Annotated in this window: 41 protein-coding genes and 4 pseudogenes (2 of these 45 cut by a window edge); 22 read left to right on the forward strand and 23 right to left on the reverse strand. The window is 73.6% G+C overall.

Annotated features, from left to right (window positions below):
- Window positions 1-1045, reverse strand: partial view of an ABC transporter substrate-binding protein gene (locus ABT095_RS19590; protein ID WP_350530704.1) — the 5' portion only. The gene continues 623 nt to the left of window position 1, outside the view; 1045 of the gene's 1668 nt are visible here — the first part of the coding sequence; its start codon is at window positions 1043-1045; its stop codon lies off the left edge, out of view.
- 225 nt (window positions 1046-1270) lie between these two features.
- Between ABT095_RS19590 and ABT095_RS19595 the strand changes: the two genes are divergently transcribed.
- The 5 genes from ABT095_RS19595 to ABT095_RS19615 all read left to right on the forward strand — a co-directional run bounded on the left by ABT095_RS19595 (window position 1271) and on the right by ABT095_RS19615 (window position 9470).
- Entirely contained in the window at window positions 1271-4114 is a 2844-nt protein-coding gene (locus tag ABT095_RS19595; protein ID WP_350530705.1) for a glycoside hydrolase family 3 C-terminal domain-containing protein, read from the forward strand.
- Window positions 4115-4213: 99 nt separating this feature from the next.
- Window positions 4214-5194: an acetylxylan esterase gene (locus tag ABT095_RS19600; RefSeq protein WP_350530706.1), complete on the forward strand. Its 981-nt coding sequence runs from the start codon at window positions 4214-4216 to the stop codon at window positions 5192-5194.
- Complete coding sequence (locus ABT095_RS19605) at window positions 5191-6609, forward strand: GH1 family beta-glucosidase (protein ID WP_350530707.1); 1419 nt, start codon at window positions 5191-5193, stop codon at window positions 6607-6609. The genes ABT095_RS19600 and ABT095_RS19605 overlap by 4 nt, the downstream gene beginning before the upstream one ends.
- Window positions 6606-8888, forward strand: coding sequence for an alpha-xylosidase (yicI, locus tag ABT095_RS19610; RefSeq protein ID WP_350530708.1), 2283 nt, complete (start codon window positions 6606-6608; stop codon window positions 8886-8888). The genes ABT095_RS19605 and yicI overlap by 4 nt, the downstream gene beginning before the upstream one ends.
- A gap of 30 nt (window positions 8889-8918) precedes the next feature.
- Window positions 8919-9470 carry a YbaK/EbsC family protein gene (locus tag ABT095_RS19615; protein WP_350530755.1) on the forward strand — a complete coding sequence of 184 codons (552 nt, stop codon included), beginning with the start codon at window positions 8919-8921 and terminating at the stop codon, window positions 9468-9470.
- 17 nt (window positions 9471-9487) lie between these two features.
- Here the strand turns inward: ABT095_RS19615 and ABT095_RS19620 are convergent, their stop codons facing one another.
- On the reverse strand, window positions 9488-10087 hold the full coding sequence (locus tag ABT095_RS19620) for a TetR/AcrR family transcriptional regulator (RefSeq protein WP_350530709.1): 600 nt from the start codon (window positions 10085-10087) through the stop codon (window positions 9488-9490).
- Window positions 10088-10202: 115 nt separating this feature from the next.
- Between ABT095_RS19620 and ABT095_RS19625 the strand changes: the two genes are divergently transcribed.
- The 3 genes from ABT095_RS19625 (at window position 10203) to ABT095_RS19635 (ending at window position 13173) form a co-directional block, all read left to right on the forward strand.
- A complete protein-coding gene (locus ABT095_RS19625; RefSeq protein WP_350530710.1) occupies window positions 10203-11708 on the forward strand; it encodes an APC family permease in 1506 nt (501 codons plus the stop codon).
- The gene (locus ABT095_RS19630) at window positions 11708-12583 is read left to right on the forward strand and encodes a carbon-nitrogen hydrolase family protein (protein WP_350530711.1); all 876 of its coding nucleotides are present in this window, start codon (window positions 11708-11710) and stop codon (window positions 12581-12583) included. Before ABT095_RS19625 ends, ABT095_RS19630 begins: the two co-directional genes overlap by 1 nt.
- 107 nt (window positions 12584-12690) lie before the next feature.
- Window positions 12691-13173 carry a nuclear transport factor 2 family protein gene (locus tag ABT095_RS19635; RefSeq protein ID WP_350530712.1) on the forward strand — a complete coding sequence of 161 codons (483 nt, stop codon included), beginning with the start codon at window positions 12691-12693 and terminating at the stop codon, window positions 13171-13173.
- 109 nt (window positions 13174-13282) lie between these two features.
- On the opposite strand, the gene xylA is transcribed toward ABT095_RS19635, so the two are convergent.
- Window positions 13283-14455: a xylose isomerase gene (gene xylA, locus ABT095_RS19640; protein WP_350530713.1), complete on the reverse strand. Its 1173-nt coding sequence runs from the start codon at window positions 14453-14455 to the stop codon at window positions 13283-13285.
- 123 nt (window positions 14456-14578) lie between these two features.
- Here xylA and xylB point away from each other — a divergent pair, with 123 nt between their 5' ends.
- Complete coding sequence (gene xylB, locus ABT095_RS19645; RefSeq protein WP_350530714.1) at window positions 14579-15994, forward strand: xylulokinase; 1416 nt, start codon at window positions 14579-14581, stop codon at window positions 15992-15994.
- Window positions 15995-16333: 339 nt separating this feature from the next.
- Here xylB and ABT095_RS19650 read toward each other — a convergent pair.
- Both ABT095_RS19650 and ABT095_RS19655 read right to left on the reverse strand, forming a co-directional pair.
- Window positions 16334-16530: pseudogene (locus tag ABT095_RS19650) on the reverse strand (helix-turn-helix domain-containing protein); the annotation flags it as partial.
- Window positions 16531-16543: 13 nt separating this feature from the next.
- A pseudogene (locus tag ABT095_RS19655) lies at window positions 16544-16831 on the reverse strand (Type 1 glutamine amidotransferase-like domain-containing protein); the annotation flags it as partial.
- Window positions 16832-17659: 828 nt separating this feature from the next.
- Here ABT095_RS19655 and ABT095_RS19660 point away from each other — a divergent pair.
- Window positions 17660-18814, forward strand: a complete 1155-nt coding sequence (locus ABT095_RS19660; protein WP_350530756.1) for an ROK family transcriptional regulator — start codon at window positions 17660-17662, stop codon at window positions 18812-18814.
- A 135-nt stretch (window positions 18815-18949) separates the two neighbouring features.
- On the opposite strand, the gene ABT095_RS19665 is transcribed toward ABT095_RS19660, so the two are convergent.
- Window positions 18950-20953, reverse strand: coding sequence for an alpha-amylase family protein (locus ABT095_RS19665; protein ID WP_350530715.1), 2004 nt, complete (start codon window positions 20951-20953; stop codon window positions 18950-18952).
- Between the two features lie 124 nt (window positions 20954-21077).
- Window positions 21078-21392: pseudogene (locus ABT095_RS19670) on the reverse strand (FCD domain-containing protein); the annotation flags it as partial.
- Between ABT095_RS19670 and ABT095_RS19675 the strand changes: the two are divergent.
- Window positions 21393-21605: pseudogene (locus ABT095_RS19675) on the forward strand (ABC transporter permease subunit); the annotation flags it as partial.
- 53 nt (window positions 21606-21658) lie between these two features.
- On the opposite strand, the gene ABT095_RS19680 reads toward ABT095_RS19675, so the two are convergent.
- Window positions 21659-22672: a LacI family DNA-binding transcriptional regulator gene (locus tag ABT095_RS19680; RefSeq protein ID WP_350530716.1), complete on the reverse strand. Its 1014-nt coding sequence runs from the start codon at window positions 22670-22672 to the stop codon at window positions 21659-21661.
- Between the two features lie 248 nt (window positions 22673-22920).
- Here ABT095_RS19680 and ABT095_RS19685 point away from each other — a divergent pair, with 248 nt between their 5' ends.
- Together ABT095_RS19685 and ABT095_RS19690 are read left to right on the forward strand one after the other, a co-directional pair.
- Complete coding sequence (locus ABT095_RS19685) at window positions 22921-23637, forward strand: FadR/GntR family transcriptional regulator (RefSeq protein ID WP_350530717.1); 717 nt, start codon at window positions 22921-22923, stop codon at window positions 23635-23637.
- Window positions 23638-23785: 148 nt separating this feature from the next.
- Complete coding sequence (locus tag ABT095_RS19690) at window positions 23786-26158, forward strand: glycoside hydrolase family 95 protein (protein WP_350530718.1); 2373 nt, start codon at window positions 23786-23788, stop codon at window positions 26156-26158.
- Window positions 26159-26161: 3 nt separating this feature from the next.
- Here ABT095_RS19690 and ABT095_RS38865 read toward each other — a convergent pair whose 3' ends face one another.
- The 5 genes from ABT095_RS38865 to ABT095_RS19715 all read right to left on the reverse strand — a co-directional run bounded on the left by ABT095_RS38865 (window position 26162) and on the right by ABT095_RS19715 (window position 31551).
- Complete coding sequence (locus ABT095_RS38865; RefSeq protein WP_502884929.1) at window positions 26162-26317, reverse strand: hypothetical protein; 156 nt, start codon at window positions 26315-26317, stop codon at window positions 26162-26164.
- Between the two features lie 250 nt (window positions 26318-26567).
- Window positions 26568-27824: an alpha/beta hydrolase family protein gene (locus ABT095_RS19700; protein WP_350530719.1), complete on the reverse strand. Its 1257-nt coding sequence runs from the start codon at window positions 27822-27824 to the stop codon at window positions 26568-26570.
- A 197-nt stretch (window positions 27825-28021) separates the two neighbouring features.
- Complete coding sequence (locus tag ABT095_RS19705) at window positions 28022-29593, reverse strand: carboxylesterase family protein (RefSeq protein ID WP_350530720.1); 1572 nt, start codon at window positions 29591-29593, stop codon at window positions 28022-28024.
- Window positions 29586-30968 carry an AMP-binding protein gene (locus ABT095_RS19710; protein ID WP_350530721.1) on the reverse strand — a complete coding sequence of 461 codons (1383 nt, stop codon included), beginning with the start codon at window positions 30966-30968 and terminating at the stop codon, window positions 29586-29588. Before ABT095_RS19710 ends, ABT095_RS19705 begins: the two co-directional genes overlap by 8 nt.
- Before the next feature lies 1 nt (window position 30969).
- The gene (locus ABT095_RS19715; RefSeq protein ID WP_350530722.1) at window positions 30970-31551 is read right to left on the reverse strand and encodes a phosphopantetheine-binding protein; all 582 of its coding nucleotides are present in this window, start codon (window positions 31549-31551) and stop codon (window positions 30970-30972) included.
- A gap of 172 nt (window positions 31552-31723) precedes the next feature.
- On the opposite strand from ABT095_RS19715, the gene ABT095_RS19720 reads away from it, so the two are divergent.
- Entirely contained in the window at window positions 31724-32488 is a 765-nt protein-coding gene (locus ABT095_RS19720) for an alpha/beta hydrolase family protein (protein WP_350530723.1), read from the forward strand.
- A gap of 107 nt (window positions 32489-32595) precedes the next feature.
- Window positions 32596-33576, forward strand: a complete 981-nt coding sequence (locus ABT095_RS19725) for an aldo/keto reductase (RefSeq protein ID WP_350530724.1) — start codon at window positions 32596-32598, stop codon at window positions 33574-33576.
- An 11-nt stretch (window positions 33577-33587) separates the two neighbouring features.
- On the opposite strand, the gene ABT095_RS19730 is transcribed toward ABT095_RS19725, so the two are convergent.
- Window positions 33588-36251 (reverse strand): MXAN_6230/SCO0854 family RING domain-containing protein, encoded by a 2664-nt coding sequence (locus ABT095_RS19730; protein ID WP_350530725.1) that lies wholly within the window; start codon window positions 36249-36251, stop codon window positions 33588-33590.
- 403 nt (window positions 36252-36654) lie between these two features.
- Here ABT095_RS19730 and ABT095_RS19735 point away from each other — a divergent pair, with 403 nt between their 5' ends.
- Both ABT095_RS19735 and ABT095_RS19740 read left to right on the forward strand, forming a co-directional pair.
- Window positions 36655-38586, forward strand: coding sequence for a glycoside hydrolase family 5 protein (locus ABT095_RS19735; protein WP_350530726.1), 1932 nt, complete (start codon window positions 36655-36657; stop codon window positions 38584-38586).
- A 196-nt stretch (window positions 38587-38782) separates the two neighbouring features.
- Window positions 38783-40672, forward strand: a complete 1890-nt coding sequence (locus tag ABT095_RS19740) for a hypothetical protein (RefSeq protein WP_350530727.1) — start codon at window positions 38783-38785, stop codon at window positions 40670-40672.
- Between the two features lie 52 nt (window positions 40673-40724).
- Here ABT095_RS19740 and ABT095_RS19745 read toward each other — a convergent pair whose 3' ends face one another.
- Window positions 40725-41801: a LacI family DNA-binding transcriptional regulator gene (locus ABT095_RS19745; protein ID WP_350530728.1), complete on the reverse strand. Its 1077-nt coding sequence runs from the start codon at window positions 41799-41801 to the stop codon at window positions 40725-40727.
- Window positions 41802-41879: 78 nt separating this feature from the next.
- Here ABT095_RS19745 and ABT095_RS19750 point away from each other — a divergent pair, with 78 nt between their 5' ends.
- On the forward strand, window positions 41880-43982 hold the full coding sequence (locus ABT095_RS19750) for a DUF4132 domain-containing protein (protein ID WP_350530729.1): 2103 nt from the start codon (window positions 41880-41882) through the stop codon (window positions 43980-43982).
- A gap of 66 nt (window positions 43983-44048) precedes the next feature.
- Here ABT095_RS19750 and ABT095_RS19755 read toward each other — a convergent pair whose 3' ends face one another.
- From ABT095_RS19755 to ABT095_RS19770, 4 genes are all read right to left on the reverse strand, one after another.
- Window positions 44049-44729, reverse strand: coding sequence for a hypothetical protein (locus ABT095_RS19755; protein ID WP_350530730.1), 681 nt, complete (start codon window positions 44727-44729; stop codon window positions 44049-44051).
- Between the two features lie 57 nt (window positions 44730-44786).
- A complete protein-coding gene (locus tag ABT095_RS19760) occupies window positions 44787-45005 on the reverse strand; it encodes a hypothetical protein (RefSeq protein WP_350530731.1) in 219 nt (72 codons plus the stop codon).
- A 73-nt stretch (window positions 45006-45078) separates the two neighbouring features.
- Entirely contained in the window at window positions 45079-47013 is a 1935-nt protein-coding gene (locus tag ABT095_RS19765) for a Xaa-Pro dipeptidyl-peptidase (RefSeq protein ID WP_350530732.1), read from the reverse strand.
- A gap of 132 nt (window positions 47014-47145) precedes the next feature.
- Window positions 47146-48399 (reverse strand): RsbRD N-terminal domain-containing protein, encoded by a 1254-nt coding sequence (locus ABT095_RS19770; protein ID WP_350530733.1) that lies wholly within the window; start codon window positions 48397-48399, stop codon window positions 47146-47148.
- Window positions 48400-48552: 153 nt separating this feature from the next.
- Between ABT095_RS19770 and ABT095_RS19775 the strand changes: the two genes are divergently transcribed.
- Entirely contained in the window at window positions 48553-49887 is a 1335-nt protein-coding gene (locus ABT095_RS19775; RefSeq protein WP_350530734.1) for a lipase family protein, read from the forward strand.
- A gap of 42 nt (window positions 49888-49929) precedes the next feature.
- Here the strand turns inward: ABT095_RS19775 and ABT095_RS19780 are convergent, their stop codons facing one another.
- Together ABT095_RS19780 and ABT095_RS19785 are read right to left on the reverse strand one after the other, a co-directional pair.
- Window positions 49930-50748 (reverse strand): hypothetical protein, encoded by an 819-nt coding sequence (locus ABT095_RS19780; RefSeq protein ID WP_350530735.1) that lies wholly within the window; start codon window positions 50746-50748, stop codon window positions 49930-49932.
- 35 nt (window positions 50749-50783) lie between these two features.
- A complete protein-coding gene (locus ABT095_RS19785) occupies window positions 50784-52943 on the reverse strand; it encodes an MMPL family transporter (RefSeq protein WP_350530736.1) in 2160 nt (719 codons plus the stop codon).
- Between the two features lie 119 nt (window positions 52944-53062).
- Here ABT095_RS19785 and ABT095_RS19790 point away from each other — a divergent pair, with 119 nt between their 5' ends.
- From ABT095_RS19790 to ABT095_RS19800, 3 genes are all read left to right on the forward strand, one after another.
- Window positions 53063-53680, forward strand: coding sequence for a TetR/AcrR family transcriptional regulator (locus tag ABT095_RS19790; protein WP_350530737.1), 618 nt, complete (start codon window positions 53063-53065; stop codon window positions 53678-53680).
- 86 nt (window positions 53681-53766) lie between these two features.
- Window positions 53767-55116 carry a sialidase family protein gene (locus tag ABT095_RS19795; RefSeq protein WP_350530738.1) on the forward strand — a complete coding sequence of 450 codons (1350 nt, stop codon included), beginning with the start codon at window positions 53767-53769 and terminating at the stop codon, window positions 55114-55116.
- A 169-nt stretch (window positions 55117-55285) separates the two neighbouring features.
- The gene (locus ABT095_RS19800; protein ID WP_350530739.1) at window positions 55286-55408 is read left to right on the forward strand and encodes a hypothetical protein; all 123 of its coding nucleotides are present in this window, start codon (window positions 55286-55288) and stop codon (window positions 55406-55408) included.
- Between the two features lie 103 nt (window positions 55409-55511).
- On the opposite strand, the gene ABT095_RS19805 is transcribed toward ABT095_RS19800, so the two are convergent.
- Together ABT095_RS19805 and ABT095_RS19810 are read right to left on the reverse strand one after the other, a co-directional pair.
- Window positions 55512-57080 (reverse strand): ricin-type beta-trefoil lectin domain protein, encoded by a 1569-nt coding sequence (locus tag ABT095_RS19805; protein ID WP_350530740.1) that lies wholly within the window; start codon window positions 57078-57080, stop codon window positions 55512-55514.
- Between the two features lie 56 nt (window positions 57081-57136).
- Window positions 57137-57671, reverse strand: partial view of a phytoene desaturase family protein gene (locus tag ABT095_RS19810; protein ID WP_350530741.1) — the 3' end only. The gene runs 1055 nt beyond the window's last position; the window shows 535 of its 1590 coding nt (coding positions 1056-1590); the start codon falls outside the window, past its right edge; it ends in the stop codon at window positions 57137-57139.

Raw genomic sequence — 57671 nt, forward strand, 5'->3', positions numbered from 1 at the left:
ACTGGTGGTCGCTCAGGTTCCAGCCGCCCGTACCGCCGCCCTGGATGAGCACCTTCCCGCTGTAGAACCGGGTGGCGCCGTCGGTGTTGCCGGCGAGCGTGTCCGGGTGGACGTAGCCGGAGGTCGCCAGGCGGTAGTGCCAGTCGAGGGCCTCCAGGAACTCCTGGGTCTCGAAGAGGTGGACCAGCTTGCCGTTGTCGAGCTTCCACTTCTGCGGGGCGCCCCAGGCGGTGTAGAGGTAGGTCCACACGTCGTCGAAGGCCCACACGCCCCGCTTGGCGTCGGTGAGTTCCTTGCCGAGGTTCATCAGGTCGTCGGCGGACTTCACCTGGTCCCCGGTGATGCCACGGGATTCGAGGACGTCCTGGCGGTAGTAGACGAGCCCGGCGATGGCGAAGCCGGTGGAGAAGCAGGGGATGCCGTAGAGCTTGTCGCCCCAGGCTCCGACCTGCCAGGTGCTGGTGGGGATGGCGGCCAGGTTCGGGTACTTCTTGATGTTGTCGCCGGACAGGTACGGCGTCAGGTCGGCGAGCTGGGTGCCGGTCAGTTCGCCGGTGTTGAAGTTGGGATCCCACCAGGACGGCAGGGTGATCCAGTCGGGCAGCTTCTTGGCGGCCGTCATGGTGGGGACGATGGTGTCGTAGTGGTTGCCGTCCGCCGACTTGATGGTGAGATCCACTCCCAGGGCCTTGTTCATGGCCTGGAAGAAGGAGTTGCCGACCGGCGGGTTGGTGCCCCACAGCGGAGTGACGGCGGTGTAGCTGCCGCCCTTGCCGGGGATTCCGGAGACGCTGGCGGGCGGGGACGCCGGATAGGAGAGGTAGCCGGGGTCGGTGGCGGCGTCGGCCCCGCCCGCGACCGGGGCTATGTCGGGCTTGACGGCCTGGGCGTTCGGCACGTACGTCGGCAGGGCTGACTTGAGGCCCTCCTTCGTGTTCGCGGCGGCCTTCTGGCCGCCGCCGTCGCCGCATGCGGACAGCAGCGGTGTCATCGCGGCGGCCCCCGCGACCGTGGCGGCGGTGTTCAGGAAGCTCCTGCGGCTCAACCCGGATCTCATGGCGGCGTGGCCCCTCTTCGTCGAAGGTGTCGAAGGTGTCGAAGCGCTTGGATGTTTCGGCGAGACTAACGACGCGTTTCCAGTTGGGCAAGAGCCTGAACAAATTCAAAGTCAGTTGTTTCCAGGGGTGTTGACAGGGAAACAGGAGCGTGTCAGCGTCGAAGCGCTTCGATGAACGACCGCCGAACCCAGCTCCATCGAAGGGTGTTCCCGTTGAGTTCCGTTCCCGTGTCCGCTGCCGACCTGCCCGTCTTCCGTGATCCCGAACAGCCGCTGCGCAAGCGTGTCGACGACCTGCTCGACCGGCTCGCACCGGGGGAACGGCTCGCGATGCTGCACCAGTACGCACCGGCCGTGCCGAGGCTGGGCGTCGGCCCGTTCCGCACCGGCAGCGAGGCGCTGCACGGCGTCGCGTGGCTGGGGGAGGCCACGGTCTTCCCGCAGGCCGTCGGCCTCGGCGCCAGCTGGGACGAAGGCCTGGTGCACCGGGTCGCCGACGCGGTCTCCACCGAGCTGCGCGCCTTCCATGCCCACCGCACCCCGGCGATCGGCACCGCCGAGCGCGGCGCCAACTCGCTGCAGGCCTGGGCCCCCGTGCTCAACCTGCTGCGCGACCCGCGCTGGGGGCGCAACGAGGAGGCCTACTCCGAGGATCCCGTGCACACCGCCCGGATCGGTGAGGCGTACTGCCGGGGGCTCGCCGGTGACCACCCGGTCTACCTGCGCACCGCCCCGGTGCTCAAGCACTTCCTCGCCTACAACAACGAGGACGGCCGCTGCACCACCTCCTCCGGGCTGCGCCCGCGCGTGCTCCAGGAGTACGACCTGGCCGCCTTCCGCCCGGTGGTCGCCGCCGGCGCCGCGACCGGCGCGATGGCCGCCTACAACCTGGTCAACGGCCGCCCCTGCCACGTCAGTCCGCTGATCGAGGCGGAGCTGCGCCGCTGGGCCCGGCCGACCGGCCACGAGCTGTTCGTGGTCAGCGACGCCGAAGCCCCCTCCAACCTGGTCGAGTTGGAGCACTACTTCGATGACCACGCCGAATCCCACGCGGCCGCGCTGAAGGCGGGTATCGACAGCTTCACCGACCACGGGGAGGACAGTGAGACGGTGGTCGGCCGCCTGCGCGAGGCGCTGGAGCGCGGCCTGCTGACGCAGGAGGACGTCGACCGCGCCGTCCGGCGGCAGCTGGAACTGCGGTTCCGCCTCGGTGAGTTCGACCCCGAGCTGGACCCGTACGCGGGGACCGGCCCCGAGGTGATCGACTGCCCCGAGCACCGCGAGCTGGCCCGGCGGGCCGCCGTCGATTCGACGGTGCTGCTCAAGAACGACGGCCTGCTGCCGCTGGACGCGGCCCGTGCTCCCCGGATCGCCGTGATCGGGCCGCTCGGTGACACCCTGTTCGAGGACTGGTACAGCGGCACCATGCCGTACCAGGTCGGTGTCGCGGCCGGGTTGGCTGCTGCCGGCGCCGACGTGCTGCAGGTGGACGGTTCGGACCGGATCACGCTGCGCTCGCGCACCACGGGCGAGCTGCTCGGCAAGTCCGCCCTCGACCTGACGGACTGGGGCGGCGGCGCCTTCACCCTGCGCGACGCCGAATCCGGCCGCTACCTGAGCCTGCAGGACGACGACGTGCTGGCCGCCGACCAGAGCCTGATCAAGAGCTGGTTCGTCAAGGAGACCTTCCGGCTCGAACCGGTGGGCCCGGACGAGGTGGTGCTGTTCAACGTCTTCACCGGGCGGTACGTAGGCGTGGATTCGGCGGACGGTCGTGTGAGCGCTCACAGGCAGACTGCCGCCGAGGCCGAGCGCTGGCAGCGCGAGCTGGTGCGCGACGGCCTGGCCGAGGCGCGCGCGGCCGCGGAGGCGGCCGACGTGGCGGTGGTCGTGCTGGGCAACCACCCGATGATCAACGGCCGGGAGACCGAGGACCGCGCGGGCATCGAGCTGCCCGACGGCCAGGAGCAGCTGCTGCGCGCGGTCGCGGCCGTCCGCCCCGAGACGGCGCTGGCCGTGATGAGCAGCTACCCCTACGCCCTCGACTGGGCCGACGAGCACCTGCCCGCCGTGGTGTGGACCTCGCACGGCGGGCAGGAGAGCGGCAACGCGCTGGCCGCCGTCCTGCTCGGCAAGGCCGAGCCGGCCGGCCGCCTGCCGCAGACCTGGTACCGGGGCGACGACCCGCTGCCGGCCCCGCTCGACTACGACGTGATCAAGGCGGGCTGGACCTACCAGTACCACCGCCCCACCCCGCGCTACCCCTTCGGCCACGGGCTCTCCTACACCGAGTTCGCCTACCGCGACCTGCGCCTGTCGCAGCCGTCGATCAGTCAGGACGGCGCGCTCGATCTCACGGTGACGCTGGCCAACACCGGGCAGCGGCCGGGCAGCGAGGTGGTCCAGGTCTACGTCCGCGCTCTCGCGCCCCGGTACGAGGCGCCCCTGCTGCGGCTGGCCGACTTCCGCAAGGTCGCGCTGGAGCCGGGGGAGAGCCGCGAGCTGGCGTTCCGGCTGCCGGCCGAGCAGCTCGCCCACTGGGACGTCGCCACCGGAGCCTTCGCCGTCGACCCCGGCGGCTACGAGGTGATCGTCGCCCGCAGCGCCGGCCACCCGGTGCTCACCGCGCCGCTCACCGTGACCGGAACCGCCCCCGCACCCCGCGCGGGCCTCGGCCGCCGCATCCCGGCGGTGGACTTCGACGACTACGAGAACGCCACCCTGGTGGACGCCAGCCGTACCGCCGGCGACGCCGTCACGCCCACCGACCCGGCGCAGCCCGCCACGCTGCTCTTCCGCGCCGTGGACCTCACCGGGGCCGCCCGGGTCGAGACCGAGACCGCCCGCGAGGGCGAGCGCACCGGCGCGGCACGGCTGGGAGTGCGGGTCGGCGACCGGTCCCTGGCGGAGCTCGAGGTGCCCGTCACCGGCAACCACCACGCGTGGGCGAGCGGCGCGGCCGAGCTGGTCGCCCCGCTGCAGGGCGTCCACGACCTGACCGTGACCCTGCACGGCGACTTCCGCCTGGCCGCCGTCCGCTTCACCGCGGCCGGGTGAACCCACCCCCACCGACCGGCGGCCCGTGCCATCGGGGGGACGGGCCGCCGCCCTCCTGCAGGTCCCGCTCACCCCTCATTACCGCCCGGAGGAATCCCCATGCCGCTCACCGACTTCGGCCTCGACGAACTCGTCGATCAACGGCCCGAGTTGACCATCCCGGAAGGCTTCGACCAGTTCTGGCAGCGGACCCTCGCCGAGGCCCGCTCCTACGACGGCGCGGTCAAGGCCGAGCGCGTCACCGAGCAGTCCGGCCTGCGCACCGTCGAGGTCGAGGACGTGCGCTTCCCCGGCTGGAACGGCGAGCCGGTGGCCGCCTGGCTGCTGCGCCCGCGCGGCGCCGAGGGGCCGCTGCCGGTGGTGGTCAGCTACCAGGGCTACTGCGGCGGTCGCGGCCTGCCCACCGAGCACCTGTTCTGGTCCGCCGCCGGGTACGCGCAGCTGGTCGTGGACAGCCGGGGCCAGGGCCACGACACCCCGGACCGGACCGAGGGCGACGGCACCCAGTGGGTCGAGGGCTTCATGACCCGGGGCATCGACTCCCCGGAGCACTACTACTACCGGCGCCTGATCACCGACTGCGTGCGGGCCGTGGACGCCGTCGCCAAGCTGCCCGGCCTCGACACCGACCGGATCGTGGTGACCGGCGCCAGCCAGGGCGGGGGCCTCGCGCTGGCCGTCGCCGGTCTGACCGGGGACGGTATCGCGGCAGTGCTGCCGGACGTCCCGTTCCTGTGCCACTTCCGCCGTTCCGTGCAGATCGCCTTCGAGGGGCCGTACCCGGAGATCGTCAAGTACCTGCGCTGGCACAGCCGGCACAAGGTGGCGGAGACCTTCGCCGTCCTCGACCACTTCGACGGGATGCACTTCGCCCCCCGGGCCACCGCCCCGGCGCTGTTCAGCGTCGGCCTGATGGACCCGGTCTGCCCGCCGTCGACCGTCTACGCGGCGTTCAACCACTACGGGGGCGCGGACCGCACCATGACGGTCTGGCCCTTCGCCGACCACAGCGGCGGCTGCGGCTCCAACCCGCCCACCCAGCTCGCCTGGCTGCGCGAGCGCGGACTCGGCCCTGCATGACCACTCCCGCTCAGGACGGCTGGGCGGCCTTCCCGGAGCTGCCCGCCGGCTTCCGCTTCGGCGCCGCCACCGCCGCCTACCAGATCGAGGGCGCCCACCAGGAGGACGGCCGCGGCCCGTCCGTCTGGGACACCTTCAGCCACACCCCGGGCCGCACTCACGGCGGCGCCACCGGCGACGCCGCTTGCGACCACTACCACCGCCACCCCGAGGACGTCGCCCTGCTGCGCGAGCTCGGCGTGGACGGCTACCGCTTCTCGATCTCCTGGCCCCGCCTGCTGCCGGAGGGCACCGGCCCGGTCAACCCCAAGGGTCTGGACTTCTATGACCGGCTGATCGACGACCTGCTGGCCGTCGGCGTCGCGCCCACCGTCACGCTGTACCACTGGGACCTGCCGCAGGCGCTGGAAGACCGGGGTGGCTGGCGGGTGCGGGCCACCGCCGAGGCGTTCGCGGCGTACGCGGCGCTGGCCGCCGAGCGGTACGGGGACCGAGTCGAGCGCTGGATCACCCTCAACGAGCCGTACTGCTCCGCCTTCGTCGGCTACGCCGAGGGCCGGCACGCGCCCGGGGCCCGGGAGGGCCGGGGCGCACTGGCGGCCGCCCACCACTTGCTGGTCGGCCACGGCCTGGCGGTGCGCGAGCTGCGCGCGGCCGGTGTCGGGGAGGTCGGCATCACCCTCAACCTCGACCGCGTGCACGCCGCCTCCACGCTCCCCGAGGACCTCGCCGCAAAGCGCCGCGCCACGACCCTGCACAACGAGATCTGGACCGAGCCGCTGTTCGCCGGGCGCTACCCCGCGTACGAGCGGCAGACCTGGGGCGGGCTGGCCGACGGCCCCTGGCGCAGAGCGGATGACCTGGAACTGATCGGCGCGCCGCTGGACTTCCTCGGCGTCAACTTCTACCGGCCGATCACCGTGGCCGCCGCCGCGCACCGCGCGGCCGACCCCGAGCAGCGCACCGCCGTGGACATCGGCGTCACCGAGCTGGACCCTTACCGCACCCGGCACACCACCATGGGCTGGCCGGTCGTGCCGAAGGCGTTCACCGAGCTGCTGTGCGAGCTCCACCGGCGCCACCCGCAGCTGCCGCCGGTCTGGATCACCGAGAACGGCACCGCCGAGGCCGACACCCTCACCGCCGACGGCCTGGTCCACGACGCGCAGCGGATCGACTACCTGGCCGAGCACCTGGCCGCCGTGGCCGAGGCCGTCGCGGCCGGGGTCGACGTGCGCGGCTACTACGTCTGGTCCCTGCTGGACAACTTCGAGTGGGCCCGGGGCTACGAACAGCGCTTCGGCCTGGTCCACGTCGACTTCGACACGCTCACCCGCACGCCCAAGGACAGCTACCACTGGTTCCGGGGCCTGATCACCGCGCACCGCGCGCGGACGGAGGAACCAGCCCGATGAAGTTCACCGACGGCTACTGGCTGATGCGCCCGGGCGTCACCGCGCGCTATGCCACCGAGGTCGCCGACGTCCGGGCGAGCGCGGACCGGATGACCCTCTACGCGCCCGTGAAGCACGTGCGCGGCCGTGGTGACACGCTCAACAGCCCGCTGCTGACCGTCGATTGCTGGTCCCCGGCCGAGGGCGTGATCGGGGTGCGCACCACCCATCACGCCGGATCGGTGCGGGGCGGCCCCGAGTTCGCGCTGCCCGGGGCCGAGGAGGGAGCGGGGAAGGTGCGCCGGGACGGCGCGGTGGTGGAGCTGTCCTCCGGCGAGCTGACGCTGCGGGTGGACACCTCCGGGCCCTGGCAGCTGGAGTTCAGTGCGGGCGGACGCGCGCTGACCTCGGTGGGCGAGCGCGGCACCGGTTTCGTCACCGACGCCGTGGGCCGCCACCACATGCTGGCCCAACTCTCGCTCGGAGTAGGCGAGTCGGTCTACGGTCTGGGGGAGCGGTTCACCCCGTTCGTCCGCAACGGCCAGGTGGTGGACATCTGGCAGGCCGACGGCGGCACCAGCAGTGAACAGGCTTACAAGAACATCCCGTTCCACCTGACCAACCGGGGCTACGGCGTCTTCGTCAACCACCCGGGAAGAGTGTCCTACGAGGTCGGCTCCGAGTCGGTGGGCCAGGTGCAGTTCAGCGTCGAGGACCAGTCGCTCGAGTACTTCGTGGTCCACGGCCCCACCCCCAAGCAGGTGTTGGAGCGTTACACCGCCCTGACCGGCCGCCCCGCGCTGCCACCGGCCTGGGCGCTGGGCCTGTGGCTGACCACCTCGTTCACCACCGAGTACGACGAGGCGACCGTCAACCGCTTCGTCGGCGGCATGGCCGCCCGCGGCATCCCGCTGAGCGTCTTCCACCTGGACTGCTTCTGGATGCGCGAGTACCAGTGGAGCGACTTCGAGTGGGACGCCGAGACCTTCCCCGACCCGGCCGGGATGCTGGCCCGGCTCAAGGAGCAGGGGCTGCGCATCTCCGCGTGGATCAACCCGTACATCGCGCAGAAGTCCGCGCTGTTCGAGGAGGGCAGGCGGGCCGGCCACCTGGTGCGGCGGCCGGACGGCAGTGTCTGGCAGTGGGACCTCTGGCAGCCCGGCATGGCTCTGGTCGACTTCACCGACCCCGCCGCGCGGGAGTGGTACACCGGCAAGCTGCGCGGCCTGCTGGCGGTCGGAGTCGACTGCTTCAAGACCGACTTCGGCGAGCGGATCCCCACCGACGTGCTCTGGCACGACGGCTCCGACCCCGAGAAGATGCACAACTACTACACCCACCTCTACAACCGGGCCGTGTTCGACCTGCTGCAGGAGGAGCGGGGGGAGGGGGAGGCACTGCTGTTCGCCCGCTCCGCCACCGCCGGCGGCCAGCAGTACCCGGTGCACTGGGGCGGCGACTGCGAGTCTCACTTCAACGCAATGGCCGAGTCGCTGCGCGGCGGGCTCTCGCTCGGCCTGTCCGGCTTCGGGTTCTGGAGCCACGACATCGGCGGCTTCGAGGGCACCCCGACCCCGGCGGTCTTCAAGCGCTGGACGCAGTTCGGCCTGCTCTCCTCGCACAGCCGGCTGCACGGCAGCAAGTCCTACCGGGTGCCGTGGGACTACGGCGAGGAGGCGGTCGAAGTCACCCGCGCCTTCACCCTGCTCAAGCACCGCCTCGCGCCCTACCTCCAACGCGCGGCCCAGCAGGCGCACACCACCGGGGTGCCGGTGATGCGGGCGATGGTGCTCGAGTACCCGGACGACCCGGCGGCCGCCACGCTCGACCGGCAGTACCTGCTCGGCGACGACCTGCTGGTCGCCCCCGTCTTCACCGAGGACGGCACGGTCGACTACTACGTGCCCGAGGGGACGTGGACCAACCTGCTGACCGGTGCTCAGGTCACCGGCCCCCGCTGGGTGCGGGAGCAGCACGGCTTCCACACCCTGCCGCTGCTCGCCCGCCCCGACTCCGTCATTCCGCTGGGGGCGGACGACCAACGCCCGGTCTCCGCCTGGGCCGAGGGCATCGAACTGCGGGTGCACGCCTTCGCCGACGGTGCCGAGCGCACCGTGCTGATCCCCCGCCCCGACAGCCCCGGCGAAACCGCCCGCTTCCACGTGCGCCGCACCGGCGACCGCCTCCACGTCACCACCGACAGCCCCCACCCCTGGCAACTGCGCACCGGCAGCCCGTCCGGCACCCTGCACCTCAGCCCGGCCGGCACGCAGGAGGCCGAGCTCCCCTTCCCGGTGTGACGGGTTACAGTCCGGTGCATGAGTGAGTCGATGCATGCTCCGTTCGGGTCCTTCGCGGCCGTCTTCCGGGCGCTGGAGGTCTGCGGCGACCTGGCCGCCCCCGTGGCCGACGCCCTGAAGAACTGGGACGCGCGGGAGGCGGCCGAGTCGGTGCTGTACGTGGACACCGATCCCGGGAAGGCGGACACGGCGGTGTTCTGCGAGCACTACGAAGTGCCGCCGGAGGCGTCCGCGAACTGCGTGGTGGTCGCGGCCAAGCGCGGTGGCGAAGTCACGCTGGCCGCGTGCCTCGCCCTCGCCACCACCCGGGTGGACGTGAACAAGGCCGTCCGTACCCACCTGGGGGCGCGCAAAGCCTCGTTCGCGCCCATGGAAACAGCGGTCGAGCTGACCGGCATGGAGTACGGCGGCATCACCCCGGTCGGGCTGCCCGGCGGCTGGCCGCTGCTCATCGACGAAGCCGTGGCCGCGGCCCCGTACGTCCTGGTCGGCAGCGGCCGGCGCCGGGGCAAGCTGATCCTCCCCGGCCGGGCGCTCGCCCAACTGCCGGGCGCCGAGGTACTGCCGGGCCTGGCCGGCTGACCACCCGTTCCCCGGGTTCAGCCGAGGTCGTGGCCGGTGACCGCGCGGGCGTAGCCGCGCAGGGCGGCGACGACCTCGGCCCGGGTGCGGCGGCCGGAGAGGATCTCCATCTGGTAGCCGTCCTCCATCGCCACGAAGTTCGCTGCGAGCTGCCGGGGCGGATCGGAGAGGGCGAAGTGCCCCTGGGTCTGGCCGAGCACCAGGATCGAGGCGTAGACGGCTATCTGACGCTCGGTCAGAGCGCTGTCGAGGGCCGCTGCCTTCGGATCGCGCAGGCAGCGCGGCCAGTACTCGTACAGCAGCCGGGTCAGTGCGTCGTCCGGCCCGGTGGCAGGCCCGAGGTCGATGCAGGCGCGGAGCTGGTCGCGGGCGTCGGTGAACTGCTCGGCCGCTTGCTCCCGCTCCTGGCTGAACCGTTCGATCGCCTGCTGATAGGTCTCGTGGACGAGCGCGTCGAGGTCGCCGTAGTAGAGCACCGCCGCCGGCGTGACCCCGGCCTCGTCGGCGATGTCGCGCAGCCGTAGCCCCTCCAGCCCCCGCACCAGCAGCGCTCGCTGCAGGGCCTCGCTCAGTTCGGCCCGGCGGGCCTCCTTGCCCTTCCTGCCAGTGGTCGCCATGCTCCGCCCTTCTCTCACTCTGGGTTCAAGGATATACGTCCAGCTCTTGACGTCACCATGGCATGGTTCTTAAATCTGCATTTAACAACCGCGCCTCACGTCAGGAGTCCCCACCGTGACGCTCAACTCCTCCGGCACCGACCTGGACGGCCCCAGAGTCGGTACCCCCTCGACCGGAAAAGGGCTGCGCAGCGGCACCGTCGGCCTGCTCGGCGCCGTCGCGCTCGGCCTCTCGAGCGTCGCCCCGGCCTACTCCATCGCGATCACCCTCGGCCTGGTGACGGCGACCGTCGGCCAACTGGCCCCGGCCGCCCTGATGTTGGGGTTCGTGCCGATCCTGTTCACCGCCTTCGCGTTCCGCGAGCTCAACCAGGAGATGCCGGACTGCGGCACCACCTTCGTGTGGAACACCAGGGCCTTCGGCCCGTGGATCGGCTGGCTGGTCGGAAGCTGGGTCCCCACCATCGCCTCGCTCTACGCGGTGACCGCGTTGTCCCAGGTCAGTGGTGCCTACCTGCTCTCGCTCCTGAGCTTGGACGGTCTGGCGGGCGACAGCGTCGCCACCACCGTCACCGGCCTGGCGCTGCTCGCGGCGGTCACCTGGCTCGCCCGTCGTGGGCTTCAACTCGCCACCTCCGTGCAGTACTTGCTGCTCGGCCTGCAGCTCGTCGCCCTGTTCGGGCTCGGCTTCGCGGCCTTCGCCCGCCACGGTGCGGCCACTCCCTCGCTGTCCTGGCTCGATCCGTTCGGGTTCGGCGGGGCCGGGCCGTTCGCGGAGTCGGTGCTGCTGTGCCTGTTCATCTACTGGGGGTGGGACGCGCTGATCACGGTCAACGAGGAGACCAGCGACGCCGAGCGCGTGCCCGGCCGGGCCGTGCTGGTGTCCACCGCCGTCCTGCTTGCCACCTACCTGTTCATCTCTGTCGCCGCGATCAGCTACGCCGGTACCGGCACCACCGGGATCGGGCTTGGCAACCCGGACAACGCGACCGATGTGCTGGCCGCGCTCGCGCCGCCGCTGGTGGGCCCGGTGCTGGCCATCGTGGTGAAGCTGGCGGTCTGCGTCAGCGCGCTGTCGGCCATGCTCACCTCGCTGGTCGGCAGCGGGCGCGGCTTCCTGTCGATGACCAGCCACGGCGCGATGCCGAAGGCCTTCGCCCGGATCCACCCGCGGTTCGGGACGCCGACGGTCGGGACGGTCTTCTTCGGGGCTGCCACCGGGGTGACGCTGGTCGTGCTCGAGCTGGCCTCGCGGCGCTTCCTGAGCGACGCGATCCTGTCGGTCGGCCTGCTGATCGCCTGCTACTACGGCACCACCGCCTTCGCGTGCGTCTGGCACTTCCGCCGCCAACTGCGCCAGTCCGTCGGCGCGTTCCTGCTCAAGGGCCTCCTGCCGCTGCTGGGCGGCCTGATGATGCTCGCCGCCTTCGCCCGCAGCGCCTACGACATGATCGCCCCTGGGTACGGCAGCACCTCCTTCGGCGGCGTCGGCGGGGTCTTCCTGCTCGGCGTCGGCTCCATCGTGGTCGGCGTGCCGGTCACGCTGCTCGTCCGCCACCGCTTCCCCCGCTTCTTCCGCGAGGGCAAGACCACCGTCGTCACCACCCAGAAGGAGAGCTGATGCGCACCCTGGCCATCGCCGCCGTGCAGACCGCCCCTGTGCCCCACGACCTGGAGGCCACCTGGTCCGGGTTCGCCGACCAGGTCCGGGCCATCCGCGAACTCTTCCCCCACGTCCAACTCGTCGTCGCTCCCGAGCTGTTGCTCGCCGCTGAGGGGCCGCTGCTGGGCCCGACCCCCGACGGCTGGATGCAGGCGGCCGCCGTCCCCGTCCCCGGGCCGCTCACCGACCGGCTCTGCGCGCTGGCGGTGGAGACCGGCCTGTGGCTCGTCCCGGGCACGGTCTTCGAACGCACCGAGGACGGCACGATCCACAACACCGCCCTCGCGATCTCCCCGCAGGGGCGCATCGCCGCCCGCTACCGCAAGGTCTTCCCCTGGCAGCCGTACGAGCAGGCCGCCCCGGGCAGCAGCTTCACCGTCTTCGACATCCCCGGGGTCGGCCGGATCGGGCTGGCCATCTGCTACGACGGTTCCTTCCCCGAGACGGCGCGCCAACTCGCCTGGCTCGGCGCAGAGGTGATCATCCAGCCGGTGCTGACCACCACCCGCGACCGGGAGATGGAGCTGGTCTGCGCCCGCGCCAACGCCTGGACCAACCAGGTCTACGTCGTCAACGTCAACGGCGCGGATCCGGTAGGCGTCGGCCAGAGCCTGATCGTCGACCCCGAGGGCGTCGTCCGCCAGCAGGCCGGCCCGGGGGAGGAGGTCCTGGTCGACGTCCTGGACCTGGACACCGTCACCAGGGTCCGGCGCTACGGCTCGGCGGGCCTCAACCGCCCCTGGAGCCAGCTCGCCCGCTACGGCGGGACGATCGAACTCCCGGCGTACGGCGGTACGTTCCGCACGCCGGACTGGCTGGAGGAGGAGCGCTGAAGCCGGGAGCCGATCCCGGTGGACGACGGGGTCCGCACCGCGGAGTCGTTGGCAGACCTGCGGAAAACTCGTTGCTCCGAGGCCTGTTGGTGCTGCTAGAAAAGGGCATGGAAGACGAGATCCTCAGTCCTGTCGAGCGCATGCTCGCGGAACGCGCCTGCGAGCGCATCATCGTGGACTTCATCCACCGCCTCGACCTCGGCGACCCGGGCACGGTGGCCGAGCTGTTCACCTCGGACGGCTTCTGGCACTGGCCCCACGGGGAGCGGCGCATCGAGGGACGCGAGGCCCTGCGCCGCTACTTCGCGTCCCGCCCGGCAGACCGGCTGTCACGTCGTCTGATGACCAACATCCTGGTCACGGTGGAGTCCGGGACGACGGCACGGGCCGTCTCGTACCTGACGACGTACCGGGTCGACGGCTACTCGGGCGGGATCATCGGGACAAGGCTCCCGGCGAACGTCGGCCACTACGAGGACACCTTCCGCAGGATCGACGGCTCCTGGCTCCTCGCCGGCCGCACCGTCTTCCTCCCCTTCGGCGCCGAAACCGAGCGACTCCCTGCCCCGGAAGCACCACACGGCTCGTGAGGCCGGCTGCCGGGCTGCCCGGCGGCCAGAAGGCCGCCTCCCGGCAGTGATCGGTCGGGGTCGGCGGGGCCCGCACCGCGCACCCGTGCGGCGCGGGCCCCGCCGGGTCTCAGCGGGCGCCGAGAAGGTGCTCGAGGGCCAGCTGGTCGAGCTGCTCGAAGGCCATGCCGCGGCGGGCGGCGGCCTCGACGTCGTACTCCTCGAAGGCGGTGCGGTCGGCGAGCAGGCCGGCCAGGCCGTCCTCGGCGGTGGGCAGGGCGAGTTCGGGCAGGCGGGAGGCGGCGAGGGCGGCCTGGACCTCGGGGTCGGCGCGGAAGGCGCGGGAGCGCTCGGCCAGCAGCAGGTAGTTGCGCATGCAGCCGGCGGCCGAGGCCCAGACGCCGTCGAAGTCCTCGGTGCGCGGCGGCTTGAAGTCGAAGTGCTTGGGCCCCTCGTAGCCGGCCGACTCGAGGAGGTCGACCAGCCAGAAGGCCTGGCGGAGGTCCCCGGCGGCGAAGCGCAGGTCCTGGTCGTACTTGATGCCGGACTGGCCGTTGAGGTCGATGTGGAACAGCTTGTCGTGCCACAGGGCCTGGGCGATCCCGTGCGGGAAGTTGAGCCCGGCCATCTGCTCGTGGCCGACCTCCGGGTTGAGGCCGACCCGCTCGGGCCGCTCCAACTCGTTGATGAAGGCCAGCGCGTGGCCGACGGTGGGCAGCAGGATGTCGCCGCGCGGCTCGTTCGGCTTGGGCTCGATCGCGAAGCGCAGGTCGTAGCCCTGCTGCTCGACGTACTCGCCCAGCAGGTCGAAGGCCTCCTTCAGCCGGTCGAGTGCGGTGCGCACGTCCTTGGCCGCGCCGGACTCCGCGCCCTCGCGCCCGCCCCAGGCGACGTAGACGTTCGCACCGAGCTCCGCGGCGAGGTCGATGTTGCGGATCGTCTTGCGGAGCGCGTAGCGGCGGACGTCGCGGTCGTTGGCGGTGAAGGCGCCGTCCTTGAAGACCGGGTGCGTGAACAGGTTGGTGGTCGCCATCGGGACCTTCAGCCCGGCGGCGTCCAGCGCGGTGCGGAAGCGCTTGACGGCCTGCTCCCGGGCAGCCTCGCCCGCGCCGAAAGGAATCAGGTCGTCGTCGTGGAAGGTGATGCCGTAGGCGCCGAGCTCGGCCAGGCGCTGCACGGCGTCGACCGGGTCGAGGGCGGGGCGGGTGGCGTCGCCGAAGGGGTCGCGCCCCTGCCAGCCGACGGTCCACAGGCCGAAGGTGAACTTGTGCGCGGGGGTGGGCGAGAGGGCGTCGCTGGGCATGGCGCGGCTCCGGATCGGTGGGTGGCTGTCTGCGTGCTGGATGTGAGCGCAAACATGGTTTGTAATGGCGAACAACAAATTAGTATGCCGGAACCTGAGAAGGAACCCCACGGGAGGTAACGCATGGCCGGGCAACGCGTCGTGATCGGCGTCGACAGCTCCACGCAGTCCACTAAGGCCCTCGCCGTCGACATCGACACCGGCGCGGTGCTGGGCCAGGGCCGCGCCCCGCACGCCGTCAGCGCAGGCGGCCGTCGCGAGAGCGATCCGGAGCAGTGGTGGGCGGCGTTCGGCGAGGCGGTGGCCGCCACGGGCTGGGCCGACCGCGCGGCCGCCGTCTCGGTCGGCGGCCAGCAGCACGGGCTGGTCGCGCTGGACGCGGCAGGCTCACCGGTACGGCCCGCGCTGCTGTGGAACGACGTACGGTCCGCGCCTCAAGCCGCCGAACTGCGGGCCGAGTTCGGCGCCGACGAGCTGGCCCGGCGCACCGGCAGCGTCCCGACCGCCGCCTTCACCGCCGCCAAGTGGGCCTGGCTGCGCGCCAACGAGCCCGCGAACGCGGACCGGGTCGCCGCCGTCCGGCTCCCGCACGACTTCCTGACCGAGCGGCTGACCGGCGAGGCCGTCACCGACCGCGGCGACGCCTCCGGCACGGGCTGGTGGGGGCCGGACGGCTACGACCAGGGCATTCTCGACCGAATCGGCCTCGATGCCGCCCTGCTGCCGGAGGTCCTCGCGCCGGGCGCGAGGGCCGGCGTCGTACGGGACGGGCTGCCGCTGCGCCCGGGTGCCCTGGTGGCCACCGGCACCGGCGACAACATGGCCGCGGCCCTGGGCCTCGGCCTGCTGCCCGGGCAGCCCGTGCTCAGCCTCGGCACCTCCGGCACGGTCTACGCCGTCGGTCCGGCCCGGCCCGCCGACCCGAGCGGTACCGTCGCGGGCTTCGCCGACGCACTCGGCGACTGGCTGCCACTGGCCTGCACGCTCAACTGCACTCTGGCCGTGGACAGTTTCGCCGCACTGCTTGGCCTCGGCCGGGAGGAAGTCGAGGGCGGCGGCACGGCCGTCGTCCTGCCCTACCTGGACGGCGAGCGCACCCCGGACCTGCCGGGCGCGTCCGGCCTGGTCCACGGCCTGCGGCACGACACCACCCGGGGCCAACTCCTGCAGGCCGCCTACGACGGCGCCGCCCACGCCCTGCTCACCGCCCTGGACGGCGTCCTGCGCGCGGGCGGCACCGACCCGGCGGAGGATGACCCGCTGCTGCTGATCGGCGGCGGCGCCCAGGGCCGGGCCTGGCAGCAGACCGTGCTGCGGCTCTCCGGCCGGGCGGTCCGGGTGCCGCGAGCGGAGGAGCTGGTCGCGCTCGGGGCTGCCGCCCAGGCCGCCGCGCTGCTCACCGGCGAGCGGGCCGACGCGGTGGCGCGGCGCTGGCGCACGGCGGAGGGGCCGCTGCTGGAGTCGGTGAAGCGGGACGAAGAGGCGCTGGAGCGGATCGGGGACACGCTGCGGCGGGCCGCGGCCTTGCAGGGGGCTTGAGCATAGGCAGGGGTGGTCGGCGGAGCGGGCGGCGGACCGGGGCGCAGCGGCTTGGTGTGCTCAGGCCGCCGCCGTCAGTACTCCAGCCGTAGACCGTGATCTTGTTGCTGGCGTCCGCTACTCGAGTCCTCCGAGACGGCGGGCATTTTGGATCTCGTGGAGCCTGGCAGCCGTCATCGGGGTCCACTCCCTCCTCCGCTCAGCGGCACGAAGGGCTTCCCCGACCTCACTGAGCCTCGCGGAGGACAACACGCCCACCCGCTCGTAGGCGGTGAAGAGCTGCCGGAGTCCGTGCCGGCGGGTGTAGGTGGCCCGGCGGCGCAGTCCGGGTCCTTGGAGGTCTTCCAGTTTGACCAGGCTCCAGGCCGAGAACGGCAGGCCGTGCTCGGCCGGCTCAGATTTTGCGATCTTCTTGGTTTCCCGTCGTTCCGGCAGGGCGAAGGTCTTCGGGCGCCCGCCCTGTACTTGGGGTAGAGCGCCTCGAAGCCGTCGGTGTTGAAGTTGTGCAGCACGTCGCGGGCTCCGGCCGCGCTCGTGCAGAGCCACGACGGGCCGACGGTTCTTCCTCGCCCAGTCCTGCGCGCGCGGCACGTCCTGCGGCCGGTGGTGCACGAACATGCCGTGTCCCGCCACCTGGTCAAGGCCCCGCGTGTCGGTCGTGCGGCAGGGGTCCACATCGAGGTGCGCGACGGTCGTGATGTCGGCACCCAGCACCGCCGCGCCTGCGCTTCCGCCGTAGAGGGCTCCGCCGTTGTCCACGAAGCGCCGAAGCGCGGGCAGTAGGTCGTTGCGTCGAAGGACCGCCAGCAGACGGAAGGTGTTGCCCCGCCGATGTATATCCCGCGGAACTCCGGAAGGCGTCGGGCAGGCTCATCGTCCACGCCGTCCCACATCTGGACTTCGGTCAGTGCGAGAGGCGTGAACACGCCGGTTACCCATTCGAGGCAGGCGGCGTAGTCGACTTCAGCCGGATCCATCGCGATGGGCCGGTACCACATCGGACCGGAATCCACCGCTGCCGCGAACGCGGTGTCCAGCAGGAGGGAGTCCTCGGCATCGCCGCCTCCCGAAAGGAACAGCGAGCCAGTCACCACGTGCCCCCAAGCGCCACCTCACTCATGAGGCCGAACCTAGGGGACGTGATCAACAGGCTGCAAGCACATCCAACGGGGCGAAGAACATCGAGAGCACCCGACACAAGCTCAAGCGCCTGGTCAGCCTGGGCGTTCTTGCCGAGACCGAACCGGGCCTGTTCGCCCAGCGCCGCCTGTAGCCGCCGCCCCTCGCTTCAAGCCGTACGCCACGACTGCGTTCGGTGGGAATCCCTGCGATGCCTACCGGATGCTCCGGCCTCGCGGGGCAGGAGAAGACGTTCAGCAGCCCGTACCGGCCGAAGTCCAGCCGGACGGGGCGGGGATCCCGTAGGTGCTCGGGGAGGCGACCGTCCTCGGCCGGCATCCAGCTGATGCAGCCGTCCCATTCACCACCGGAAGGCTGCTGCGCGGGCCGCTGCCGGAGCCGGTGGAGCGGGACGACGACGCGTTGCGGCAGATCGGGGATACGCTGCGTCGGGCCGGGGCCTTGCAGGGGGACCCCGAGGAGCAGTAGACGGGGGCAGTGGTGGGCAGCAGCGCTTCGACGGGCGGGCCGGCCTCGCAGCAGGACATGCGGCGGCAGAACCTCGCGGTCGTCCTCGGCGCGGTCGCCCAGCATGCTCCGCTGTCGCGGGCGGACGTGGCGGGCCGGGTCGGGCTCACCAGGGCGGCCGTGTCGTCACTGGTGGACGAGCTGATCGGCCGCGGTGCGCTGACCGAGGCGGCCGCCACCGCCACCGGCCGGGTCGGTAGGCCCGGGCGGTCGCTGACGGTCAGTAACCAGGGCCCGGCCGGGCTCGGACTGGAGATCGGCGTCACCCACCTGGGAGCCTGCGTGGTGGACCTGCGCGGCGAGCCACGGGTCTGGCGCAGGGTGGAGCAGGCCAACGCGGGCCGGCCCGCCGGGCAGGTGCTCGCCGAGGCCGCCGCGCTGGCCGCCGAAGCGCAGGCCGAGGCGGAGGCGCTCGGTCTGCGGGTCGAGGGCCGGGTGCTGGCCGTGCCCGGAGTGGTGCCGAACGGGTCGGCCGGTCTGGTGGAGCGCGCGCCCAACCTCGGCTGGCGCGGCGTCCGGATCGCCGACCACTGGCCCGGGCCGGCCGCCGCACCCGAGCCGGAGAACGAGGCCAACCTCGGCGCGCTGGCGGAGTTCTGGAACGCCGAGCCGGCGGAGACCTTCGTGCACGTCTCCGCCGAAGCCGGCATCGGCGCCGCCCTCGTGATCGAGGGGCGGCTGTTCCGCGGCGCCCGGGGCTTCGCCGGGGAGCTCGGCCACATCCCCGTCCACCCCGACGGCCCCGACTGCGCCTGCGGCGCCCGGGGCTGCCTGGAGCAGTACGCGGGCGAGGAGGCCGTGCTGCGCGAGGCCGGTCTCGTGGAACACGGAGCGGGAGATTCGGTCGCCCTGCTGGCCGAGCGGGCGGGCGCCGGCCACCCGCCCACTCTGCGGGCCCTGGACCGCGCGGGCCATGCACTGGGCCTCGCCCTCGCCTCCGCCGTGGAGTTGATCGACCCGGACGCTCTCGTACTCGGTGGCGCCTATGCCGAACTCGCCGACTGGCTGCTGCCGTCGGTCCGCGCCGAACTGGCCGCCCGGGTCACCGTGCGGCCCTGGGCGCCGGAGGCGCTGCGCCCGTCCGCCCTGGGCAGGCGCGGCCCGCTGCTCGGTGCGGCGCTGACCACGGTGCGCCGGATCATGGCCGACCCGACTCTGCTGGCGACTGACTGACCGCCAGTCGTACGAGACCCCGGCGCGGACGTACGCGTCCCCGCACCGCGTGGTCAAGCGCCGCCGCCCCGGGCACCGACCGCGCCGAGCCAGGTCGAGCGCCGCCGCCCACAGCGGTGATCACGCCGTGCCAGGTCAGGCGTGCTCGAGGACGACCATCGCGTGCCCGTCCGCCGTGGTGACCTCGACGTGGACGTACCCGTCGTCGTACCGCCAGGCCAGCTCCTGACCGGCGGGCTGCAGGTGCACCGAGCGCGGCGCGGCCTCGAGCCGGACGGCGACGGGCACGGCGAGCAGCGGGAAGGGGTCGTGCACCAGGTCGAGCTGCGGGGTCTCCCGGGCGGGGAGGAAGCTCACCAGGTGCACCACGGTGGCGGTGGGGGTCCGCACCACGCTGGTCTCCAGGTGCGTGGGCCCGCCGGCGCGCAGCAGCGGCTCCGGCAGGAGCCGGTCGAGGGTGGCGCCGAGCAGGTGGCGGTAGGTCTCCAGGCCGTGCTCGTGGAAGGCCTCGAGCAGCGGCACGGCGACCGCCGCCACCCCGTCGCCGACGGCGACGGCGACCTCCTCGGTCGGGTCGGCCGGGGGAGTGTAGGAATGGCCGCAGAACCGGTCCCAGGAGCGCGGGAAGTACGGCGCCACCACCCGGGCCAGCACCTCGGCCCCGGGCCGGGGCCGGGCGGTCAGCCGCTCGCCGTGGCTGATCACGGGGAAGCCGTCCGGGGCGCCGGGGACGCCCTCGCAGGCCAGGAAGGCCTCACCGGCCGGAGCCGGGGCCAGGCCGTCCACCGGGAGGCCGGGCAGGGCCGGTGCGCCGTCCGTCCTGAGCAGTGCGGGCCCGACCAGGAGCACCGCCCCGCCCGCCTGCCGGTACTTGTCCAGGCGCGCCGCCAGCGCGGCGTCGACCGGCGTGGTCTCCGGCACCACGACGGCCCGGTACCTGCTCAGGTCGGCCGTCGGCAGGACGACGTCGAACTGTGCGCGGAGCTGCTGGAGCGCCCGGACGGCGCCCATGTTGGCCGGTCCGGGGTTGTCGCCCAGCGCGGGGTCGGTGACCAGCGCGACCTCGCTGAGGACCCGGCCGCCCTCGAGGTACGGCTCGCACCGCTCGAGGTGCCCGTAGACCGAGCCGATCAGCTCGTACACCGCGGGCGCGGGCAGGCCGCGCGGGTGCAGTACGTCGCCGACGCCCGCGGTCAGACCGAGGCTCAGCATCTGGCTGGTCTCGTAGAGCAGCGCAGCCCGGGGCTTGAGCGCGGCGTTGTCCCCCCAACTCTCGTGGAAGCGCCCGGTGTGGCTGAGCACCGGCAGGCCGAGCGGCCGGACGAAGCGGCCCACGTACGGCAGGAAGGCGTAGCCCCAGCCGCCGGTGGGCAGGCCCTCGACCTCGACGTGCCGGACGAACTGACGCTCCTCGGGCAGCCCGGTCTTGGGCCGGCTGTTGAACCAGACGCCCTGGACGGCGTCCGGCGGCAGCGCCTTCTCGGCCATCGCGGAGTAGCGGGCCATGCAGCGGCGGGCCACCAGGTTCGCGTACCGGTCCCGGTGGTCGGCGTCGGCCGGGTCCAGCCCCTCGCGGCGCATCCCGTCCACCGCCCAGCGGCTGACGCTCGGCTGGTTCCAGCACATGTCGACGAAGATCCCGTCGACGGGGGCGAACCGGCGCAGCACCTCGTCCAGCTGGTCCGCGAAGTAGTCGGCGTAGGGGCTGGACAGGTCGAGGATGTTCCAGGCGGCCTCGAAGGCCGAGGTGCTCCAGCGGGCCAGCTTCAGGTCCTCGCCCTGCGCTATCCACTCCGGGTGCTCCCGGGCGGCGTACTCGTCGACCTGGAGGGAGAGGTAGACCGGTGCGCGGATGCCGACCGCGTGCAGGGCCTCGATCTGTTCGGCGAGCAGGTCGAGGCCGGGGTCGAGGCCGGGGTGGCGCTCCGGCCGGTCGGTCCCGTAGTAGAGGTGGCCGTGGTGGCACTTGGCGAAGACGGTCACACTGTCGACGTGCGCGTCCCGGAACGCCCGGGCGAAGGAGGCCGGGTCGAAGTCGCGGCCGACGTCGGGGATGTCGGGGCCGGTGTGGAAGTCCAGGTGCACGGTGCGGCGGGGGAAGCGGCGCGGATCGGGTGGGTTCGCAGCGCGTTGAGTCATGGGATGGATTTAACGCAGATGTCTGCCGGTACGCCAGGGGTTTGTGAAGGCAGTGGCGAAATCCCTTGTCAGGGCTACCAATCTGCTCGGAGGGTTTGGCTGCCTTCGGCAGATGATCCCATGTCTAGGTGGCGGTCTGGCCGAACAGGCGGCGCTGGATCTCCCGTCGGTAGTCCTCCAGCGTCCGGTCGAGGTGGGCGGCGGTGGCAGTCGCGGCCTCGTCCGGGAGGCCGTCGCGGATGGCCCGGAAGATCGCCTCGTGCTCCTCGACCGCGGCCTTGGCGGCCTCGCCGAGCATGTCGTGGATGCCGATGGCGCTGGACTGCCGCTGCAGCCGGCGGGCGTCGCGCACGGCGCTGAGCAGGAAGGTGTTGTGCGCGGCGGTGGCCACGGCCGGGTGGAAGTCCTCGTCGCCCTGGTTGAACACGTCGACCTGGCCGTCCGGGTCAGCCGGATCGTGTGGGCGGTGCTGATCCTGGGCGGTGTGCTCGCAGCCTTCGCCGGCATCCTCTGCACCGGCCACTACGGCTCGATCTCCGCCGACCAGGGCAACGGCTGGATCTTCCAGGTCTTCGCAGCCACCGTCATCGGTGGGGTCAGCCTGGGCGTCGGCCGGGGCACGCTCCTCGGCGCGCTGACCGGTGTGCTCACCCAGCGGGTGCGCCGTGACCGGGGTGTCCACGATCGAACCGTCGCGGGCGTTCGTCAGGCTCCGTCGGCCCCTCGCGGTGAGGCGGTGCTGCCGCGCTCGACCAGGGTGGTGGCCAGGTCCACCCGCAGTGCCCCGGGCTGCACCCCGCGGGCCAGGTCGATCACCAGACGGGTCGCCACCTCGGCCATCTCGGTCAGCGGCTGGCGGATCGTGGTCAGCGGCGGGCCGACCCAGCGGGCCGGCGGGAGGTCGTCGAAGCCCACCACGCTGAGGTCCTCCGGGATGCGCAGCCCCAGCTCGCGGGCGGCCTCGTACAGCCCGAAGGCCTGCAGGTCGTTCCCGGCGAACACGGCGGTCGGCCGGTCGGGCAGGCCCAGCAGCTCGAGGCCGAGGCGGCGGCCGGCCTCGTGCTGGAAGTCGCCCTCCTTGACCAGCTCGGCCGCGAACGGGATGCCCGCCATGTCGAGCGCCGCGCGGTAGCCGTCGGCGCGGGCGCGGCTGCACATCATCCGGGCCGGGCCGCCGATCAGGCCGATCCGGCGGTGGCCGAGGTCGAGCAGGTGCCGGGTGGCGGCCAGGCCGCCGTCCCAGTTGGTGGTGCCGACGGCGGGCACCCCCCGGCCCGGATCGCCCGCCGGGTCGAGGACCACGAAGGGGATGTCCCGGCGGGTCAGCTGCTCGCCGAGGGCACGGTCCAGGTCGGAGAGCACCAGCACCACGCCGGTCGGGCGGCGGGCGAGCACGCCGTCCACCCAGGACTGGCCGGGGCTGAGGCGGCCGGAGGTCTCGGAGAGCACGATGCTCAGCCCCTCCTCGCGCACGGCGTTCTCGACGCCGCGGATCACCTCCATCGCCCAGGCGCTCTCCAACTGGTGGAAGACCAGCTCGAGCAGCGGGCTCACCTGGCGGCCCCCGCGCCGCCGGTAGCCATGCCGGTGGAGCAGCTCCTCCACCCGCTCCCGGGTGGCGGGAGCGACGTCGGCGCGCCCGTTCAGGACTTTCGAAACTGTCGGCGCGGAGACCCCTGCCTCCTGCGCGATCTCGGCGAGTGTCGCCGCTCTGGTCACGAGGTCCCCCCTGCACTGCCCTCTGGTGGGCGTGGCCGCATCCTGATCGGAATGCTACTCGAAAGGTTCGAAGCGTCGGGAGGCCCGCCCGTCCGGCTGCGAATCCTCGGACATTCGACGCCGGTTCGATGAATACATGGGATGTATGTGCCACTGCCTGAGTCGGTCGGGCGGTGTTTTCCCGCGATCGGCGAGACGGGGAGATCGAATCCCTTCCTGGACATGGGATCTCCTGCTACGTTGGCGTGGTGTCCCTGACTGACAGAGCCATCGCCCGCCTCCGCCAGATGATCCGGGAGGGCGAACTGCCCCCGGGATCGAAACTGCCCCCCGAACAGCAGCTCGCGGCGGACCTCGGCCTGTCGCGGAACCTGATGCGCGAGGCGGTCAAGTCGCTGGTGGTGGCCCGGGTGCTGGAGATCCGGCGCGGCGACGGTACGTACGTGACCAGCCTGGCCCCCGGTCTGCTGCTGGAGGGCCTGGGCGGTGCGGTCGAGCTGCTGCAGGGGGACACGGTGCTCGAACTCACGGAGGTGCGCAGGCTGTTCGAGCCGGCCGCCACCGCGCTGGCCGCCACCCGGATCACCGACGAAGGACTCGCCCAGGTCGAGCACCACCTGGCGGCCATGCGGGCGGCGCGGAACGACATGGAACTGCTGACCCTGCACGACGCCGCCTTCCACCGCGCGGTGGCCAGCGCCACCGGCAATGAGACCCTGGCCACGCTGCTCGAGCACATCTCAGGGCGCACCCTGCGGGCCAGGGTCTGGCGCGGCCTGACCGAGGAGGACGCGGCCGCGCGCACCATCGCCGAGCACGACGCGATCTACCAGGCCCTCCTCGCCCGCGACGCCAACCTCGCGCAGGCGGCCGCCCTGATGCACATCAGTACCACCGAGCAGTGGCTGCGCGACCGCCTGGCCGAGGGAGCGGCGGAATCCTCCCGGACGCCAGGGAGCGGCTGACGCACCGTCAACTACCGGGGAGGGGACAGAGATGAGGGTGCGAATCAATGCGGCCCGCCGGACGCCACGGCGCCGGTACCGGCCCCTGACCGACTTCTTCGAGGCTGTCCGTTCCCATCCGCGACCCACCCACGATCGGACGGACACCGTGTTCACGGACGCCCATCAGCCCGCTACGGACGCGCTCTGGTACCGGCATCCCGCCGAGGACTTCCTGTCGGCGCTGCCGCTCGGGAACGGGCGGCTCGGCGCGATGGCGTACGGGGGAGTGCGCACCGAGCGGATCGAACTCAACGCGGACACCCTGTGGTCCGGCGGCCCCGGCCCCCGCGACGTGTCCGCCGCCGAGCACCTGCCCGCCCTGCGGCGGGCGGTGCGCGGAGGTGACCACGCCGGCGCCCACGCGCTCTCCACCGCCCACTTCCAGGGGCCCGACACCCAGGCGTACCAGCCGCTGGCCACCCTGCAGCTGAACTTCCCGTCGCTCGGCGAGGACGAGGCGGCCGACTACCGCCGGGTGCTCGACCTCGACCAGGCCGTCCACACCGTCTCGTTCACCTCCGGGGGAGTCCGTCACCGGCGGGAGGCCTTCGTCTCCGCACCCGCGGGCGTGCTGGCCGTCCGGCTGAGTGCGGACACCGCCGGTGCGCTGTCCTTGCGCGCGAGCCTGACCACCCCCCACCCGTCCGGGACCTCAGGTGAGGCGGCCGCCGTGGCGATCCACGGGCGCGCCCCGGCGCACCTGCCGGCCTGGGCGGGCGAGCCCGTGTACCGGGAGGACGAGGGGACGGGATTCGCCGCCGCGATACGCGTGCGGGCGCTGAACGGCAGCGTCCGCGCCGTGGCCGGGGGGATCGAGGTGAGCGGCGCCGACGAGGTGCTGCTCCTGGCCGCCGTCGGCACGGGCTACCGGGACTGGCGTCAGGCGCCCGAGGGGCCGGAGGTCGCGCTCGCCGAGGCGAACCGCCTGCTGGACGAGGCCGAGGCGGCCGACTTCGACCAGCTGCGCGCCGCTCATGCGGCCGACCACCGGCGGCTGTTCGCGGCGGCCGGGCTGCGCCTGGGTGGCGGCGCGCAGGCGCGGCTGCCCACCGACGAGCGACTCGCCGCCGCCCACGCGGGCGCAGCGGACCCGGGGCTCGCGGCCCTGCTCTTCGCCTACGGCCGCTACCTTTTGATCGCCTCCTCGCGGCCCGGTACCCAGCCCGCCAATCTCCAGGGCATCTGGAACCCGGACGTCCGCCCGCCGTGGAACTGCGACTGGACGTCGAACATCAACCTCCAGATGAACTACTGGCCGGCCGAGACGACGGGCCTGGCCGAGTGCCACGAACCGCTGCTCACCCTGGCCGCCGACCTCGCCGAATCAGGCCGTTCCACGGCCCGGTCCTACTACGGCGCCCCCGGCTGGTGCTGCCACCACAACGTCGACCTCTGGCGCGCCACCAACCCGGTGTCGGGCGACCCGGTCTGGGCCCACTGGCCGATGGCGGGCCCCTGGCTGGCGGCGCACCTGTGGGAGCACCACCTCTTCCACCGGGACCGTACCTTCCTCGCCGAGCGCGCCTACCCCGTGATGCGGGAGGCCGCCCGCTTCCTGCTGCACCTCCTGGTCGAGGAGGCGGACGGCACTCTGGTGACCAGCCCCTCCACCTCGCCCGAGCACCACTTCCGGCTCTCTGACGGCAGCCTGGCCGCCGTCACGGCCGGCTCCACCATGGACTACTGGCTCGTCACCGAGCTCTTCGACAACACCGTGGCCGCCACCCTGGAGCTGGCGGTCGACCACGAGCTGGCCGAGGAGCTGGCCCGCGCCCGCGGCCGGCTGCGGCGCCCGTCCGTCGCCCAGGACGGGCGGCTGCTGGAGTGGGCCGCCGACCTCCCTGAGGAGGACCCGGGCCACCGTCACCTCTCCCACCTGTACGGCCTCTACCCGGGCAGCGCCGTGGACCCGCTCGGCGACGACTCCCTGCTGGAGCCGTCCCGCCGGGCCCTGGACCGCCGCCTGGAGCACGGCGGCGGCGGCACGGGCTGGAGTCTCGCCTGGGTCGCGGCCCTGGCCGCCCGCCTGGGCGACGGCGCCCTCGCCGGCCACGCCGTCGAGCGCCTGATCGCCACCTCGATGGCCCCCAACCTCTTCGACCTGCACCCGCCCCGGCTCTTCCAGATCGACGGCAACCTCGGGATCACCGCCGCCATTGCCGAGATGCTGGTGCAGAGCCACAACGGCGTCCTGCGGCTGCTGCCCGCCCTCCCGCCGTCCTGGCAGGACGGGGACGTCTGCGGCCTGCGCGCCAGGGGCGGCCTGACGGTCGGTCTGAGCTGGCGCGAGGGCAGGCTGACCGGCGCCGAACTCCGCGCTGCCCGGGACACGACGGTCGACCTGTACCTGCCGGAGCACAAGGGTGCCCCCGTGCTGCCCGACGGGGCGGGCGAGCGGCCGGCCGGCGGCCAGGCGCCGTACCTCCGGCTCCGTCTGCGGGGCGGTGGGCGTCACCGGCTCGCCTTCACCGAGCCGTAGGTCTCAGTGCGGGAGGGTGTCCGTCCCGGGGGCCGGCTCGGGCCAGACCAGCAGGACGGGGCAGGGGGCGTGGTCGACCACGAAGCGGGTGGCGGGTCCGAGCTGTGCGGTCCGAGGCGGGTGGGCCAGCACCAGCCCGGCCGCGGGAACCGCGACCACGGCCTCCGGCCGGACCCACGGCCGGACCCACGGCCGGACCATCGCGCAGACCAGGACCAGTACCAGCAGGGCGACGGACAGCGCCTCGGCGAACGACGTACTCAGGACCCTGCTCCTTGCGACCGACCGTGGAAGCGCCGACCGAGGACTCGGCAGCCCGAGACGGCAGCCCGAGACGGCAGCCCGAGACGGTGGCCCCGTCGGCGCGACTCCACCGTACGGCCTGGTCAGCGCCGTCACCGCCGAGGTGCTACCGCTCGAAGGTGATCGGGTACGGCGACGGACCGCCGTCCAGGAGGTGGTCGTCGCAGCCCTTGAGGAAGCGGTCGAAGAAGGACGAGACCAACGCCCGGTCCGCCGCCACGGCCAGGTGCGGGTCGACCTTGCCGAGCGCCGTGTCGAGCGTCGCCTGCTCCACCGGGCCGGCCAGCTGCGGCAGCAGCGCCTCGGCGTCGGTGAAGGAGACGTGCTCGGAGTGGTCCAGCGTGACGTCGGCCTTCCAGGCGTGCTGGTGCTGCCAGAAGGACGCCCAGGACGGCTCGCCGTGGATGTCGGAGGCGTCGCGGCCGGAGCTGCCCAGCAGCAGGAACGGCCGGTCGAGGCCGTGCAGCGCGACCTCGCTCAGGTGGGTGCCGTCGGGCTTGGCGGTGTACTCCAGGGTGCCGTCCAGGTCGACACCGGCCTTGAGCCGCGGATCGGCGTACATCATGTTCGCCGCGGTGAAGCCGCCGGCGGAGTGGCCGAACATGCCGATCCGGTCCAGGTCCATGGCGCGGGTGAGGCGGCCCGGCAGACTGGTGAGGCGGTCGAGCACGAGTGCGGTGTCGGCCTGGCGCGCCTGCATCAGCTTGGTGAAGAACTCGAAGGTCGTGCCGTCCTGGTAGGCCTGGGCCCAGGCCGCCAGCACCGGCTGGTTGCCGACGACATGCCCGTCCGGGAACTGAGTCGCCGGTGCCTCCCCGGTGTGGTCGACAGTGACCACGACATAGCCGCGCGAGGCCAGGTCCTCGACCAGTGACGCGTTCCAGTCCCGGGAGTCCCCCGCGCCGGGGGAGTACAGCACGACCGGGAAGCGGCCCGGCGCCGGCGCGGTGTCCGCCACCGAGTGCGTCCTGGTCGCGGCCCAGTCCACCAGACCGGCGGGCAGCTCGTTGCCCTGCTCGACGGCCGGGCCGACCGCCGCGGCCACCGCCGCCGGGAACTGCCTCGTCGGCGGCCGGCCGCCGGTGTGCACCGCCGGGTAGAAGACGCTGACCATCAGCTCGCGGTAGGGCTGCGCTGGCTGCCACGGGTCCGCCCGCCGGTCGTCGGCCAGCCGGAAGGCGGATTCGCCGGTGGCGTAGGGGCCCCGGGGCGCGGGGAGCTCGAGCGTCAGGCCCGTCGCGGGGTGCTGCGAGGCGTACCGGGCGGTGGCGGGTACGGCCGAAGCCGGAATCGAGGTCGAGATCAGGAGTCCGGCGGCGACGGCCCCGGCCAGGGAGGCGGCGAGGAGACGGGAAGTACGCACGGGGGAGGTCCCTCCAGCTGCGGGTGCGGTGCTCGGGCACTCCGATCCTCGCAACCGCTCTCGGGGTCGGACCACGGTGCCACCAGGTGTCCCTCTCCTGGGGACAGCCGTACCGCCATCCGGTGGACAACCCCCGCACGGGATCCGGGAGACAGCGCGGCGACAGCCGACCGGCGTGAGCTGGTAACAGCTCGCCCCTACTCCGCTCGGCCGATCCCGTGCATCGCCGCTGCGGTTCTCCGGAGCGGGCCGCGCGCCGCCGTCGGCGGGCCGTCGGCCCAGGCCGCCCGGCGGGCGGCGAAGGGGTCGGTGACCACCCGGGGCGGCCGGCCGAGGAGCAGGACGTCCCGGGTGGGGCCGGTGCAGGCCGGCCAGTCGCCGAGGCCGGGGACTTCGGGGCGGCCGGTGCGGCAGAAGCTGATCCAGGCGGCGCTCGCGGCCCGGGCGAGCGCGGCGTTGGCGGGGCTGCGGGAGACCAGGGCCGCGTGGCGCAGGTTGTCGAAGAAGAACAGCACGTCCTCGCCGTGGCTGCCGGTGCCGCCGGCGAAGACGTACGCGTAGGCGGGGGCGGCGGCCGTGCTGCCCCGGGCGGCGGCCAGTTCGAGGGCCGGGAACCGGTACAGGGCGTCGGTGGTGACGGCGACGGCGATCCGGCGGGCCGAGGCCCGGGAGTGCTCGCGCCGGTACTCGGCGATCAGGGCGGTCACGTCCCGGCGGGCGATCCGGGAGCAGCGGCGGGCGAGTTCGGCCTCGCCGAGACCCTCCCAGGAGGCGGGGTCGGCCTCGACCGTGCGCGCGGTCTCGTTGAGCGCGCTGCCGATCAGCACCGGTACGTGCGGCGCGGCCCCCGCGGCCAGGTCGGCGTAGCAACGCTGCTCGACGCTGCCGCCGTCGACGACGGGCTGGAATGCGTACCGGTACTCGGCGCGCAAGTGGGCCTGCGCGGCGAGGAGTCGGGGCAGTGGTACGGCGGCCAGCAGCTCGGGCCGGTCGGCCGGGACACCGAGCCGGCGCAGGGTGAGCCGGGCGGCCTGCTCGGGGGTGACGGCGGCGGCCGGCCTGGGCGGTGGCGGGCTGGCCAACACGGCTCGGTGGAAGAGGGGTTCGGGCGTGGTGGTGAGCAGGGCGGCCACCCGGGAGGCGCCGCGGGAGCCGCCGGCGAGGGTGAGACCGGCCGGGTCGCCGCCGAAGGCGGCCACGTTCTCGCGTAGCCAGCCGAGCGCGGCACGCAGGTCGAGCAGCCCGGCGCGGCCGGACTCGGCGTACTCGGGGCGGCCGGTCCAGGCGAGGTCGAGATGGCCGAAGAGGCCGAGCCGGTGGTTGACCGTCACCACCACCAGGTCGCCCGCGCGGGCGAGGGCCGCGCCGTCGAACCGGGGCCAGTCGCCCGCTCCGAAGTCGGTGCCGCCGTGCAGCCAGACCAGCACCGGCCGAGGGGCCGCCGGGCGGGCGGCGGGGGTCCAGAGGTTCAGCACCAGGCAGTCCTCGCCCTGCCGGGGCACCTCGGTGGGGATGCCGAACAGCGGCAGCAGCGAGACCACGCCGGGGCGGGCGCCGAGTGCCTCGGTCAGCGGCCGCTGGGGGCAGTTGGCGCCGTAGGCGGTCGCGTCCCGTACGCCCGCCCAGCCCGGGTGGGGGAGCGGCGGCCGGAACCGGGCGGCGCCGCCGGTGGGCGCCGCGTACGGCACACCGAGGAAGGCGCACACCCCGTCGGCCGCCGCCCCGCGCAGCCGGCCCGTGGCGGTCGCCACGATGACCTGCTCAGACATGGCACAGCATCCGCAGGCGGCCCAGGTCCACCTTGCCGGAGGCGGTCCGCGGCAGGCCGGCCACCTCGCGCAACGGGAGGCTCTCGGCGGGCAGTTCGAGGATCCGCAGGACGTCCAGCCAGGCGGCGCGGAACCGCTCGCGGTCGCCCTCGACGAACACCACGGCGGTGTCCGGAGCCGCCGCCACCACGGCGGCCGGGCCCGCCACGGCGAGCCGCTGCTCGATCTCCTCCGGCCGCAGCCGCTTGCCGTACAGCTTCAACTGGCGGTCCTTGCGGCCCAGTACGTACAGCATGCCGCGCTCGAGCCGGCCGAGGTCGCCGGTGTGCAGGACGTCGCCGTGGGTGCGGCCCTCGGCCAGGTCGGCCCGGTGCTCGGCGTAGCCCAGCATGACGTTCGGGCCCTGGTAGACGATCTCGCCGACGCCGTCCCGGTCGGGCTCGTGCAGCCGCAGCCGACCGCCGGGGACGGCGCGGCCGACCGAACCCAGGTGCTCCATGAGCTCGGCCGGGGGCAGGTAGGCCATCCGCGCGGTGGCCTCGGTCGCGCCGTACATCGGGCAGAATCCGCCACCGTGCTCGGCCATCAACTCGCCGAAGTGCCGGGCGAGTCCGGGCTCCAGCGGGCCGCCGGCCTGGTAGGCGAGGCGCAGCGCGGGCAGCCCGGCCGGTCGCCAGCCGGTGCTGTGCAGCAGGCGGTAGGTGATCGGCACCGCCCCCAGGTCGGTCACCCCGGCACGGGCGCACAGCTGCCAGAACCGGCGCGCGGTGGGGCTGAGCCGGGAGAGCACCACGGGCGCGCCGACGGCCAGATGGGTGTTGAGGACGGAGAGGCCGAAGCTGTGGTCGAGGGGCAGCGAGGTGATCCCGAGATCGGCCGGCCCGAGCCCCAGGGCGGTGACCACGGACTCGGCGTTGGCGGCCAGGTTGGCGTAGGAGAGCCGGACGGCCTTCGGGCGGCCCAGCGTGCCCGAGGTGGTGATCAGCACCGCCAGCTCGGGGTGGACGGGCGACCGGGGCACGGCCGTGCGGGCGAGCACCCGGGCGCCGAGCAGCTCGCCGCTCGCCCGGTAGCCGGCGGGGACCGGCCCGGTGCCGCCGTCAAGGACGAACTCCGGCTGGTAGGCGGTGAGCAGGGCGTCCCGCGCGGCGATCCCCGGGTGCTCCCGGAGCAGCGCGGCATGGCCGAGGCCGAGCGCGGCCAGGTAGGCCAGCACGCCTGGGAGGTCGCGGCCGGTCAGGACCGCCACCAGCGCCTTGGCCGGGGCGTCGAAGGCCGTGGCGGCGGCCGCCAGTCCGGCGGCCGTGGTCGCGGCGGGGACGCGCTCGGTGCCGTCGAGGAACGCCGGACTCGGGCCGAGCCGCAGGGCGTGCACCTCAGGCCGGCCGGTCGGCGGGCAGGGCGCGCTCGGCCAGCAGCCGCGCGAGTTCGCGCACGGTGCCGGCGGCGAACAGCTCCACCACGCTCACCGCCGCGCCGAACTCCGCCTGGAGGGCGGTCAGGAAGCGCACCGCCGTGAGCGAGTCGCCGCCGAGGTCGACGAAGTCGTCCAGCGCGCCGACCCGCGGCAGGGCGAGCAGCTCGGCCAGGCGGTCCGCAAGCGCCGCCTCCAGCTCCGTCCCGGCCGGCTCGTACCGGGACAGGCTGGCGAACTCGCCGAGTTCCGCGGCGAGTTCGCCGACCGAGTCGGGTCGTCCGGTCGGCAGCGTGCTCACCGAGAGCACGGCCGGGTCGGCCGGGTGGCCGGCCGCCAGCAGGTCCGCGCGGAGGTCCTCGCGGATCTCCAGCGGGCCGTACATCTCGTCCAGCACCACGACGGCTCCGGCGCCGTCCGGCGTGACCGCCGCCTCGCGGACGCCCGGATGGCGGGTGAGGGTCTGCTCGATCAGCGCCTGCAACGCCGTCCTCGGCTCCGACGCCGTCTTCGGCGCGGTCGTCCCGGTCTCCCGGCCCATCATGCTCCACCCACTGGTTCGGTACTCGGCAGCAGAGTGTTGCACTGTGCCTGACGCACAGTCACAACTCGTGTCACTCGATCGAGTGAGCGGCGCCGGGCCTTCCGCCGGCCGGGCGGGCCGGACACCAGAATGGCGACCGTCCTCACCCCGTCGCGCCTCTTCCGGAGCTCGGATGACCACCGCCACCGGGCACCGCCGGCGGCTGACGCTCGGCCGCATCCCGTTCACCGCCTGCCGGGCGGACCCGCGCTTCTCGTACTGCCGGTACGTGCCGGAGCGGGCCACGGCACGGAGCCCGCTGCTGGTGGTCGTGCACGGGGACCGGCGCACCGCCGAGCAGTACCGGAACGCGCTGGAGCACTTCGCCGAGGCGCACGGCTGCATTGTGCTCGCGCCGCTGTTCCCGGTCGGGGTGCCGCGCCAGGGCGACCCGTTCACCTACAAGCGCCTGAGCGGCGGGGGGTTGAGGTTCGACCTGGTGCTGCTGCGGATGGTCGAGGAGGCGGCCGCCCGGGCCGGCCGGTTCTACCTGCACGGCTTCTCCGGCGGTGGGCAGTTCGCGCTGCGGTTCCACAGCCTGCACCCGGAGCGGCTGGCCGGGCTGTCGGTCGGCGCCCCGGGCCGGATCACCCTGCCCGACCCCACCCTGCCGTGGCCGGCCGGCACCGCCGACGCGGCCGAACGGTTCGGCCTCACACCCTCCCTCGAGGCGGCACGCGCCGTCCCGGTGCACCTGACCGTGGGCGAGCTCGACACCCGGCGCCCCGCACGGCCGCCGCAGCTGTCCCGGGTCGAGCAGACCACCGGGCTGTACCACCGGCTGCGGGCCCTGGGCGTCCCGGCGACGCTGGAGATCGTCCCGGGCCTCGGCCACGACGGGTTCGCGCTGCTCCCGGCCGCGACCGGCTTCCTGGGCGGCCTGATGGGGGCGGGCTGACCGGAGCGCGGGGGATGCTGGGCGGGCTGCTCGGGGCGGGCGGATAGGGTCGGAGCCGCACGGGGTGCGCTGCCCCGGCCGCCCTCACCGCAGAACGGAGCTCAGCCATGGCGACGACCGCCTCCGCCGCTGGATCGATCGCCCGGTTCGGCCTGGGCACGGCGGCGGTCGGCCGGCCCGGGTACATCACGCTCGGGCGGGACCTCGACCTGCCGGCGGAGCGCAGCGTCGAGGCGCTCCGGGCGCGGACCCACGCACTGCTCGACGCCGCGTACGCCGCCGGGGTGCGGTACTTCGACACGGCCCGGTCGTACGGGCGGGCGGAGGAGTTCGTGGGCGAGTGGCTGGCCACCCGGCCCGCGGGGGCGGACGTCACGGTGGGCAGCAAGTGGGGGTACACCTACACCGCCGACTGGCGGGCCTCGGGCGTGCCCGTGCACGAGGTCAAGGAGCACTCGACGGCGGTCTTCGACCGGCAGCTGCGGGAGAGCAGGGCGCTGCTGGGCTCCCGGCTGGACGTCTACCTGGTGCACTCCGTCACCCCGGACAGCCCGGCGCTGACCGACCGCGCGCTGCAGGAGCGGCTGGCGGCGCTGGCGGCGGAGGGCGTGCGGGTCGGCCTGTCGACCAGCGGACCGGCCCAGGGCGAGACCGTCCGGGCCGCGCTGGCGGTGACGGTCGCGGGCCGGCCGCTGTTCTCGGCCGTGCAGTCGACCTGGAACGTGCTCGAGACCTCCGCCGGGCCCGCGCTGGCCGAGGCGCACGCGGCGGGTCTGCTGGTGGTGGTGAAGGAGGGCATGGCCAACGGCCGCCTCGCCGACCGCAACGCCACCGGGCCGGACACCGCCGCCCTGCGCACCCTCGCCGCCGCCCACGGCGCCACCTGCGACGCCCTCGCCCTGGCCGCCGTCGCCGCCCAGCCCTGGGCCGATCTCGTCCTCTCCGGCGCGGCCACCGAGGCCCAACTGACCTCCAACCTCGCCGCCGCCCACCTCGCCCTCACCCCGGACGACCTCGCCACCCTGACCCCCCTCACCGAACCGGCCGAGCACTACTGGAAGACCCGCGCCGCCCTCCCCTGGGCCTGAGCCCACTCGGCTCAGCGGGGATCGGGACCGAAGGCGGCCACCAGGTCGCCGGCGGTGAGGCGGGCGAGGCTGTCGGGGGCGGCGTCCAGCGGGCCCGGGTAGAGCCGGTAGAGGTGGCCGGAGAGCCCGGGCGGGGCGGGCAGGTCGGCGTTGACCAGGGCGATGAACGCCCTTCGGCCGGTGAGGAGTTCCGGGAGCGCGGCGGACTCCGGGGTGGGCGGCTCGGGCTCGCTCAGGCTGCGCAGGCGGGCCGCGAATTCAGCGGTGGTCTCGGCCGGCCGGCGGTGCCACTCCCGTGGGCCGGCGCCGCCGCGGACCAGGACCCGGTCGGTGGTCGCCGCGGCGGTGGCGCAGGCCAAGTCCCACAGGGTGGCGCGGCCCTCGGGTGAGAAGTGGGCGAGCACGTCGCGGCTGAGCTGCCCGACCTCCCCCTGGTAGCGGCGGACGCTGTGGTAGCCGCCGTCGGCACCGGTGTTGAGGTCGGTCCAGACGTAGTGGCGGTCCGCCAGATCGATGATCATCGGGACGCACACCTTGGCGTCACCGGCCAGGTCGAGCCGCTGCCGGACGGCTTTCGGGTCGTAGCTGCCCGCCGCCCGGTCGGCGGCGTCGAGCTGGATGAACCCGGCGAAGGCGTCGGTGAGCTGCTCGAAGGAGACGTCGTTGTAGCTGAACACGATCATCACCGCGTAGCGGGAGCCGTCGGCGGTGAGGCGGGCCAGGTCGAGGTCGGCGAACTCGGTGGCGCCGTCGGGCGGCGGGGCCGAGACGTAGTCGCCGGAGTGCACGGCCGCCCGGTCACCGTGCACCAGGTTGGTGTAGTCGCACAGGCCGGTGAACCGCCAGTCGGCGTCGTAGAGGGCCACCGAGAGGTCGAGGTCGACGCGTAGGTGCTCGGGCTGCATCCAGTGCAGGAAGAGCCGCAGCCGGTCGCCCGAAGGCAGCCGCTGGCGGCTGCCGCGCGGCACCGAGACGAGGGTCTTCGCCGAGGCCCGCTCGGCGAAGGGGACGGCCAGATCGCGCAGCCCGTCGTCGAGGAGGGCCAGGTCGTACCGCTCGCCGCAGGCCCGGCGGAGCAGCTCGGACTCGATCAACGCGCAGACCGGAGCGCTGAGTTCGACCGGCACCACGGTGCCGTGGTCCGCCCTGGCATGGGCCAGCGCAACCGTACCGCGCGGGAAGTACAGCCGCCGCTCGCCCGGGGCGCGGGGGCCGCGCAGCCGCCCGTACGCACCGAGCAGCGGGCCGGGGGCGACGCCTCGCAGGGCGGCCTCGACCGTCCGGAGCAGGGCGTCGGGCAGGGGGGTGCCCGGGGCCGTGGTGGCGTGTACCCGCAGCAAGTGGTGCAGGCGGCGGCCGAGTTCGCCCGGCCGCCGGGCCAGCAGCCGGGCTGCGCCCGGTACGTCGCCGCCCGCGAGCAGGGCCTCCAGCTGTCCGGCGAAGCCGGTGAAGCCGAGCCGGGTACGGGCGCCCGCCGTCACCACGCGCAGCGGGGCGGGAGGTTCGGCGAACTCGGCGCCGACCGGATGGGTGCGCAGGTCGGTCTCCCGCAGCAGGGCGAAGGCCGCCGCGATCCGGGGGTGGCGAGCGCGGTGCTCGAAGGGGTGCAGCAGCTCGCCGGCGCGCAGCCAGGCGGAGCGGTGGCGCCGCAGGTCCTCGGCCAGTGCGGCCAGCGGCAGGGCGTCCAAGACCGTGAGCAGGTGGCGCCGCAGCGGGCGCGGCAGATTGCGCAGCCGGAGCCCGCGCGCGGTGGCGGGCAGCAGGTCGGGCTCGGCGCCGGACCAGGCCCAGAGCAGCCGCAGGACATCCGTCGCGCTGTCGATCCGCGCGGTCAGCAGCGGCAGGGCGCGCTCCGGGTCCCGGCGGAGCAGGGCGGCGAGGACGGTGGCCTTGGTCTCCCGGACCGGGATCTGCGCGGGCAGCCGCTCCGCCAAGTCCTCTGGTGCGACGGCGAGCAGGGCCGTGAGGTCCTCGCGGTCCTGCGGGGAGAGCGGGGTGCGGCGGCCGAGCAGGCGGTCGAACTCCGCCATGGCGGCTGCCACGGTGCTCCGCTCGATCAGCCGCAGCGGCCGCAGGGTCTGCTCGCCGCCGAACTGCTCGGCGGCCTTGCGGCCGACCCGGTTGTCCTCGCCGAGATAGGGCTCTGCGGGCAGGGGCGCCGCGCACAGCGGGCAGCGGTCGCCGCCGCCCGTGGCGAGCAGCGCCTGGTGGCAGCCGGTGCAGAGCAGGTGGGCGCAGGGTGCGAGCGCGCCGATCCCGGCCTCGGAGCCGGGCCGCCCGCAGTTGGCGCAGGGCTGGCGCGGCTGGTTGAGGAGGAAGGCGCGGATGTGCCGTGAGTAGAAGAGGTGCGCGTACTCGGGCACGGAGTCCGGGAAGTGGTGGAACAGGGGGCGGTGCTGCCGGTCCGAGCCCAGGCGGTGGTCGATCCGCATGAGCAGGGCGGTGCCGGTGGCGGCCAGCTGGGTCGGGCTCAACCTGGCCAGTGAGGACCGGAGTTGAGTGGTGAGCAGATATCCGCGCTGCACCAGATCGGCGTCCAGCGCGACCAGGCCGCGGACGCTCCACGGGTCGGCGGCGGGCAGCAGGTCACCCGGTGGCACACAGACGGCACCACGGCGACGGAGCAGGAAGGAGTCGAGGTCGACGTCGACAACGGCCGAGGCGACTCGGGTCATACGGAAGGATCTCCCGAGCTGGGCGATGAGTTGGGAGGGGCGGAGAGGGGGCGCACTGGCTGTTGTCAGAGGAGTGAGAAGGAAGCACGCCGCGGAGCCGCCCGCAGGAGGAGAAGCTAGTCGAACGCGCGGCCGGTGCGCCACCGGATTAATCCGGATCTCCTCGTGAGCCGGGCCGGTGGCACTCGAGGGGGCGGCGGAACCCGCGCTGACCTTGGGGGAATGGTTGGTGTCGCGGACGTGAAATGCTCCCCGGCGCACTCCCCGGACGGCTGGTGCGCGGGCTAGATTCCCGCTGGCGGTAAACGGTTACCGTCCGCCCTCCTGACAGCTACCGGCCAGTAGCCGTAGCATGCTCGCCGACCACGCGCGCACTCCATCCTCATCACCGTCTGGAACGACCATGAGAAGACTCGCGATCCGCGCCCTGGCGGCCGGAACAGCCCTGTTCGCGTTCGCGGCGACCACCGTCGGGGGAGCGGCCACCGCCGGGGCCGCCACGCCGAACGCCGCGCCCACCGTGCTGACCGGCCCCCAGCTGGCCGCCTCCTGGACCGGCCCGCTGAGCACCCGGGGCCGGTACATCGTCGATGCCTCGGGCAACCGCTTCAAGCTGAAGTCGGGCAACTGGGCCGGGGCGCAGGGGACGTGGGAGGGCAGCGGCTCGACCACCGATCCGGCGAACAACCAGGCCGGCCAGGTCTCGTACAACATCCCGCTCGGCCTCGACCGGGCGCCGCTGGCGGAAATCCTCGGCGGCTTCCACCAGTTGGGGATCAACAGCATCCGCCTGCCGTTCGCGAACGCGCTGATCCACGACACCACGCCGGTGCCGGACGCGGCGGTCGCGGCCAACCCGCAGCTCAGGGGCGAGACCCCGCTGCAGGTGTTCGACGCGGTGGTGGCAGCGCTCACCGCCGACGGCTTCGCGGTGATCCTCAACAACCACACCACCAGCTACCGGTTCTGCTGCGGCCTGGACGGCAACGAGCGGTGGAACAGTGGGCAGAGCACCCAGCAGTGGGAGGACGACTGGGTGTTCATGGCCGGCCGCTACAAGGCGAACAAGCGGGTGGTCGGCGCCGACCTGCGCAACGAGGTGCGCCGCGACACCTGGGACGACCCGAACTGGGGCTGGGGCGACAGCCATGACGAGAACGCCGCGTTCGAGGAGGCCGGGAACAGGATCCTGCAGGCCGACCCGGACTTGCTGATCGTGATGGAGGGGATCAACTGGTACGGCATCCCGTCCGCCCTGTTCTCGCACGGGCGTCCGATGCTCACCCCGGTGGCCACGCTGTCCAACACCCTGGTCAACTCCGGCAAGTTGGTCTACTCCGCGCACTTCTACGCCTACACCGGCCCGGCCAACACCGGCGCGGGCAGCGGCCTCGGCTCGACCAGCGACCCGCGCTACGAGGACTTCACGCCAGGCCAACTGGCCTCCGTGGTGAACCAGGAGGCGCTGTTCGTCACGCAGGCCGGCCAGCACTTCACGGCCCCGGTGTGGGTGAGCGAGTTCGGTGCGGGCGGGCGCGGTTCGAACGACGCCAAGGAGCAGGCCTGGTTCAAGAACTTCACCGACCTGCTGGTGGCGAACGACACCGACTTCGCGGTCTGGCCGCTGGTCGGCTGGCAGAACGACGGTGTGCCGCAGGACAGCTGGGCGATGCTGGCGTACGACCCGGCCGGGCGGCGGCTCTCGGTCGAGGACGCGGGCGACTGGCGGGCCGCCGACTGGAACAAGCTGGTGGACGCGCCCGCCGCCACCGGCCAGGTGGCGCAGGTGGCGCACTGGAACCAGCTGAACCTGGACCACACCGACTACGACGTCTCGGCCCGGATGACGGCGCTGCCGGACTGGAGCGTCGGCAACCGCAAGGGCAACTGCCCCGACGGTGAGCGGCTGACGGGGCTCGGCCGCAGCGACAGCCGGGGTCTGTGCACCGACGCCGGCGAGCCGGCGGCCGGTACGGGCGGCTGGGTGACGGTCACCGACGAGCGGTACGTCACGCACGGCGACTGGGCCTCGGGCTACAACAAGCTGCAGTGCCCGGACAGCACCTTCGCCGTCGGCTACAGCGTGCACAGCAACTCGATGTCGGCCCTGTTGTGTGCCCCGGCCACCGCGGCGCTGCCGCTGACCGGGCACAACGTGTGGTTCGACCACGGCGACAACCGGCCGGCCGTCGGCGGCTCGAACGCCAGCGACTGGGCGGTGGGCTACTACAAGGGCCAGTGCGGCGACAACGAGTACCTGGCGGGTGTGGCCTACACCTGGCAGTGGAACCACGGCGGTGTCCCCGACGCCCTGCTCTGCCGCCCCTTGAGCTGAGCCCCCGCAGGCCGGAGTGGACGGGGGCGGCCGAGCGGCTGCCCCCAGCTCCCCCGTCATGTTCAAATCCGAAGCAGCCACGGAAAGTTCATGACAAATCAGGGGGATCGTCGCCTGGCACAGGGGTATGAGGTAAGCGCTTTCCTGACAAGCTGTCAGCAACCCGCCCGCGCTCCCCGACCTGAGAGGCCCCCACGTGGCCAAGCGCAAGCTCCTGTTGATACCCGCCGTCGCCGCCTCGACCCTGCTGGTGTTCGGCGGCGGAGTCCTCGCGGCGGCGCCGTCCGCCTTCGCGGACACCCCCACGGCGACCGCCCCGACCAGTGCCCCGGCGACGCTCGCACCGCCCGCCACCGGCACCCAGGCCGCGACCGTCGCCACCCCGGCCCAGGCCGCCGCGCCCGCCGCGCCCGCCACCGCCGGGCTCGCGCTCTCCTCCTACGACCCGGGCAGCGGCCAGGCGGTGCTCAAGCCCGCTGCCAACTCCCTGGCCGCGCCGGGAGCTTCGGCCACCGTCCAGCCTGGCCAGCTGATCGACAGCCCGCCCACCCCGGCCGCGCCGCAGGGCGCGCTGGTGGCCGTCACCGGCGTCCAGCAGGCCGCCGACGGCACCGTCTCGGTCAGCACCCGCCCGGCTGCGCTGCCCGAACTGCTCGGCAATACCAGCACCAGCCTGCAGGCCCCGGTCAGCCCGGCCGCGCTCAACGTCCTGCCGCAGGTCAAGGACCTCCAGGTGTCCGTCGACCTGGGCCCGGTCAACGGCCAGGGCTCGATCTCGGGCGGCCTGGGGCTGAGCGCCGACACCGATGTGCCGCTGCCGAACGGCTCCACCGCTCACCTGGCCGGCTCGGTCGAGATCGACCCGACCGTGAGCTTCTCCTACCAGGGCGGCGTGCTCGCCCCGCAGCAGTCCCGGATCGGCTTCGACCTCGGCGCCCACGCGGACTGGCACATCAGCGGCACCAACCTGGCCGCCGGGGCCTCCTTCAAGATCCCGCTGGCCAAGCTCAGTTCGAGCCCGGTGGTGATGGTCGGCCCGCTGCCGGTCGTCATCAACCTGGACTTCGCGCTCTCGCTGGACGTCAGCGCCGACGGCACCGTCACGGTGGACGCCGAGCAGAGCTACGACGGCCACTGGGGCGTCCACTCCGACTACACCAGCGCCCAGGGCTGGACCACCACCACCGACCCCGGCACGTCCACCGTCTCCCCGCTGAAGCTCAACCTCAGCGGCAACGCCTCGCTCAAGACCGGCCTGCTGGCCGAGGGTTCGATCGCGCTCTACGACACGCTCGGTGTGAAGGCCTCGATCGAGCCGTACCTGCGCACCGCCGTGAACGGCTCGGTCGTGCTCGGCTCCGGCGCGCCGCCCAGCGGCAGCGGCACGGTGGACCTCTATGGCGGGCTGGACATCAACGGCGCGCTGATGGCCCGGCTGGCGATCCTCGGCACGCCGATCCTGGAGAAGGACCTGCCGTTCCTGGCCTACCACCAGGAGTGGCCGATCACCTCGCAGAACCTCGGCCAGGCCCCGGCGACCGCGCCGGTGAGCTGGAACTCGCTCAACTCCGCCTGGGCGGACGACAACCGCTCGGCCACCCTGAAGACGGACTGGGACCCGTACGCCCGCAAGGCGACCTGCCCGGACGGCAGCCGGCTGGCCGGCCTGAGCAACGGCGGCGACCTGGGCCTGTGCACCAGCGTCACCCGCCCGGACCTGTGGGCCGCGGACCACTCCTACGTGGTCGGCCACGGCGGATCGAATGTGAGCGCCGACTGGGCCTCGGGTTACAACAAGGCCCAGTGCCCGGCGGGTTACGCCGTAACCGGGTACAGCCGCAACGGCACCAGCATGGGTGTGCTGTGCGCCAAGTCCGGTGCGCCGCTCGCCACCACGAGCCGGACGGTCTGGTTCGACTCCGGCGACAACCGGCCGGCGGGCGCCGGTGGCGGTGACTTCGCGTACGGCTACTACAAGGGCCAGTGCGCGGACGACGAGTACGTGGCCGGGGTCGCCTTCCGTGCGCCCTGGTGGCAGCTGTGGGCGGCGCGACCGTACGCGCTGCTCTGCCAGAAGCTCGGCTGAGCCACCGGCAGGCGGCCCGGACTCCGTACGCGGGAGTCCGGGCCGTCCGGCTTCAGCCGGCGGCCGGCCCGGTGCTGGCGCGGACGGTCAGGCCGACCTCCAACTCGACGATGCGGCGCGCCCCTTGGTGCTCCGGCGGCTCGAGGAGCAGCTCCATCGCGCGGGAGCCGATCCGCTCGACCGGCAGCCGGACGGCGGTCAGCGCCGGGTGCAGGTCGGCGGTGAACGGCAGGCCGCCGAAGCCGACCACGGAGACCTCGGCGGGCACCGCCCGGCCGAGCCCGTCCCGCAGGGCGGAGAGCGCGCCCGCGGCCATGCAGTCGTTGAGCGCCAGCACGGCGGTCAAGTCCGGTCTGGCGGTGAAGAGTTCGAGGGTGGCGGCATGGCCGCCGTCGCGGGTGAAGTCCGCCGCCGCCACGCAGCGGGGGGCAAGCCTGGCCCCGCGGGCGTCCAGAGCGCGGCGGACGCCGTCGAGCCGCTGGTCGGCGGTGACCAGCCCCGCCGGCCCCGCGACCACGCCGATCCGGCGGTGGCCCAGCTCCCACAGGTGCGCGACGGCCAGCTCGGCCCCGTACCGGTGGTCGACGGTGACCAGGTCGGCGTCCACGCCGTGGCCTCCGATGCAGACCACCCGGCCGCCCTCTTCGGCGAACCCCGCCAGCGTCTCCGCCAGCCGGGCCGCGAACTCCGGCTCGGTGAAGCCGCTCCCGGCCAGCAGCAGCCCGTCGGCCCGCTGGGTGCGCATCCGGCGCAGGTGCTCCAGCTCCAGCTGCGGGTCGCGGAAGGTCGCGGCCAGCATCACCATCAGCTCGCTCTCCCGGGCGACCCTGGTCACCCCGGCCACCAGCTCCGCGAAGTACGGGTCGGTGATGTCGTGGACGATCAGCCCGACCGTCGAGCTGCGCGAGCGGGCCAGCGCCTGGGCGGGTGCGTTGGAGACGTAGTCCAGCTCGGCCGCGGCGGCCAGCACCCGGCTGCGCAGCTCCTCGCCGACCGCCCGGCCGGAGGCGCCGTGCAGCGCCCGGGAGGCGGTGGCGATCGAGACGCCCGCGTGCTCCGCGACCTGCTGGAGCGTCACGGCCCGGTGGGCGCGCTCGGTGGTGCTCCGTGTCCTGGGACTCCTCACCATGCCGGTACGGTACCCGACCGACCGGGTGGCTCCGGGGTGGTGGCACGGTTGTCGGGGGTCCTGGTTATGGTCGGCGCCGTGACGACGACTACGACAGAAGAGCTGGACGCCGCAGTGGCGGAGCTGCTCGACGTGCTGGACTCGGGGCGGCTTGGTTCGGTCTGCATGGCTCTGGAGGCGGTGGACATCGCGGTGGCGGGGGACTGGTCCGCCGAGGGCGTGCTGGCGGCCCGGGAGCGGGTGCTGGCCCTGCACCCGCGCAGCCGCGCCGAGGTGGTGGCGGACTGTGTGCGCGGCCTGCTGTCGATCTGGCGGCCCGGGCCGGAGACGGACGCGCAGCGGCAGGCCCGGGCGTCGATGATCCGGCTGGCCTCGCTGGTCTCCCAGGGCTGGCCGGACGGGCCGGCCCGCGAGCAGCGGGAGGACTGGCTGCACCTGCTCGGGCGGCAGTGGACCCTGATGGAGGGGGACCGCGCGGTGGAGCTGATCCGGGCGGAGCAGGCGGCGGGCCGGCCGGTCGACGCCGCGGTGGTCGCCACGGTGCGCCGGACGGCCATCGCGATCCGGCCGCCGCAGCAGGGCACGGCCACCGAGCTGGCGGCCGAACTGGACCAGCCGCCGCTCAGCCCCGGCGAGGCCTGGGCCGACCAGGTGCTGGCCGATCTGGCCGAGGAGGCCCGCGGCGGCGGGCGGGCCTGGGCCGAGCTGGTCGGCCACGCCCGCGAGCTCAAGTCGGCCAAGCCGACGGCGCGCTGGGAGAAGGCCGGGCAGGCGCTGCTGGCGGCCGTGGGCCCCGAGGCGGCCCGGGAGCGGATCACCGCGTGGCTGGCCCTGGTCGGTCGCCCGCGGACCCTGGAGCTCGTCGCGGAGCCGCACGAGGAGGGGTTGGGCCAGTTCGACCCGTACAACCTCGACGCGCTGCGCGGGCTCGCCCTGCTGCTCGCGCTGACGCCCGCCCGCCCCGAGAGCGCCCGGGTGCTGGGCCGGCTGGTGGTGTCCGCGCTGCGCAAGGCGCCGGGCATCGGCCCCCGGGCGCCGAAGGTGGCCAACGCCGCCGTGGCCGCGCTGGCCCGTCTCGACGGCACCGACGGGCTCGCCCAACTGGCCCTGCTCAGCACCGGGGTGACGTACAAGGGCACGGTCAAGGAGCTGGACAAGGCGCTGCGTGAGCGGGCCGGGGCGCTCGGCGTCGGGCAGGCCGAGCTCGAGGAACTGGCCGTCCCCGGCTACGGGTTGGACGGGCTGGGCGCATGTGTCAGGCCGTTCGGCGAGGCCCGGGTGGAGCTGCTGGTGGAGGGCGTGCGAGTCCGGCAGGGCTGGTACAACGAGAGCGGCCGCCAGGTGAAGGCCGCGCCCGCCTCGGTCCGGCGCGAACACGCTGAGGAGTTCAAGGAGTTCAAGGCCTCGGTCCAGGAGATCGAGAAGATGCTGGCCGCGCAGTCCGACCGGCTGGAGCGGCAGTACCTGGCGCGGCGCAGCTGGGTGTACGGCCCGTGGCGGGAGCGGCTGCTCGACCACCCGCTGGTGGGCACCCTGGCGCGTAGGCTGGTCTGGGTGGTGGGCGGCACCGCGTACGCCTGGCTCGGCGGTGCGCTGCGTGACGCGCAGGGAGCCGAACCGGGGTTCACCGGCGACGAGCCGGTCGAGCTGTGGCACCCGGTGGACCATCCGGCCGAGGCGGTGTCGGCCTGGCAGGAGCTGCTGGCGCGGCATGGTGTCGACCAGCCGTTCGCGCAGGTGCACCGGCAGGTGTACCGGCCGACGGGGGCCAAGGGGGCGCACTGTGACCGGTTCGCCGGCCGTTCGGTGTCGCAGTACCGGTTCAACTCGGCGGCGACGGACAGGGGTTGGCACACCCAGGTGCAGCTGCTGGTGGACAACTCCTTCGCCGGCCCGCGTCGGCTGCTGCCGGAGTGGGGGCTGCGCGCCGAGTTCTGGGTGACCGGTACGGACGCGGACTGGGGGGAGGCCTTCACCGCGCTCACCACCGGCGAGGTGCGGTTCTACCCGATCACGGCGCCGGAGAACCGCACCCAGGCCGGCAGCGGAGAGTACGGGCCGGTCCTGGTGCCCGGGTTGGAACTCGTCGAGCCGGTGCCGCTGGTGGAGGTGCCGGCGCTGGTGCTCAGCGAGGTGCTGTACGAGCTTGACCTTTGCGTGCGGGCCGCTGGACCTGAGTGAGGGCCCGGCAAGGCGATGACCCAGCCGCCCCGGCCGCGGTCGAACCCAGTGCGCCCAGAGGGTCCGCTACAAGCCGAAGGTGAGCAGGGCCGCGACCGGCTCGCCTTCGGCGTCCAGGCACATGGTGGTGCTGGAGCCGTCCGGGTCGACCAGGATGCCCAGCACCGTGCCGGTGCCGTCCTCGTCCGGGAGCATCAGCCATTCGTTGGCGAAGTCGCCCTCGACCGGCTCCACCGGCCAGTCGGCAGGGTCGAGCCGGGCCACCTTGGTGAGGTGGCCGCGGAAGTTCTCCAGCAGGTAGTCGTCGCCCTCGGCGGCGGCGCGGGCGTGCAGGGTGGCCCAGGTGCGGCGGAGCATCTCACCGGAAGGGCCGATGGTGGTGTTGCCCGAGTCCCCGTGCAGCACGATCAGGCCGGACGGGGTCGCCACGCGGTCGCCCCAGTCGTCCGAGCGCACCGGCGGGGTGTCGCTGGGGTGCACCAGCGCGGCCACCGGAGTCCCGGGGTCGTCCTGGGCGGTGACCAGGTAGACCGGCGTGCCGCCCGCACGCATCGGGAAGCCCGTGGACTCCGGCCCGAGCGGGTCACCGATGGTGCCGTACTCGGCGGTGCCCCGGACCAGGCCGAGGCGCTCGATCCGCCAGCCGTCGACCGTCCACTCCCGCGCGGACGGGTCGGCTATGGCCGCGATCAGCGCGGGCAGGTACTCGTACTCGTCGCCGTGCTGGTCGTACTCGTGGTCAGACATCCGGTCTCCCTGAACTGGTAGGTGAGACGGAGCGTAGACCGTGGATCCGACAGGGCGTCACACCAGGTCGGGCCGCCCGGGCTCCCCGTCGACGCCACCCCGGGGCGGGACGGTCGGCGCGGGCCGCACGTCGCGGGCCGCTGCCGCCATGCCGATGTCCAGCCTGAAGCCCATGCCGTCGCGCGAGTGCTCGGGCGACACCGGGTTCACCGTGCAGGTCTTCGGCGGGTCGCTGATCCGCAGCGGCAGCGGCACCTGCCAGTGGCTCGTGGTCATGGCGGCCGCCGCCTGATGCTCATCCTCTGCGCCAGGTCCCCGGGGTGGCCGAGCCGCCCCGGGGACCGGTGGGTCAGAAGGCGGCGCAGGGCAGGCAGTCGCCGGCGCTGCGGGGCCGGCCGTCGGGGAGGCCCTGGAGGAGCGGGGCGGGGCGGGTGGGTGCGGTGCCCTGGTGGAGGGCGGGGAGGCCGCCGAGCAGGGGGAGGTGGAGGGAGGAGTGGGCCAGGTCGAGGGTCAGGGCCGGCTTGGTGGAGGCGGGCAGGAGGAGGCCGTTGTCGGTGCCGGCCACGATCAGGGCGAGGCGGTGGCCGGCCGGGACGACGTGGTCGGTGCCGGCCAGGGCGAAGGTGATCGGGTAGTACTTGCCCGGGGTGAGGGCCACCGTGCGGCTGAGGCCGGCGTAGTGGCCGAGGTCGGCCCAGCCCCGGCCGAAGACGGTGTAGCCGACGGCGGAGGTGTCGGCCGCGGTGTCCAGGAAGCAGGCGCTGTCGCCCGCCGTGCTGTCGCCCCAGCAGGAGCGGGTGGTCAGGGTGGTGATGCCCTCGCCGTTGCCCTCGTAGTTGCGGATGGTGGCCGGGCCGAGGTCGACCAGGACGGCGCTCAGGTGGGCACTCCTGGTGGTGGACTTGACGGTGAGCGAGATCGAGCCCTGGCCCGAGACCCGCAGGTCCTGGGTGAGCGCGCCGGTGGTGAAGGCGGTCTTCTCGGGGGTGGTGGTCAGCGCCCTGGCCGCCCAGTCGTCCTCGCTGAGGGAGGGGTTGTCGGTGAAGGCGGCGGTGCCGCCGCCGGCCGAGGGGGTCAGCGCGCCGGCCTTGAGGTTCAGGGCGGCGGTCGCCGTGCCGGGGGCGGGCCAGGTGGCGTCCTGGGTCCACTGGTCGGGGGCGCGCTCGATGTCCGCCGCCGGGTCGCGCTGGACGCCGTTGTCGATCCCGAGCAGATAGTGGTCGAACCAGCGGTGGAGGGCGTCGACCCAGGCGCCGCGCCGGTAGTCGAAGGGGTCGACGTGCCCGGTCTGGGAGAGCCAGATCTTGCGGTCCACACCGGTGCCGGCCAGCGCGGACCACCACTGGGAGAAGTTGATGTCACGGACGTTCAGGTCCTGCAGCCCGTGCACCACGAAGACACTGGCCCGCACCTTGGCCGCGGCGGCGACGTAGTCGCGCTGCTGCCACAGGGTGCTCCAGTCGCCGCTGGCCGGGGAGCCCGCGACGAGCTGCTTGCGCACGGTGGCGCAGGCGTGGCTGTCCACCAGGTCGGCGAGGTCGGCGGGTGAGCCGCTGTAGAGCGGGGCGCCGTCGGAGCGGTAGTAGTCGTACCAGGAGCTGATGGCCGAGATCGGCACGACGGTCTTGAGGCCGTCGACCCCGGTGGCCGCCACGCCATTGGCAATGGTGCCGTCCCAGGACTTGCCGATCATGCCGACCGAGCCGTTCGCCCAGGCCGGCGAGGCCGCGGTGCCTCCGGTGCGGGCGGTCCAGCCGGGCGCGCGGCCGTTCAGCCAGTCGATGACGGCCTTGGCGGAGGTGACGTCGGAGGGCCCGCCGACGTCGGAGCAGCCGTCGGAGCGGTTGGTGCCGGCCAGGTCGACCAGCACGACGGCGTAGCCGCGCGGGACGAAGTAGTTGTCGTAGAAGAGCGGGAACTGGACCGGCCGGCCCTGGGCGTCGTACGTCTTGAGCTGGGACTCGTTGCCCCGGCCGCAGCAGGCGTAGTACGGGCTGGCGTCCATGACGACGGGGATCCGCTGCCCGGCGGCGGCCGGTTCGCTCGGGCGGACGATGTCGGCGGCCACCCGGTCGGTCTTCCCGTCGCTGTCGCCGTCCAGCCCGGTGTCCACCCAGACCGTCTCGCGGACGGCGGCGGCGTAGGAGTAGACGGGCTGGCTGGCGCCGTCCCGGATCGCGCCGAGGGCGGCGGCCCGGGCGGCGGTGGGGGAGAGCTGGGTGGCGGTGAGGGCGGCCAGGAGCGTGCAGACGAGGAGCAGCGAACGTAGCAGTCTGGTTGGCATACCGTCCGACGGTATGCCCGGTGGGCTTGGCGTGGAAGGACTTTGACGAGTCATGGACAAGTTGTTATGGGCCGGAGCTGCTGAGGCTTATGGCCCTGCGGCTCATGACCCCGCCGCCTGTGCCCCCGCGGCTCATGACCCCGCAGCGGCGAGGTCGTAGGCGGCCAGCGCGGCGCGCAGGGTGAGCTGGTCGGTGCCCCGGGCGGCGTCGAGGCCGGTGAGCTCGGTGGCTCTGCGCACGCGGTAGTCGACCGTGTTGGGGTGGACCTGGAGCCGGGCGGCGGCACCGCGCCGGTCGAGGCCGCAGGCGAGGAAGGTGCGCAGGGTGTCCAGCAGTTCGGGCCGGGTGGCGAGCGGGGCGAGCAGCGCGGCCAGCCGGTCCCGGGCCGGGCTCGGGCGGCTGAGCTGGTACTCGACCAGGAGGTCGTCGAGCAGGTGGAGCCCCGGCGCCCGGCCGGAGGCCCGGGCCACCTCGCGGAGTTCGCCCACCAGCCGGGCGGCCGCCGCGACCTCGGCCGGAGCGGCGGCGGCCGCCGCCACCAGCAGCTCGGCCCCGCAGGCCCGGGCGAGTTCGTCCACCAGCCGGGCCAGCCGGACGCGGTCCGCCCCGGCGAGGTCGGCGGGCGGCGGATCGGCCGGGACCAGCACCAGCCCGCCGGTGCCGGAGAGCGCGGAGAGCGGATCGCCGCCCGTGCTGCGCCGCAGCTCGCCGCGCAGCCGCCGCAGCTTGCGGCGGGCCGCCACGGCGTGGTTGACCCCGGGCCGCAGCTCGTCGGGGTGCGGCCCCATGGTGATGCCGAGCACCAGGTAGCAGGGCGGCAGCGCGAGACCGGCCCGGTCGGCCGCGGCCTGCGCGTCGCCGCCCGCCAGCAGGCTGGACAGCAGCGCCTGGCGGGCGACCTGATCGTCGCTCAGCGCCGTCTGCCGCTCCTGGACGTAGCCCGCCGCGACCGCGCAGCTCACCAGGCGCAGGTAGCCGAGCAGCCGGTCCTGCACCAGCAGGACGTCCGCCAGGTCGTCCGGGGTGGCGGCGGTGAGCACCTGGGCGGCGCACTCCTGCGCCCCGAAGTGGTACGCCCCGACCACGGCCTCCAGCGGCACGCCTTCGTCCGCCCGCCGCGCCGAGGACTCGCTGATCCGCGCGAGCTCCGCCTGGCCGGGCGGCTCCCCGGTGCGCAGCACCTCGGTGAAGGCGCGGATGGCCCGGTCCACCTCGCGGGTGACCTCGCCGCGCAGCTGCTCGGAGGGCAGTGCGCCGTAGGCGGGGAGCACGGCGACCAGACGGGCCATCACGGCGGGGGCCAGCGCCGGAGCGGCGGCGCGGATGCGTTCGTGCACGGGCACGCCGCCGAACCGGGGTACCTGGTCGCCTTTGTGCGTCGTCACAATCCACCTCGCCAATCTCTGGGGCACAGCCCGGGGACAGTGCGCCGCAGCGCCGTCATGATGTTTCCCGGACGTTACCTACCAGTTGGTAACACGGTTGGCAGTACGTCCGCCGACGGTTCACCAGAAGAACCCACCGATCCGGGGGAGCCCATGCGCAAGAACACGTCCCGGCTGCTCGCCGCCGCCGTCACCGCGGTGCTGGCCGCCACGGCCACGGCGGCCACCGCGGGCCCGGCCGCAGCGGCGGTACGGTCCGCGGCCGCGGTGAGCGACCCGTTCTACTCCTACGACGGCACCACGCCGCTGGCCTCGCTGGAGCCGGGCACCGTGCTGAAGACCCGGACCCTCGCGTACCACGTGGTGGGCCTGCCCACCCCGGTCCGGGCGATCCAGCTGCTCTACCGCACCACCGACGCCCAGGGGCGCCCGGCCGCCAACGTCACCACCGTGGTGCGCAGCCTGACCGGCGACGGCAGCAAGGCCGTCTCGTACCAGTCGTTCTACGACTCGCTCAACCCGCAGGACAGCCCCTCCCGGGCGGTGGCCGGGGACCTCAGCCTGGGCGGGGTGATCCCGAACGCCGAGTCGCTCTTCCTGGTGCCGGTGCTCCTGCAGGGCTACAACGTGGTCATCCCGGACACCGAGGGGCAGAACGCCGACTTCGCGGCTGGCCCGGAGTACGGGATCAACACGCTGGACTCGATCCGGGCTGCGGGCAACTCACCCGCCACCGGCATGGACGCCGGCACCAGCTTCGGGCTGATGGGCTACTCAGGCGGTGCCATCGCGACCGACTGGGCGGCCGCGCTCGCGCCCGGCTACGCGCCCGAGGTCAACCGCAGACTGGTCGGCTACGCCGAGGGCGGCCTGCTGGTGGACCCGGCGCACAACCTCAAGTACGTCGACGGCTCGCTCGCGTGGAACGGGATTCTCCCGATGGCGGTCATCGGAGTCTCGCGCTCCTTCGGCATCGATCTGAAGCCCTACCTCAGCGCCTACGGCCTGTCGGTCTACCAGCAGCTGGAGCACGGGTCGATCGTCGACGCGCTCGGCCACTACCCGGGGCTGACCTGGCAGAAGATGGCGAAGCCGCAGTACGCCGACCCGGACTCGGTGCCGCCCTTCGTGATGGCGGTGAACCGGAACAACCTCGGCTCGGCGCCGTCGCCGACCGTGCCCGGCTATGTCGCCCAGGGCAACGGCGGAGTCTTTGAGGGCACCTTCAACAGCCCGTCCGGCATCGGTACGGGCGACGGCGTGATGGTCGCCGGGGACGTCCGGGCGCTCGCGCGGCAGTACTGCGCGAGCGGCGTCCCGCTCAAGTACCAGCAGTACGACCTGCTCAGCCACGTGGGCGTCCCGGTGGTCTGGGCGCCGCAGGCCCTGGGCTGGCTGAACGACCGCTTCGCGGGGCGGACGGCCCCCTCCGACTGCGGGCACATCCCGGCCGGGAACTCGCTCGCTCCGGAGCGGCCGACCTCCTGACCGGCCGTCGCCCCCGGCGGGAACTACGGGGGCGACGGGTCGTCAGGTGTGCTTCCTGTGACGGCGGGTGGCGCGAAGGGTCGCGGCGCCGGCCGTCAGCAGGGCGGCGCCGCCGAGGGCGGTGGCGGCGAGCAGGGTGCCGTTGCCGCCGGTCGAGGCGAGGCCGGGGGCGGTGGTGGCGGTGGCCGCAGGGGTGGCCGAGACCGCCGGGGTGCTCGGGGTGGTCGGGGCGGTCGGCGGCTTGCTCGGCCGGACCGGGGCCTGGGTCTGCGTCCGGGTGGGCGTAGGCGTAGGCGTCGGTGTCGCGGTGGGCGTGGGCGTGGGCGTGGGCGTGGGCTTCGGGCTCGGGGAGGTGCAGGCTGCGCCGCCGTTCCAGGAAGCGATCATCAGGCCGGAGAAGGGCTCGTCCGGGTAGTGCGGGAGCGGGTGGTCGCTGTCGGCGCCGTCGTACTTCCCGTCGACCCCGTAGAGGGCCAACTCGCCGAAGCAGTGCGGGAGGTGGCCGCTGACGTCGAGGGTCGCGCGGTAGTGCTCACGGTTCAGGGTGGTGGTGGCCCAGCCGAGGAAGGTCTGCGTCCCGGAGGTCTCCCAGGTCGGCCCCTGGGTCTCGTAGGAGCCGAGCGAGACGTGGTAGTCGCAGCCCGCCGTGGGGACACCGGCGAGGCGGACCTGGACGGTGGCGGTGGCGGCGGGTATCGCGGCGGAGTTGGCCCAGCTCGTGCCGCCGTCCACGGAGTACTGGAGCGGGGGCTGCCCGCAGTCGGGTTCGGCCTGGGCGGCAGGGGCGGCGAGGAACACGGCTCCGGCGGTCAGGGCGGAGGCGGTCAGGGCCCGGACGGCGCGGTGCGGGTGCTGGGACATGCGGGGATTTCTCCTGGTGGTGGGACGGGAAGGGGTCAGGCCGGGACGGGCGCCGGGGTGTCGGCCGAGAGGGCCGGGTGGCCGTCACCCTCGATGTCGAGGTGGGGGAGGAGGCGGTCGAGCCACCGGGGGAGCCACCAGTTGCCGTGGCCGAGCAGGGCCATGGTGGCGGGGACGAGGATGCCGCGCACCACCGTGGCGTCGAGCAGGACGGCGCAGGCCAGGCCGATGCCGAACATCTTGACCACCGGGTCGTCGTTCAGCAGGTAGCTGAGGAAGACGCTGACCATGATGAGCGCGGCCGAGCTGATGATCCGTCCGGTGGAGCCGAGGCCGTCGACCACGGCCCGGCGGTTGTCGCCGTGGCGCAGGTAGTTCTCCCGGACGGCGCTCAGCAGGAAGACCTCGTAGTCCATCGAGAGGCCGAACAGCACGGCGAACAGCAGCAGCGGCACGTAGCCGGGCACGGGGACGGCGCCGTGCAGGCCGATCAGCCGGGCGCCGTGGCCGTCCTGGAAGACGGCGGTGAGGATGCCGTAGGAGGCGCCGACGGCGAGCAGGTTCATCAGGGCGGCCTTGGCGGCGACCAGCGGGGCGCGGAAGGCGAGCAGCAGGAGCAGGGCGGCGACGGTGAGCACGGCGCCGACGATCAGCGGCATCCGGTCGGCGATCCGGTCGTTGAGGTCGGTCTGCGCGGCGGTGGCGCCACCCACGTGGACGCTGTCGCTGGTGGTGTCGCGCAGCCGGTGGACCAGGGCGGAGGTGGCGGGATCGGTGGGCGCGGTGGCGGGGACGACCTGCCAGCGCACCTGCCGTCCGTCGGCGGAGAGCTGGGCCGGGCCGACCGAGGCGACACCGGAGGTCTGGCGCAGCGTGGTGGTGGCGGTGGTGAGCCGGGGGTCGGTGCTGCCGGTGGCCGGGGTCGCGAGGGTGTCGGTGACCTGGAGCTGGCCGTTGATACCGGGCCCGAAGGCGTCGGCGAGCCGGGTGTAGGCGGTGTGGCTGTAGCTGCCGGGCGCGTCGGCGCCGGCGTCGAGCTGGCCGAAGGTCAGATGGGCGGCCGGCATCGCGAGCGCCCCGAGCAGGAGGAACGCCGCCGCCAGGGAGCGCCAGGGGCGGGCCACCACGGCCCGGGCGACGGCCGCCCAGCCGCGCGGGGAGCCGTCGGCTCCGGCGGGCGGGCGGCCGGTGCCCAGGCGGGGGCCGAGCAGGGTGAGCAGAGCGGGCAGCAGGGTGAGGTTCAGCGCCATCGCGACCAGGACGGCGATCGCCGGGGCCAGTGCCAGGGCGTACAGCAGCGGGAGGCGGCCCAGGCAGAGCCCAGCGAGGGCGGCGACGATCGAACTGCCCGCGAAGGCCACCGCCTTGCCGGAGCCGGCCGTGGTGCGGACGGCCGCCTCCTCGACCTCGACTCCGGCGGCGCGCAGGTCGCGGAAGCGGGTGAGGCAGAAGAGCGTGTAGTCGATGCCGACGCCGAGGCCGATCATCGCGGCGAGGGTCGAACCGGCCGAGGGCATGTCCGTCCGGTGGCCGATGAGGCCGATCACCGGCAGGGTGATGCCCAGCCCGACGGCCCCCGCGAGCAGCGGCAGGACGGCCGCGAAGAGGTTGCGGAAGGCGAGCAGCAGCACGATCAGGGCGGCGGCGATGCCGACCAGTTCGCTGTACTCGGTGGACCGGTGGTCCGCGGCCGTGGCCAGGTAGCCGCCGGGAGTGACCTCGATCCCGGCCGCGGTGGCCGGTGCGGCGGCGGCCAGGACGGCGGAGGTGGTGGCCGCGGTGATGTCGCGGGCCGGGATGTCGAGGTCGACGGAGAGGTAGCCGGTGCGGCCGTCGGCGCTGAGCGCGCTGCGGCCGTTCTGGTCCAGGAAGCTGGTGACGCCGACGACGTGCGGCACCTTCGCCAGCTCCTGGGCGGTCTGCTGGACGGTCGGCCACCGGTCGTCGGCATCCAGGCGCGGTGCGTCCGGGCCCTCGTGCAGGACGATCGGCTGGTGGCCGGAGGCCGATCCGGCGAAGGCGGTGTCGACGATCTCCTTGGCGGCCTGGCTGTCGCTGCCGGGAAGGTCCACCTGCTCGCTGGTGACCTTGCCGAGGACCAGGACGGCGGTGAGCGCGGCCACGAGCAGGACAAGCCAGGCGGCCACGACTCGCTTGGGTCTGCGGGCGCACCAGCGCCCCACGGTGGTGAACAACGGCCTTGGGCTCCCTCGATCCGGTCGGCGCCGAGCGCCGGGAAACTAATTGCACTCCAAGTGCAGCGGTAGGTTTGCACCACGAGTGCAATAATGTCAACGCGAGGAAGGAGAGGCCCGTGGAGAGCAGGCCGGAGTCGGGCGGTGCGGTGGACGGCCGGACCGAGCGTGGTCGGCAGACCCGTGAGCGGATCGTGGACGCGGTGCTCGCACTGGTGGAGGAGGGGGAGACCAAGCTCGTCGCGGAGCGGGTCGCCGCGCGCGCCGGAGTCTCCCGGCGGCTGGTGTTCCACCACTTCGAGGACCTGCCGCAGCTGGCCGACGCCGCCATTACCCGCCGCTTCGAACAACTCAGCGCCCAGGTGAGGCCGTTGCCGACCGAGGGGCCGCTCGGGCTGCGGGTGGCGGCGCTGGCCGAGCAGCGGGCCCGCATCCTGGAGTGGATCACACCCACCCGGATCGCGGTGGAGCGGCTGGAGAACCCGTCCGAACGGGTGCTCCAACTGGTGCGCCAGATGCTGGAGTTCGCCAGGCTGCGGCTGGCGGAGATCTTCGCCGCCGAACTCGGCCGGCTGCCGGAGCCGGGCCGCACCGACCTTCTCAACGCACTCGACGCCGTGACGACCTGGAGCGCCTGGCGCCACTGGCGCACGAACGGCCTCTCCCCCGAGGAGGCCCGCCGGACGATGGAGGTCGCCGTGCACGCGCTGCTGAGCACGGCCCCGGCGGAGGACTAGGCACTGCCGGAGCGGGCATCCGTACGGGGGCGGCGCCAGGTGTCGCCGCGGCGTCAACTCACCCTCCAGATCGAGGAGATCAGCCCGTGCAGCTGCCCCGTGCCTCGAACAGATCCCGCTCCGCCGCCCTGCTCGGCGCCCTCGCCGCGCTCGTCCTGACGGCCGGGCCCGCGTCGGCGGCGCCGGACGCGTCCTACGCGATCGGCACCCCGACGACCCTCTCGGCCGCCTGTGCCGGGCAGAACGCCGAGACCATCCAGGCCGTCGACCCGGCGGCCGACGCCGTCTACGAGGCCTGGATCGGCTGCAAGGGCATCGGCCTGGCCCGCTCGCTGAACGGCGGCGCCGCCTTCGGCGTGCCCGTCACCCTGCCGGGCAGCGTGGGCCAGAAGGGCGCCCGCTCCTGGGACCCAGCGGTCACCGTCGCCCCCGACGGCACGGTCTACGCGGCCTTCATGGTCTCCCGTTCCGGCCTGACCTACCCGGTGGTCGACGTCAGCACCGACCACGGCGCCACCTTCAAGACCGCCGGGTCGGTCACCCCGCCGGACGCGAACAACTGGGGCGACCGCGACTTCATCGCCGCCGGCCCCGACGGCACGCTCTACCTGACCTGGGACTACGGGCCGAGCGCGGCGGCGGTGACCTTCATCTGTGCACCGGACGGCAGTTGCGCGTTCGCCACCGGTGACCTCAACGCGGTGCTGCAGAAGTCCACCGACGGCGGGAAGACCTGGAGCGCGATGTCCCACATCAGCCCCGGCTACCCCGACAGCGGCGCCGACAGCGCCCCGGTCGTGGCCGAGCCCGACGGCTCGCTCGACGTGGTCTACCAGGGCTACACCGTCACCGACGTGCCGACCGACAACCTGACCGTCGCCTACACCTACGCCACCCGCTCCACCGACGGCGGCGCGAGCTGGACACCACCCGTGCGGGTGGGCGGCGAGGCCGGCACGATGAACAACAGCGAGTGGTGGATCGACGGCAGCGAGGCGCTCGGCCCCGACGGCACCCTCTACGCCACCTGGGACACCCAGAGCCCCACCGCCGACACCGGCTGGCTCTCCTACTCCCGTGACCACGGCGCGAGTTGGTCCACCCCGGTGGCCGCCCCCGCCGACACCCTCGCTGCCCCGCACATCATGCAGGTCGTGGCCGGCCCGCCCGGCATCGCCTACGTCGGCTGGCTCTCCTCCAGCGACCCCCGCGGCTACGCCCAGTACCTGCGCACCTTCTCCACCACCCGCGGCTGGCTCTCCGCCCCCGCCCAGGTCTCCCGCTCCTTCGGCACCCCCACCGTCTGGCCCGGCGACACCTTCGGCCTCTCCGCCCTCACCCCCACCCACCTCGTCCTCGCCTGGGGCAGCGCCGTCGCCCCCACCCCCGCCACCGACCAGATCTGGGCCACCACGGTGGGGGTGACGCTGCCGTAGGGCGTGGGCCGGCCCCGTCGAACCAGGACGGGTCGGTGACGGCCGTCAGGCTGCCGGCCTGACGTCCGGTCGGCACGGTGGCTTCGGCGGACGGTCCCGGTTTCCGCTGAAGCCGCCGGCGCTCTCCGCCAGGACGGGCAGCAGGGACGACTACGCGCGCCGGAGCGAGGTGGCGGACGCGACCCCGGAGGCGGTGGACGTCTCGGACCAGTCGCTCGCGGTGCGGATCGTGGAGGAGGAGCAACTACGCCTGGCCGCGGGCCAGGCCGGGCAAGGGCGCAGCGCGGGGTAGCGGGCCGGCACCCTCCGCTGCACTCGCCAGTCCCCGAGGACATGAGCGTGGTACCCATCGGTACCGCCCGGACTGCACGAGTGAGCGAGGGGGGTGTCAGGGGTCAGGCCGCCGAGTACCAGACCTGGGCCGAAGTGCCGTTGCAGGTCCACAGGTCCAGCGGCACGCCCGGGGTGCCGGTGGACTTCGGGTCGTCCAGGCAGAGGGCGGTGGCCGGGTTGAGCAGGTAGCCGGTGGGGGAGAGCAGCCACTGCTGGGCGGGTGAGCCCGAGCAGGGGGCGAGCTGGACCAGGCTGCCCGGGGTGGTGCCGGTGCCCGCGTCGAGGCAGGCGCCGCTGGAGTGGCGCAGGGTGCCGTCCTTGACGAAGCTCCAGTTCTGCGGCGGGGTCGGCACGGTGTTGCAGCCGTGCAGGGTGATCGCGGTGGCGGTTTCGACGCCGCCGCTCAGGCAGAGGTTGGCCGCCTTGCTGGTGAAGGCCGTCCAGATCGGCCGGCCCGAGTACGGGTAGCGCCAGTCCTGGCCGCTCGAGCCGCAGGTCCACAGGATCAGCTGGGTGCCGTTGGTGGTGGAGGCGGACGGGTCGGCCAGGCAGAGGCCGGACTGCGGGTTCTGCAGGCCCTTGCCGTTCGCGGTCCAGACCTGGGCGCCGGAGCCGTTGCAGGGGTAGAGCTGGACGGCGGTGCCGTTGGTGGTGCCGCCGCCGTAGACGTCCAGGCACTTGCCGAGCGCCTGGACGGTGCCGTCGTTGCCGACCGTCCAGGTCTGGCCGGGCGTGCCGGCGCAGTCCCAGACCTCGACCGGCATGCTCCAGTCCCCGGTGTTCGCACCGTTGTTGCCCGCGTCGAGGCACTTGCCGGGCAGGCCGGAGGTGACGTTGCCCGTCGGCAGGCCGGTGGCCGGCTGGTAGGAGAAGGAGTTGGCGGCCAGGCCCGCGCCGCCGTTCCAGATCTCGAACCCGGCCTGCACGGAGCAGAGTTCGCCGCCGGCCGGGACGTAGCCGCGGACCACCGCGTCCGAGGTGACGGTGCGCAGATTGAGGTCGTAGACCGAGTTGGTGGGCGTGGTCATGAGGTAGCTGATGACCTGCTTGCCGGTGGTGGCGTCCTGGTGCTGGTAGACCTGGTACGCCCGCCCGCCGAGGGTGACCTGCGCGGTGGCGGTGCCCAGCGGCACCGGCCCGCCCTGGCGGTTCAGCCAGATCATCAGTTCGTGCGAGGTGGTCGGGCCGCAGCCGTCGGCGGTGTCGGCGTACCAGAGGTCGTACGCCACGTTGTACTGCCCCGGTACGCCGGTGGTGGTGCGCCAGCTGGTCAGGGTGTCGCCCATGGTGGCCACGGGGAGCGGGAGTTCACCGGCCCGGTTCAGGTACTCGATCCGGGCGTAGGCGCCCGGGGCGCCGGGGCGGGTGTTGGTGGCGCTGCTGAGGGCGCTGCTGGTCACGGTGAAGTCGGCGCCGCCGTCGCTGCCCAGACAGACCTCGGCGGCGGAGTTCCACTCGTCCGGCATGATCAGGTAGCGGCCGCCGCCCACGGTGGCCGCGCCGTAGGGGCCGTTCGTGGAGGTGCAGAGCGAGACGGGCGAGTCGGCGTGCGCGGCGGCGGCCAGGCCGCCCTGCAGGCCGCCGAGCAGAGCGAGCACGCCCAGGGTGCGCCCGAGCTGATGGAGCTTCAAAACTTTTCCCCCTGTGTGAGATCGGGTGTGTCCCGACAGGGGGCGACTGTAGTTGATCAGCGGGGCAGCTCGGCCAGGACGGCCTGGGCGGCGTTGTGGCCGGGGATGCCGCTGACCCCGCCGCCCCGGGCGGCGCCCGCGCCGCAGAGCAGCACGTCGGGGTGGGCCGTGGCCACGCCCCAGCGGGCGGCGGCGCCCTCGAGCGGCTCCTCGAGCGGCTCCTCGGCGAAGGGGAAGGCGAGGTCGCGGTGGAAGATGTGCCCGCCGGGCAGACCGACCTCGCGCTCGAGGTCCAGCGGGGTCTTGGCCTCCACGCAGGGGCGCCCGTCGGCGTCGAGCGCCAGGCAGTCGGCGATCGGCTCGGCGAGGACCTGGTCGAGCTGGGCCAGGCTCGCGGCCAGCGCCCGCTCCTTGGCCGCCGGGTCGGCGAACAGCCGGGCGGGCAGGTGCAGTCCGAACAGGGTGAGCGTCTGGTAGCCCTGCCGGACGGCCTCGGGCCCCAGGATCGACGGGTCGGTGAGGGAGTGGCAGTAGATCTCCGAGGGCGGCGCGGCGGGGATCCGCCCGGCGGCCGCCTCGCGGTAGGCGGTC

This window comes from Kitasatospora sp. NPDC002227, from assembly GCF_040296285.1.
GTDB lineage: Bacteria > Actinomycetota > Actinomycetes > Streptomycetales > Streptomycetaceae > Kitasatospora.

Bases quoted from the DNA above. Each gene is read 5' to 3' on its own strand.
- ABT095_RS19600 (WP_350530706.1), top strand. From the start codon at position 4,214: ATGCCGCTCACCGACTTCGGCCTCGACGAACTCGTCGATCAACGGCCC.
- ABT095_RS19605 (WP_350530707.1), top strand. From the start codon at position 5,191: ATGACCACTCCCGCTCAGGACGGCTGGGCGGCCTTCCCGGAGCTGCCC.
- yicI (WP_350530708.1), top strand. From the start codon at position 6,606: ATGAAGTTCACCGACGGCTACTGGCTGATGCGCCCGGGCGTCACCGCG.
- ABT095_RS19615 (WP_350530755.1), top strand. From the start codon at position 8,919: ATGCATGCTCCGTTCGGGTCCTTCGCGGCCGTCTTCCGGGCGCTGGAG.
- ABT095_RS19620 (WP_350530709.1), bottom strand. From the start codon at position 10,087: ATGGCGACCACTGGCAGGAAGGGCAAGGAGGCCCGCCGGGCCGAACTG.
- ABT095_RS19630 (WP_350530711.1), top strand. From the start codon at position 11,708: ATGCGCACCCTGGCCATCGCCGCCGTGCAGACCGCCCCTGTGCCCCAC.
- ABT095_RS19635 (WP_350530712.1), top strand. From the start codon at position 12,691: ATGGAAGACGAGATCCTCAGTCCTGTCGAGCGCATGCTCGCGGAACGC.
- xylA (WP_350530713.1), bottom strand. From the start codon at position 14,455: ATGCCCAGCGACGCCCTCTCGCCCACCCCCGCGCACAAGTTCACCTTC.
- xylB (WP_350530714.1), top strand. From the start codon at position 14,579: ATGGCCGGGCAACGCGTCGTGATCGGCGTCGACAGCTCCACGCAGTCC.
- ABT095_RS19660 (WP_350530756.1), top strand. From the start codon at position 17,660: ATGCGGCGGCAGAACCTCGCGGTCGTCCTCGGCGCGGTCGCCCAGCAT.
- ABT095_RS19665 (WP_350530715.1), bottom strand. From the start codon at position 20,953: ATGACTCAACGCGCTGCGAACCCACCCGATCCGCGCCGCTTCCCCCGC.
- ABT095_RS19705 (WP_350530720.1), bottom strand. From the start codon at position 29,593: ATGTCTGAGCAGGTCATCGTGGCGACCGCCACGGGCCGGCTGCGCGGG.
- ABT095_RS19715 (WP_350530722.1), bottom strand. From the start codon at position 31,551: ATGATGGGCCGGGAGACCGGGACGACCGCGCCGAAGACGGCGTCGGAG.
- ABT095_RS19720 (WP_350530723.1), top strand. From the start codon at position 31,724: ATGACCACCGCCACCGGGCACCGCCGGCGGCTGACGCTCGGCCGCATC.
- ABT095_RS19725 (WP_350530724.1), top strand. From the start codon at position 32,596: ATGGCGACGACCGCCTCCGCCGCTGGATCGATCGCCCGGTTCGGCCTG.
- ABT095_RS19730 (WP_350530725.1), bottom strand. From the start codon at position 36,251: ATGACCCGAGTCGCCTCGGCCGTTGTCGACGTCGACCTCGACTCCTTC.
- ABT095_RS19735 (WP_350530726.1), top strand. From the start codon at position 36,655: ATGAGAAGACTCGCGATCCGCGCCCTGGCGGCCGGAACAGCCCTGTTC.
- ABT095_RS19745 (WP_350530728.1), bottom strand. From the start codon at position 41,801: ATGGTGAGGAGTCCCAGGACACGGAGCACCACCGAGCGCGCCCACCGG.
- ABT095_RS19755 (WP_350530730.1), bottom strand. From the start codon at position 44,729: ATGTCTGACCACGAGTACGACCAGCACGGCGACGAGTACGAGTACCTG.
- ABT095_RS19760 (WP_350530731.1), bottom strand. From the start codon at position 45,005: ATGACCACGAGCCACTGGCAGGTGCCGCTGCCGCTGCGGATCAGCGAC.
- ABT095_RS19765 (WP_350530732.1), bottom strand. From the start codon at position 47,013: ATGCCAACCAGACTGCTACGTTCGCTGCTCCTCGTCTGCACGCTCCTG.
- ABT095_RS19775 (WP_350530734.1), top strand. From the start codon at position 48,553: ATGCGCAAGAACACGTCCCGGCTGCTCGCCGCCGCCGTCACCGCGGTG.
- ABT095_RS19780 (WP_350530735.1), bottom strand. From the start codon at position 50,748: ATGTCCCAGCACCCGCACCGCGCCGTCCGGGCCCTGACCGCCTCCGCC.